This is a genomic window from Winogradskyella poriferorum, from assembly GCF_036553625.1.
Taxonomy (GTDB): domain Bacteria; phylum Bacteroidota; class Bacteroidia; order Flavobacteriales; family Flavobacteriaceae; genus Winogradskyella; species Winogradskyella poriferorum.
Map to the genome: position 1 here is coordinate 115,343 of NZ_JAZHOU010000004.1, position 57,671 is coordinate 173,013.

The 57,671-nt window shown below is 34.3% G+C and carries 34 protein-coding genes (1 of these 34 cut by a window edge); 24 read left to right on the forward strand and 10 right to left on the reverse strand.

From position 1 onward, the window contains the following. Positions 1 to 78: 78 nt before the first annotated feature. From V1468_RS12550 to V1468_RS12575, 6 genes are all read right to left on the reverse strand, one after another. A complete protein-coding gene (locus V1468_RS12550) occupies positions 79 to 1,614 on the reverse strand; it encodes a carbohydrate binding domain-containing protein (protein WP_331810571.1) in 1,536 nt (511 codons plus the stop codon). Positions 1,615 to 1,895: 281 nt separating this feature from the next. Beyond that, a complete protein-coding gene (locus V1468_RS12555; protein ID WP_331810572.1) occupies positions 1,896 to 5,183 on the reverse strand; it encodes a VCBS repeat-containing protein in 3,288 nt (1,095 codons plus the stop codon). Between the two features lie 168 nt (positions 5,184 to 5,351). Further along, positions 5,352 to 7,271 carry a RagB/SusD family nutrient uptake outer membrane protein gene (locus V1468_RS12560; RefSeq protein ID WP_331810573.1) on the reverse strand — a complete coding sequence of 640 codons (1,920 nt, stop codon included), beginning with the start codon at positions 7,269 to 7,271 and terminating at the stop codon, positions 5,352 to 5,354. 11 nt (positions 7,272 to 7,282) lie between these two features. After that, positions 7,283 to 10,402 (reverse strand): SusC/RagA family TonB-linked outer membrane protein, encoded by a 3,120-nt coding sequence (locus V1468_RS12565; RefSeq protein WP_331810574.1) that lies wholly within the window; start codon positions 10,400 to 10,402, stop codon positions 7,283 to 7,285. A 396-nt stretch (positions 10,403 to 10,798) separates the two neighbouring features. After that, positions 10,799 to 12,337 (reverse strand): glucuronyl esterase domain-containing protein, encoded by a 1,539-nt coding sequence (locus V1468_RS12570; RefSeq protein ID WP_331810575.1) that lies wholly within the window; start codon positions 12,335 to 12,337, stop codon positions 10,799 to 10,801. Positions 12,338 to 12,342: 5 nt separating this feature from the next. Then, a complete protein-coding gene (locus V1468_RS12575; RefSeq protein WP_331810576.1) occupies positions 12,343 to 13,650 on the reverse strand; it encodes a glycoside hydrolase in 1,308 nt (435 codons plus the stop codon). Positions 13,651 to 13,833: 183 nt separating this feature from the next. Between V1468_RS12575 and V1468_RS12580 the strand changes: the two genes are divergently transcribed. The 3 genes from V1468_RS12580 to V1468_RS12590 all read left to right on the forward strand — a co-directional run bounded on the left by V1468_RS12580 (position 13,834) and on the right by V1468_RS12590 (position 19,984). After that, the gene (locus V1468_RS12580; protein WP_331810577.1) at positions 13,834 to 15,879 is read left to right on the forward strand and encodes a thioredoxin domain-containing protein; all 2,046 of its coding nucleotides are present in this window, start codon (positions 13,834 to 13,836) and stop codon (positions 15,877 to 15,879) included. 181 nt (positions 15,880 to 16,060) lie between these two features. Beyond that, positions 16,061 to 18,325: a glycoside hydrolase family 3 C-terminal domain-containing protein gene (locus V1468_RS12585; RefSeq protein ID WP_331810578.1), complete on the forward strand. Its 2,265-nt coding sequence runs from the start codon at positions 16,061 to 16,063 to the stop codon at positions 18,323 to 18,325. Positions 18,326 to 18,370: 45 nt separating this feature from the next. Then, positions 18,371 to 19,984: a GH35 family beta-galactosidase gene (locus V1468_RS12590; RefSeq protein ID WP_331810579.1), complete on the forward strand. Its 1,614-nt coding sequence runs from the start codon at positions 18,371 to 18,373 to the stop codon at positions 19,982 to 19,984. Between the two features lie 17 nt (positions 19,985 to 20,001). Here the strand turns inward: V1468_RS12590 and V1468_RS12595 are convergent, their stop codons facing one another. Then, on the reverse strand, positions 20,002 to 21,030 hold the full coding sequence (locus V1468_RS12595; RefSeq protein ID WP_331810580.1) for a LacI family DNA-binding transcriptional regulator: 1,029 nt from the start codon (positions 21,028 to 21,030) through the stop codon (positions 20,002 to 20,004). A gap of 84 nt (positions 21,031 to 21,114) precedes the next feature. Next, a complete protein-coding gene (locus V1468_RS12600) occupies positions 21,115 to 22,101 on the reverse strand; it encodes an aldo/keto reductase (RefSeq protein ID WP_331810581.1) in 987 nt (328 codons plus the stop codon). Positions 22,102 to 22,200: 99 nt separating this feature from the next. Between V1468_RS12600 and V1468_RS12605 the strand changes: the two genes are divergently transcribed. The 18 genes from V1468_RS12605 to V1468_RS12690 all read left to right on the forward strand — a co-directional run bounded on the left by V1468_RS12605 (position 22,201) and on the right by V1468_RS12690 (position 53,242). After that, positions 22,201 to 23,337, forward strand: a complete 1,137-nt coding sequence (locus V1468_RS12605) for an endo-1,4-beta-xylanase (protein WP_331810582.1) — start codon at positions 22,201 to 22,203, stop codon at positions 23,335 to 23,337. Further along, a complete protein-coding gene (locus V1468_RS12610) occupies positions 23,334 to 25,262 on the forward strand; it encodes a sialate O-acetylesterase (protein ID WP_408647370.1) in 1,929 nt (642 codons plus the stop codon). The genes V1468_RS12605 and V1468_RS12610 overlap by 4 nt, the downstream gene beginning before the upstream one ends. A gap of 7 nt (positions 25,263 to 25,269) precedes the next feature. Then, complete coding sequence (locus tag V1468_RS12615; RefSeq protein ID WP_331810584.1) at positions 25,270 to 27,888, forward strand: glycosyl hydrolase 115 family protein; 2,619 nt, start codon at positions 25,270 to 25,272, stop codon at positions 27,886 to 27,888. A 33-nt stretch (positions 27,889 to 27,921) separates the two neighbouring features. Continuing rightward, on the forward strand, positions 27,922 to 29,388 hold the full coding sequence (locus tag V1468_RS12620) for an MFS transporter (RefSeq protein ID WP_331810585.1): 1,467 nt from the start codon (positions 27,922 to 27,924) through the stop codon (positions 29,386 to 29,388). An 18-nt stretch (positions 29,389 to 29,406) separates the two neighbouring features. Further along, the gene (locus V1468_RS12625; RefSeq protein ID WP_331810586.1) at positions 29,407 to 30,444 is read left to right on the forward strand and encodes a glycoside hydrolase family 43 protein; all 1,038 of its coding nucleotides are present in this window, start codon (positions 29,407 to 29,409) and stop codon (positions 30,442 to 30,444) included. Positions 30,445 to 30,518: 74 nt separating this feature from the next. Further along, positions 30,519 to 32,003: an FGGY family carbohydrate kinase gene (locus tag V1468_RS12630; RefSeq protein ID WP_331810587.1), complete on the forward strand. Its 1,485-nt coding sequence runs from the start codon at positions 30,519 to 30,521 to the stop codon at positions 32,001 to 32,003. Between the two features lie 29 nt (positions 32,004 to 32,032). Further along, positions 32,033 to 33,343: a xylose isomerase gene (xylA, locus tag V1468_RS12635; RefSeq protein ID WP_331810588.1), complete on the forward strand. Its 1,311-nt coding sequence runs from the start codon at positions 32,033 to 32,035 to the stop codon at positions 33,341 to 33,343. A 3-nt stretch (positions 33,344 to 33,346) separates the two neighbouring features. Further along, complete coding sequence (locus tag V1468_RS12640; RefSeq protein WP_331810589.1) at positions 33,347 to 34,963, forward strand: sodium:solute symporter; 1,617 nt, start codon at positions 33,347 to 33,349, stop codon at positions 34,961 to 34,963. 11 nt (positions 34,964 to 34,974) lie between these two features. Beyond that, a complete protein-coding gene (locus V1468_RS12645; protein WP_331810590.1) occupies positions 34,975 to 36,435 on the forward strand; it encodes a vanadium-dependent haloperoxidase in 1,461 nt (486 codons plus the stop codon). 344 nt (positions 36,436 to 36,779) lie between these two features. Next, a complete protein-coding gene (locus V1468_RS12650; RefSeq protein WP_331810591.1) occupies positions 36,780 to 39,584 on the forward strand; it encodes a helix-turn-helix and ligand-binding sensor domain-containing protein in 2,805 nt (934 codons plus the stop codon). 235 nt (positions 39,585 to 39,819) lie between these two features. Next, complete coding sequence (locus V1468_RS12655) at positions 39,820 to 42,870, forward strand: SusC/RagA family TonB-linked outer membrane protein (protein ID WP_331810592.1); 3,051 nt, start codon at positions 39,820 to 39,822, stop codon at positions 42,868 to 42,870. A gap of 11 nt (positions 42,871 to 42,881) precedes the next feature. Next, the gene (locus V1468_RS12660; RefSeq protein WP_331810593.1) at positions 42,882 to 44,351 is read left to right on the forward strand and encodes a RagB/SusD family nutrient uptake outer membrane protein; all 1,470 of its coding nucleotides are present in this window, start codon (positions 42,882 to 42,884) and stop codon (positions 44,349 to 44,351) included. Positions 44,352 to 44,363: 12 nt separating this feature from the next. Further along, positions 44,364 to 46,457 (forward strand): hypothetical protein, encoded by a 2,094-nt coding sequence (locus tag V1468_RS12665; protein ID WP_331810594.1) that lies wholly within the window; start codon positions 44,364 to 44,366, stop codon positions 46,455 to 46,457. A 12-nt stretch (positions 46,458 to 46,469) separates the two neighbouring features. Then, positions 46,470 to 48,110: a glycoside hydrolase family 16 protein gene (locus V1468_RS12670; RefSeq protein ID WP_331810595.1), complete on the forward strand. Its 1,641-nt coding sequence runs from the start codon at positions 46,470 to 46,472 to the stop codon at positions 48,108 to 48,110. A gap of 82 nt (positions 48,111 to 48,192) precedes the next feature. Beyond that, positions 48,193 to 50,430: a beta-glucosidase BglX gene (bglX, locus tag V1468_RS12675; protein ID WP_408647372.1), complete on the forward strand. Its 2,238-nt coding sequence runs from the start codon at positions 48,193 to 48,195 to the stop codon at positions 50,428 to 50,430. Beyond that, positions 50,412 to 51,176 (forward strand): glycoside hydrolase family 16 protein, encoded by a 765-nt coding sequence (locus V1468_RS12680; protein WP_331810597.1) that lies wholly within the window; start codon positions 50,412 to 50,414, stop codon positions 51,174 to 51,176. The genes bglX and V1468_RS12680 overlap by 19 nt, the downstream gene beginning before the upstream one ends. 11 nt (positions 51,177 to 51,187) lie before the next feature. Then, on the forward strand, positions 51,188 to 52,165 hold the full coding sequence (locus V1468_RS12685; RefSeq protein ID WP_331810598.1) for a T9SS type A sorting domain-containing protein: 978 nt from the start codon (positions 51,188 to 51,190) through the stop codon (positions 52,163 to 52,165). Between the two features lie 78 nt (positions 52,166 to 52,243). Next, positions 52,244 to 53,242: a LacI family DNA-binding transcriptional regulator gene (locus V1468_RS12690; RefSeq protein WP_331810599.1), complete on the forward strand. Its 999-nt coding sequence runs from the start codon at positions 52,244 to 52,246 to the stop codon at positions 53,240 to 53,242. 60 nt (positions 53,243 to 53,302) lie between these two features. Here the strand turns inward: V1468_RS12690 and V1468_RS12695 are convergent, their stop codons facing one another. Then, a complete protein-coding gene (locus V1468_RS12695; protein ID WP_331810600.1) occupies positions 53,303 to 53,671 on the reverse strand; it encodes a hypothetical protein in 369 nt (122 codons plus the stop codon). Positions 53,672 to 53,765: 94 nt separating this feature from the next. Continuing rightward, on the reverse strand, positions 53,766 to 55,007 hold the full coding sequence (locus V1468_RS12700) for a 3-deoxy-D-manno-octulosonic acid transferase (protein ID WP_331810601.1): 1,242 nt from the start codon (positions 55,005 to 55,007) through the stop codon (positions 53,766 to 53,768). A gap of 127 nt (positions 55,008 to 55,134) precedes the next feature. Between V1468_RS12700 and V1468_RS12705 the strand changes: the two genes are divergently transcribed. The 3 genes in view from V1468_RS12705 to V1468_RS12715 are tightly spaced (at most 11 nt apart) and all read left to right on the forward strand, a layout consistent with a single transcriptional unit that may run on beyond the window. Further along, a complete protein-coding gene (locus V1468_RS12705) occupies positions 55,135 to 56,292 on the forward strand; it encodes a DegT/DnrJ/EryC1/StrS family aminotransferase (protein WP_331810602.1) in 1,158 nt (385 codons plus the stop codon). A 3-nt stretch (positions 56,293 to 56,295) separates the two neighbouring features. Then, entirely contained in the window at positions 56,296 to 57,315 is a 1,020-nt protein-coding gene (gene galE, locus V1468_RS12710) for a UDP-glucose 4-epimerase GalE (RefSeq protein ID WP_331810603.1), read from the forward strand. Between the two features lie 11 nt (positions 57,316 to 57,326). Then, on the forward strand, positions 57,327 to 57,671 hold the 5' portion of the coding sequence (locus tag V1468_RS12715) for a metal-dependent hydrolase family protein (protein ID WP_331810604.1). The gene runs 933 nt beyond the window's last position; 345 of the gene's 1,278 nt are visible here — the first part of the coding sequence; it begins with the start codon at positions 57,327 to 57,329; its stop codon lies off the right edge, out of view.

Consider the following 57,671-nt stretch of genomic DNA (forward strand, 5'->3'; position numbering starts at 1 on the left):
AGATAATAATATACACAAAAAACCGCTTGTCAGAGACAGGCGGTTTTTTAACTAGCTATTAATTATAATAAAGTTTGCTTATTGTACAAGTCTAACAACTAAATCATCAATGTATATAACACCACCCACATTTCCATCATAACTCATACTAATAGCAAATCTTGCATTACCATCATTACTGTTTGTTGTGTCTGCTGTAAAATCATAGTTTACTTCAGTCCATGCATTATCTTGGAATGATTGTTCTGGATTTCCCCATTCTGCCCAACCAGGATCACCTCCTTGATCTATGGCTATCTTCATATTAGATATTCCTGTGCCTTTAAACCAAACGCTTAAATTATATGTTTCACCATCTACCACAGTCATATTAGAGGTAGGTTGAATATCCCAAGGGTTTGAGCCAATTGCATTAATTGTCATTTTAACACTCTTGTCTCCATCGTGGCTCTCTTCATCTGTAACCTCACCACTAGCATTTGCGCCATTTAAACCTCCCCAACCGTTTATATTGTCAGCGACACCTAAATCAGACTCTTCAAAACTTCCATTTATATTTATTGGTGGCGGTGGCGGTGTACCTGAACCAGTAGCAATTAGAGTTACGTTATCGATGAAGTAAACCGCATTTTCAACCACGCCTAAATCTAAAACAACTCTTGCCGGATCTGCATTTGCAGTAAATACCCATTCAATTTGCTGCCATTCACTAGTAATATCGTAATTACCACTGTAAAGGGCATCTGGGTTTGTTGAGAATCTTATGTTTCCTCCATCACCTGGAGATCCTGCTTCTGCTTTAATTAACATAGATAATGTATATTCAACACCTACCTGCATTGCAGCAGGATCACTAGCTAATTGTGTTCTCCATGCGTCACCACCAAAGCCTACAGCACGAAGTGATCTATCAAAGTACGCTTCGCCACTGGCTGTAGTTGCAGTCATTAAATCTGCGCCATTAAACTTACTCCAATTAGTGAAATCATCTCCATCACCTAATTCAAATCCACCGTTTAAGACTAAATTTTGACCTACATAGAAGTTACCAGGTGCGGTAGCTTCACCACCATTAGTAACTACTAATATTGTACTAGCCACGTTTTCTGGAACTCCAGCAGGCACAGTAATTACAAGTTCGGTAGCTGTTGAAGAAACAACGCTTGCTTCAACCTCTCCAATAGTTACGGATTCAACGTTATCTAGAGATGTACCTCTTAGGGTTACTTGTTCGCCTTCTTGTGCAGCATTAGTAGAAACAGCTTCTATTATAGGGAATGGTCTTGGAACAATGGTAATTTCGGTTGTTACTATATAACCATCAGGCATAACAAGTGTTACTGTTCTTTCACCAACACCACCATTAGTTGGGGTTAAAAATGAAATAATATTGCCATTTAGTTGATAAGAAACCTGATCATTATTTAAGAAAACAAACAAAACTTCATTAAAGTTTTCACCTTCTAAAGTCACTTCATCACCAGGAAATATCTCATTAGGTGAAACAGAAACTATTGAAACTTGTTCAAAAGTGTCATCGTCATTACAGCCAACTACAGAAAAAGCAGCAATAACAGTGAGAAACACACCAATTAGTCTAAGAGCTTTTAACATTTTTTTTAATTTTAATTAATTTATAAGAAAACTAGCCTTTTATTCTCAATAGAATTATAAAGTTCGATTGTTATAATATTATCAATATCATAAAATGAACCTTAAATTTTGTGATACCTTGTAAAAAAAGGCTCTAATAATGTAAATATAGTCAATAATTTAAAAAGCGCAACCGATTGCGTAAAAATTTTGTTAAAAATCTGTTTTTTTACATAATTCCCTATTCTAGTAGTACTGTATAGTACTTTATTTTGTGAATTAAATGACTGAAATATAGTTGCTTATTCAATTTTGAATATACTCAACTGTTTGTTGTTATTAGCCATAAATATGTAAGAATGATTTTTTACATTAACTAATTTCATGTTTTTAGTGTTAAGGTCATTGTAGAAATTAATGTCTTTGTAGTTTTTGAAACCTCCATTTGAATCTCCTAGTAAAATATAACCTGTGTTAGAATCATAACGTACAGTTTCTACCTCAGCTTCATGTATAGCACCAGCACCTATAACATCTAGGTGTCCATCTTTATTAATATCATAAAAGGCAAAAGACTGGGTAGGTCCTAGTTGCGCATAATAAGGTAATGGTGTGATTTTAAAGTTACCATTTCCAAGATTTTCAACATATACAGATTCAAATTGTTCTACCTGTTTATGATAAGAGTTGTCCAAGGTTTGCTCACCATAAATATCAGATAGAGTGGCATTGGCAAATTCCTCGTAAGACTTAATTTTTTTACTTACAAAGGGATTTTGCTGGGTAGAGCATTCTTTCCCTCTTACAGGAACTAAATTACCATGATAATTTTTGCTTAGAAACATATCATAATTTTCATCATCCCCAAGGTTAGTACCATAGATATGAAGTGGTTTTTTAGGGCTAGGATGAAATTTGTTGTTACCTCCTAAATTACCAACAAAAAAGTCAAGATCTCCATCCTTATCAAAATCAATCTGTGAAATTGTATTCCACCAGCCTGAAGTATTATTGAAATTAGATATTACCAATTTTTTAAATTGACCATTATTGTTTTCAAAAAGCGTTATTGGCATCCATTCGCCCACAACAAACATGTCTTTATCACCATCATTATCATAATCAGAAAATAATAGATCATTGATAATTCCTATTTGTCCAAAATCAGAAGCAATACTCTGTGTTTTATCCACAAAACCTGATGAGGTGTTTTTTAAAACATAAGATTTTGATGGTAATGGGTATTGTCCTGGTATTACGGTACCACCTACAAATAAATCTAATTTTCCGTCTGAATCATAGTCAAAAGCCTTAATGGTTTTTGTATTAGATAATAGACGAGGTAGTTTATTTGATTTAGAAAAATATCCGTTTCCATTATTTTCATAGAGCCTATCTTCGAGTAAGTTTGAATCCTTAATAAACTCGTATCCACCACTGGTTACATATAGGTCTAAGTCTCCATCATTATCAAAATCAAAAAATAGAGCCCCTAAATCTTCATATTTCTTGTCTTTTTCAAAATGAGGTTGTTCGGTTTTTTCAAATGAACCATCCGAAAGTTGTAAATAAATCTCTGCTCTTTGATTAGCAGCTCCACCAATAAATAGGTCTTCTAGCCCATCATTGTTTATATCTGCAACCTCAAAAGCTGGCCCTTTTTCGGATTGTTTTTGTGGTAAAAGAACTTGAGTAGAAAAGTCATTGAATTCATTTTCAGAATGCCTATAATCAATTCCAAGTGATTCAGGTTTAATACGTAGAATCTTGCTTTTGTATTCATTATTTATAGTGCTTTCTACCGAATTAGCCTTTTCTTGATAAAGTGTAAGTGTCTGATTGGGCTGAATATTTTCTTTAATTGTAGTATTGCCATCACTCCAAATTACTTCAACTTTTTTTATTTGTTCTTCATCGTTTATTCCAAAAACTAGAGTAGGAGAGACAGAAGATTGGTAACCTCTGGATAGATAAAGTTCTTGATATTGTGTCTTCTTGTTTGTTAAGACTTTTACTTTGGCACCTATAGCTTTTTTGTTGTATTTAGACCCAACTAAGCTTAGTTTTAAAAAATTAGTTGTTGCATTATTTTCGTAAATACTTGCTTTATCTTCAAGATTATTAATAACCAAATCTAGATCTCCATCATTATCTAAGTCTCCATAGGCTGCTCCGTTAGAGTTAAGATTCTGATTTAATCCCCAATCCTTATTTAACTTAGAAAATGCTAAATCACCATCATTCTTAAAAATATAATTTTGAAGTTTTTCTGAAGGCATTTTATCCAATATTTCATCGATAGTCATTGTGTCAACCACGTTTTGTTGATTGTCTAAAAAGTTTCCAAAATCTTGATTTGCTATCTCGCGTTTAATGCCATTGGTTATTAAAATATCTTTTAAACCATCTCCGTCGTAGTCAGCAATTAATGGTCCCCAACTCCAATCTGTTTTTGATACACCAGAGTATTGAGCAATATCTGAAAAGTAGCCGTTGCCATTATTTAAGTTTAAAATATTAGACATGTAAGGATAGTGGTATCCTGATTTTACTATCCACCAGAATCCGCTTGTGTTCATGCTTGGCATGTTTTGTTTGCCTCTGCTATGGTCTTCAGCAGACATATCTAAGACTAATAAATCGGGTAGTAGGTCGTTGTTAATATCTGCCATATCTGATCCCATACTACTATAAGATGTGTGCTTTAGTCTTTGATTTATTTGATTTGAAAATGTCCCGTTTTTATTATTAATATACAGTTTGTCTGGTGTTATAAAGTCATTTGCAACATAGATATCTTCCCAGCCATCATTATTAAAATCACCAATAGATGCGCTTAAGCTAAATTCTTTATTTATAAGTCCGCTGTTTACGGTAACGTCGGTAAATTTATTTCCGTCATTTCTGTATAAGTGGTCAGAAGTTTGAGGAAAGAAATCCTTGTCTTTCAGCATCAATTCCAAATTTACCGAGTTTAAAAAATCTACTCTGTGATTAATTAAAAACATATCGAGATCACCATCTTTATCATAGTCTAAAAAATAAGATTGTATAGAGAAGCCATCATCATCTAATCCATATTTTTGGGCTTCCTCTTTAAATGTTCCGTTTTTTTGGTTTACATAGAGTTTGTTTTTTCGTAAACTATTATTTTTTAATGATGCAGATTTACATACATAAATATCCATCCAATTGTCATTATTTATATCTACCATCGTTACACCAGTAGTCCATCCGTCATCATCAGTTACTTTAGCTTGAGATGTAATATCTTCGAATTTGAAGTCGCCTTTGTTAAGATAAAGTTTGTTGGAATTTTGGTTAGAAGTAAAGTAGATATCTTCTAGCCCGTCGTTATTGATGTCTCCTATAGCAACACCACCACCATTATAGGCATAATAATAATTTAGAACATTAAAATCTGAATTCTCCTCTACAGCATTTTTAAAATGAATGTTTGTCTGTTCATTATCAAGTAAGGTAAATAGTGTCTTAGCATTACTAATTTTCTTGTCATTTTTTGACTCAGAAGAACAAGAGATTAAAGTAATAACTAGAAGCAAAGACAATATTGTTTTAAATATATCCATATCATTTTTAAGGTTGAAGTAATAAAAGATATTAAAACGTTTAGTAATTAAAATATGAAATGATTATTAAAATCTAAAAAAGGGGTTGCTTTTATATAAACAACCCCTTTTGTTAAATTGAAAGAAACTAACTAACTCAAATAATTGCTCACAATTTTAAACAACTAACTAATATCCTGGATTTTGGTAAGCAGCTTTTTCAGCATCTGTTGCTTCCATAGCATCTATTTGGTTCTGTGGAATTGGCCTCAAGTAATGATAAGGCTCTATATTTCTTGTTGTTACAGTAGGATTGTGGTCTGATGCATCATTGCCACCAATTTCATATGTGTCAGCATACTCATTCCATTTTTGAGTTCTAACTAAATCGTACCATCTGTAACCTTCACCGAAGAACTCACGGGAGCGCTCAGCAAGAATATAATCTATATCAATAACCATTGGTGTTGCATTAACCATTGCAGCACTATTATCTTCAATTCTTTCTTGTTGTTCTCCATTGTCAAAACGCCACATACCTGCACGTGCACGAAGAACATTTACTAAATCTCTAGCTGAATAAGATCCTGACGCTCCTTTTACTTGAGCCTCTGCTGCAACAAGGTAGAATTCTGAAAATTTAGCAATTGGGAACGGCCTTGTAACACCAACGTTTGGCTGACCTAATCCTCCTTCATTATCAGTACGGTAGGTGCCTAATTTCCATAATCCTGGGTAAAACCTTCTGTTTATTTCATTTAAATTGATAACATAATCAGATCGACCTGCTATCTCACCACCACCTATATTACCTCCATTTACATAGTTGACGCTTGAGTCATATTCATCCAAGAACGAAACTACAGCATCACCAGGTTCTATTTCAAGACCATTTGCAGCAACTAAACTAGGAGTTGTGTCACCACCTTTGTCCCAGTTTCCTCTGTAACTGCTTACAAAAGTTCCATCATATCTTGAGTCTATATCTTTATCGGTAAACGTTTCTGTAAAAACACCAACTGGTGGTGCCATACGAGTCCAAGGTCTACCGTAGCTTTGAGCAGCTTCTCTTTGTACTGCCGCAACTCCGTCTACACTAATAGTGGTATAGTTAGATGTTACCATCCATACAGCAGCATTTGTATCATCTGTTCCGCCAAATCCAGTTATTGGAGCACCGTTGTAAATAGCGCTTTCTTGAGTTCTGTCTGAATAAAGCATCATCTCTTCATGACGGTCATTAGAACCCTCATGTACATCGTAGAAATAATCTAATAAACGATATGGTCCTGGATTTTCAATACCTTCAACAGCTAAATTGTAAGCTTGTTGAAAATAATAAGATGGGCCATTTCCATCCGGATCAATACGAGGTGCTTCTGGATATGTTGGTATTCCGTTAGGGTTTTCTAACCACCATCCATAGGTTAAATAAGCTTTTGCCAAATATAGTCTAGCAACATTTTTAGTTACTGCACCTGTAACTCTAGGATTATCTGGTAAATTATTTACTGCGGCTATTAAATCTGGTATAATTGCACGAGTATAAACTTCAGGTACTGTATTTCTTACCGAACCTCTGAATGGAGATTGATTGAATTTAAGTTCTCCTGATCCCAAATCTAAAGGTACACCACCATATGTTTGTACTAATAAGAAATAATAAAAAGCACGGAAAAACTGAGCCTCAGCAATTAAAGAATCATCAAGACCCACTGCTGCAGCGTTTTCAATTATTCCACTACATGTATTAATTGCTGGCCAGCTAGCTCCCCATGGTCTTCCGATAGAAAAACCACTTTCTGGTCTTAAGTTACCTTGTCCTGCAAGGTCTAAATCATAGAAATTATTATCAGCACTCTGAGCAGCACAGTATTCATCTGTACCTGTTTCTGCCATATTTAAAAAGTAGGCAAAACCATATATGTCTCTTAAATTTTCGTACAAATAGGTTAATCCACCTTGGACACCTAATTCTGTTTGAAAAAATTCGGGTGTAAATACACCTCTTGGCTCTTCTTCTATTATATCCTCTGAACAAGAAGTTATGAACAAAGCGATAAATAGTATTCCTATTGTTAATGCGTTTTTAAATTTAATCTTTATCATGTTCATCTTTTTTAAAATGTTATGTTTAATCCTAGCAAAAAGTTTCTTGTAGTAGGTACGTTGGTTCCAATGGTTGGAATACCTCTAGAAATATTTCCTGTATTAACTGCAACGTTTTGACGTGATCCGTCTCCGTTAACACCAGAGTTCGTTTCTGGATCCAATCCTGATTCATCATAAAATGGAGAGAATAGTACAAATGGATTTTGTACAGTTGCATATAGCCTTAATCTTGTAATTCCTATTTCATCTAATAAGTCTTGATCAAAGTTATATCCTAAAGTCATTGCTCTTATTTTTAAATATGACCCATCAAAATAACCTAATGTACTAGCATATTTTTGGTTATCTCCACTTTGTACTCCACCAGGTGCAGGGTATTTTGCATCTGTATTATTTGGCGTCCAGTAATCTACAGCAACGTTGTTGCTTCTTCCAGTAAGTAAGTTTAAGTATCCGTTTGATCCATAAAGCGTACTTACTAATATGCCTCCACTTTGAAAAGCACCTATAGCAGTAAAATCGAAATTCTTATATGCTAAACGTGTATTGAAACCTCCTTGAAAATCTGGAGTAGGATCAATTACTACTCTATCCTCGGCACCAATTGCTCTTGTAGGAGATCCGTCTTCATTGTAATCACCAGTGTAACGAACTTTTATCATACCTAAAGTTCCGTCTGGTTCATATTGATCAAAGAATTGATAGTCTGGATCAGATTCATTCCAAAGACCAATGCGATCGTAATCAAAAATTACATTTAGCGGTTGACCAACAAACCAAAGGTTGTTTATGTCTTCAATTTGGCCAGAAGCTAAAGAGGTAATTTCGTTTCTGTTAGTATACACGTTAATACCTACGTCCCAAGAGAATCCATCCGGATCGTCAAAAATAGTACCATTAAGTGCTATTTCTAAACCTCTGTTTTCTGTAGAACCAATATTACTGGTTACACTACCTACACCAGAGGTAGGTGGAAGACCAAGACCTAAAAGAATATCATTGGTTTTAGTGATATAGTACTCTATACTACCAGATAATTTGTTGTTAAAAAGACCAAAATCAAGTCCATAGTTATATGTTTCTGAAAACTCCCAGCCTAAATCAGGGTTCGGTAGTTGCGTAACATAAAATCCATTGGCAAATGTAGTATCGTAGTTGTATTCTACTTGAGATAATCTACCTTGTACAGAGAAAGGGGCTATAGCTTGGTTTGAAGTTTCACCATATCCTGCTCTTATTTTAAGTAGATTTACCCAGTCAACATCTTCCATAAAGGATTCATTACCAATATTCCAACCCAACGAAACTGCAGGATAAGTAAACCACTTATTACCTGGAGCAAGTCTAGAAGAACCATCTGATCTTAATGTTGCTGTAAGTAAGTATTTATTGTCATACTGATATAGAATTCTTCCCATTACAGAAAGTAACCCACTTTCAGAGTATCCTGTACCATATCTTGTGATGTCTTCTGATAAAGCTGAGTCTAAATTATACCATAAAGAGGTTTCATTAGGAATGTTTTGCGCAGCAATACCTACGTTATCAAAATGATTTTTCTGTGAAGAAAATAGTCCGACAAAATTAACTTTATGCTTACCAAAAGTACGGTCATACAGTAATTGATTTTCAATAACATAATCCCATAAAATAGAGCTGTCATAACTAGCTGAAGAAGGGTTGTCCGGATTAAAACTAAATACGCCTTTACCTGTAAAATTACCATCCCTAGACGTTCTGTAATTTAGTCCAAGGTTTAAACGATATTTTAATCCTTCAATTCCAGGAATTTTTACCTCACCATATATATTGTTGTATGTACCAAAGTCTAATTGTTCGTTTGCACGTCCTTTTCCGATACGATTTATTTCATTTCTCGTAGGAATCCATCTGTCATCAGCTTGTGTTGAAAGACGAACTGACTCTAGAAAATTACCATTTTCATCGTATGGACTAAGTAGAGGTGAAGCCGATAGAGCTCCACCAACACCTGCGATAGCACTGGTCTCGCTAAAATTGGTCACGGAATTTACGCCAAAGCGAACATGATCGCCTACGTTTTGATCCATTTGAATACGAAGAGTATATCTATCAAAAGAGTCTCCAGGTACAACCGAAGTTTCTTTAAAATATCCTAAACCAACATTATAAGTTCCGTTTTCAGTACCTCCTTGGACACTAATATCATGCGCAGTTATAAGTCCGGTACCGTAAAGTAAATCCTGCCAGTCTGTATCATTACCTAAATATTCATCGCCTGCTAAACCAAAAAGTGGTGTTCCACCTCTATTTGCAGCTACGTCTGCGCGTAATTGAATTAGTTGAGCAGCATTCATAAGAGGATATTTTGCAAATACTTCTTTAGCACCATAATAAGTGTCATATTTTATTTCTGCTTTTTGGCCTTTTCTACCAGACTTTGTTTCAATTAATATAACACCATTAGCACCTCTTGATCCATAAATTGCCGTTGCTGATGCATCTTTTAGAATCTCTAAACTTTTAATATCATTAGGATTAATGTCGTTAAGACCACCAGAAAAAGGGATTCCATTAAGTACTATTAAAGGATTATTGTCAGCTGAAAGTGAACGTACACCACGAATTCTAATTTGAGGAGCCGAACCTGGTCTAGTACTGGTAGTTTGAATATTTACACCTGCAGCTCGACCTTGCAGAGCATCCTGAAAGTTAGCAGCTACTACTTGGTTAAGGTCATCTCCTTTGATTGAAACAACCGAACCTGTAACAGACTCTTTACTTTGAGTACCGTAACCAATTACCACAACTTCGTCCAACTGCTCTCCACCTTCTTCTAAAGTTATATTTATTGTGGTTCTACCATTAACTTGTACTTCTTGTGTTTTATACCCTAAATAACTAAAGACTAAAACAGCTTGTGGTGAAACATTATTAATGGAATATTTACCATCAAAATCTGTTTGAGCACCATTGGTTGTGTTGGTGACAATGACATTAACCCCAGGTATGGGACCGTTTGCATCAGATACTGTTCCAGATACTGTAATGTTTTGAGCTAATGAGGGTAGTATAAACCCACCGAAAAAGAGAAAAAAGAGTATCCCTCTTAGTCTTTTTCGACGTTCATTGGATAGTTGATTGATCATTTTTTATTAAATTTTTAGATTTTTACTTAAAAAAAGGACACATCCTCAAAAATGTATGCTTTTTATTTTCGGTACTGTAAATTTACACTATTATTCATATTATGCAACCGATTGCGTTAATTTTTTGTGAAATTTTATTCTGAAATACGAAAAAAAATGTTAAAAAAATTTCAACTAATTGATAAACAGTGTTTTAAAATATTTGGAGGTTGAATGTGAAAAATACTATAACGTTTGAAGTGATTAAGTTTCTAATACCTGTGGAACTTATTAAGTACACGATTAGATAAACGTAGTATTAAGAAATAAGACTATTTTTAACGTAGGTGTTTTTTCACCATAGCTTACTTATAAAGAGTGTAGTATTTTTAATATAATAAAAACTCTAATTTTTAATTACTCTTTCTTAACTTTTAAAATGTCATTTGCCCAATTTATAAAATGAGAAATATTTGGTGTGTCAGTGTGTCCACCATCGTGTTGACGCCAGGCAAGAACTCCATTTAATAAGCCCTCATTAACATTTGGCATTTTTTCTACTTTATAATTATTTGAAACACCCATAGTCTCTTTACCTAAAAGTTTATAAACGGGTTGTGCTGCTACTGCTGCCATATAACTGCCTTGATGATCTAGCCAGTTTGCATCACCTTGTTCGGGAATACCATAACTTATAAAAATAGCTCTTGGTGCGCAAAGAGCTATCAATTCATGAGAGTCAACAGGAAGATTATTAGCATCCATTGACCCAAAACCACTCTCTTCTGTGGCATACTTTAAATAATTACCAGCCATCCAATGAAATTCACCACCACCAGCAAGATTTTCTACTGCTTCACCAAAATTTCTACGGTGAAGGGTTGTTCCTCCTTTTCCTGAAGACCCAATGAGGCCTATTGCAAATCGTTCATCAAAAGCCATAGTAACTAATGCAGCCTTGCCATATCGAGAAACTCCTTCAATACCTACTTTTTTTGCATCTACATCTGAATCAGTTTCGAGATAATTTAATCCTTGAGTGGCTCCCCAAGCCCAAGCGCGTAATGCTCCCCAATCATCAGGATTTCGAGATTGTCCTTTATTAGTAAGGGCAATTATACCTTCGCAAGTAAGAGCATCTCCATTATCAGGTTGTATTGATGAAGGATCAATTAGTGCATAACCCCAGCCAGCGTTAATAAGTTGATGAGTTTTAGGTAGATCACCTTCAGGTTGTCTGTAAAAACCAAAATCGTTTACCCCTTCAGGGCGTACAAGTGGATTGTAAGCAGGATATTTATCTAGAATTTGTTTTAATTCTGGATCTTTTTGAAGCAATTTACGTAAACCTTCATTCAAAACAGCGAAATCCTCTCGATTTGGTTGTCTGGGTGCAGGTAATGCAGATGGTCCAAACATCATAATTATAGGTACAGGTCCTTTTGCGTTTGCTGGCGTAACTACAGTCATTGAAATATTAACATCTATTTGCGGATAAGTTGAATTATCCACATGACCAACAAGTTTTTTTGCTATGACTGGTGTCCAGCCTATGTATTCTTGTTCAGTAAAAAGTGTTTTCCAAGATACTTCAGGTACATTTTCAGGAATTTTCCCATACACTTCGGTAGCAAAACCTTCTTTTATTTCAGGACGTCTGGTGTTCCACCATTGGTCTGCAGAAGTTACTTTATTCCCGTTTTTTGTAATTAAAACGTCAGGAAGATTAGGATACGGATTTGCCAGTTGAGGATTGTAGTTAGCAGGATTATTTGCTGCAGATGGATTTCCATTTTTTCCAGGTCTAAGTTTTATAATTCCTAATTTTTCCTGCATAGCTTTATGTGCTTCTGAAGCTGAAAGGCAAAGCGGATCACTTAAATTTTTAGACTGGGCAACAGTAGTTTGAGTAAAAGATATAAGAATAACAAATACGATATGTCCTAAGGGTTTCATATAACCTAATCAGGTATTACTACTGTAACAACGCTTAAAGATGGAATATTTACTATTAACATATCATTCTCAGGGATTAATGCGGTTTCATCTCTATTTGATGAAAGTGTGGTAGTATATGCTGTACCGTTAGCAGGAGTATTACCGTCAACAGATATGTCTAGCTCTAGTGAGTTTGAGTTAGAATTTATGATCACTATTACTGTTTCATTATTGCCTCTATAAGTTGTACTCATTAAATCACCAGTAAATTGCATATTATTGGCTACCCTAATATATCCTGGTCTAATAAATTTTGAGAAATGTGAATAAGCAAATCCTCGTTTTAATATTTGACCATTAGTAGTCCCTTGCTGTCCTTCTCCGATGAAACTGTAATACCTTTTTAAATACCACCAAGTGTAAGCATTCCAGTTGCTTTCCATTGCTTCATGAATAGTTTCAAGCATTTCGAGAGTTTGTTCCCATTTTTCAAGTTCTGTAAATGCGTTCCATCGTGGATTACCATCATACTCACCAGAATAATCATTTAGTAAGTACTCTGTCATCCATATTTCTTTTCCTTTTTGTTCGGCTAATTCAAATGGACCTAATCCACCTCCGTATATATGGCCACCAACTATGTCTACATTATTAACAGCAATATCATCGTTTAAAACGTTATTGTAGTAGGATCTATTAAAATTAAATGACTCTGCAGTAATCACTGTGGTGTTAATACCACCTGCATGATCTCTAGTAAAATTTTCTATTTCTGTTTGTGTCCATTGTGTCCACTCACCTATATCAGGTTCATTTTGGATAGAGATAGCATGGAGATTCACTCCTTGAGTTTGCATAAAATTATCAAAACTATTTAGGTGTGCTACATAGTCGTCATACTTTTCTGGTAATATTCTTAATTCTGTTTGGTTTGGGTCTAACATGTCATCTGGCGCATTCCAAGGAGAGGCAAATACAATGGCACCTCTATCTTGAGCGTACTTGGCAACTTCAGCAATATCTGGCCAGGTATCTTGAGACGCAGGAATACTTACACGAAAAATACTTAATCCTAATTCATTATCACCAGTACCATAAGCTTTTTGAATATCACTCTCGTTAGGGAAACTAGAAACACCATTAAACACAGTATTACAGGCGCCAAAACCAGAAATACTTTGATATGTGTTACTCGTGTTTACCGAAATGGTACTAACATTTTCAGGAGTAGGGCCACCTACTTGATTACCTCCCTCATCACTGCTACTACATGTAAATAAGAGTACGGTTAATATAATAGTTGGAATAAATTTAAGAAGTTTGTTTTCCATAATAACAAGTTTAAATGTTTATGCAATCGGTTGCGTAAATATAGTTAAATTTGTTTCAATTCAAAATTCAATAGTAAAATAGAGTGAAAATATTTAGTTCAAATTTCTATTTTTGAATAACACATCATAATTGATAAAATGAGATTTAAGAAGGCTACGATTCTATTTTTTAATTTATTTATCATGTTTATCTCCTGTGATAATTCCGATAAAAAAGATAACAAATATGAGTTTACCAATGATCTTGTAAATGAAACGAGCCCTTACTTATTACAACATGCACATAATCCAGTAGATTGGAAACCTTGGAGTCAAAATGCCCTTAATACAGCAAAGCAAAATAACAAGTTGATTGTTATTAGTATTGGTTATTCATCTTGCCATTGGTGCCATGTTATGGAGGAAGAAACATTTTCTGATAATAGCATTGCCAAACTAATGAATGAAAATTTTATAAATATCAAAGTTGATAGAGAAGAACGACCAGATGTAGATAATATATATATGACTGCAGTTCAGCTAATGAATGGTAGTGGTGGCTGGCCTTTAAATGTTATTGCGCTACCAGACGGTAAACCTTTGTATGGCGGAACGTATCATAGCAAGGAGGATTGGGAAAAGGTGCTACTTCAAGTTAATGACTTTTATAAAAACAAGCCTGAACAAGCGCAAGATTATGCTGAAAATTTAGAGGCTGGTATTCAAAAAGTGAATCAAATTCAAAATGAATCTTCAAACAAAGATTTTATTGAAGAAGATATTTTGGAAATATTCGCTAATTCAAAGTCTAAATGGGACACTATTTGGGGAGGAAATTCGACTACCCAAAAGTTTATGATGCCAATAAACCTTGATTTTTTATTGGATTATGGCACTGTAAATAAAGATTCCTCAGCTTTAAATCAACTTAAATTAACCCTTGATTATATGGCTCTTAAGGGAGTAAATGATCATATAGATGGAGGTTTTTTTAGATATAGTACAGATAAAAAGTGGGAAATTCCACATTTTGAAAAAATGTTATACGACAATGCTCAGTTAATCAGTACATATTCAAAAGCCTACAAGGTGTTTAAAAATCCGTTATATAAAGAGGTTGTTACAAAAACTTTTGGTTTTTTGGATAGAGCATTAAATAGTGAATCTAATACCTATTTTGCTTCTATAGATTCAGGCTTAGAAGAAGGTGCTTATTATCTATGGACTGAAGAAGAACTTAGTAGGCTGGTAGTCAATGATTTTGATTTATTTAAATCGTATTTTTCAATTGATAAATCAAATATATTAGCAGGTCAGAAGTATCACTTAATTAAAAGTAATAATGATAAAAGCTTTACTAAGAAACATGGTTTAGAGGATAGCGCCTTTTTAAAGCTAAAATCTGAATGGTATAAAAGTTTGTCTGAAGCAAGATACAACAAGCAGTTACCGCAAGTTGATGATAAAATTATAGTTTCTTGGAATGCTCTAGCGATAATTGGTTTTTTAGATGCTTATTCTGCCTTTGATGAAGAAGAATATCTTCAGTCGGCTATTTCTACTTTCAAAAGCTTAAAATCGAAAGCTTTCAATAATAACGGTTTAATACATTCTTACAAGGCTAATAGTAAAAAGAGTGAAGTTTTTTTAGAGGATTATGCGTTTTTACAAAAAGCAGCCTTAAAATTATATTTCATTACAACTGAAGACCACTATCTACAATTTGCTGAAGAGTTAAGCGACATTATATTTTCTGAATATTCAGATAGTGAAGGGCCAATGTTTACATTTAGCAAAAGCAGAGAATTGATATTTAAAATTATAAAAACAGATGAAGGTGTAATGCCATCAGCTAATTCAGTGGTAGCAGAAAATTTATTTCTTCTAGGACACATAAAGTATAATAATGAATACTTAAACCGAAGTAAGCGTATGCTTCAGTCTATTGTTTCTTACTCTAAAGAAAAACCAGATTCTTTTAGTAACTGGAATAGCTTGCTCATTAAAACAGTATATCCCTTTTATGAAATTGCTGTTGTTGGTGAAAATGCTGAAGAACAATTATTAAAGTTGAATAAGTATCACTATCCAAATACATTAATGGTAGGAACCACAAAACAAAGCCTTATTCCATTATATAAAAACAGGTTTGTTGAAGATGAAACGTACATCTATGTTTGTAAGGATAAGACTTGCAAATTACCAGTTAAAACCTCTGATGCTGCCATAAACCAGCTTAATAGCTTTTAGGCTAAAAATAGTAATAGAATTCTTCATTAGGGTAAAGCTTTTTATGTATTCAAACTTCAATCTTTAAAAAGGTTTAAACTATAGAATTGCTAAAATTTCAATATATTGCAATCGGTTGCGTAAATATTTTTTAAAGCAATTATTACTATAAAATCAAAAACTAATCAATAGACAATTGCGTATGAAAGCGTCTAATTTTTTACTAGCGTTACTAGGTGTAATGTTATTTTTTTCTTGTGAGAACACTAAATCAAACAAGAAAATTAATGATAAAGAAGTACAATCTTTACATGAGGCTAAATTTCCTTTTTATGACACGTCCTTATCTATGGAAGAAAGGATTCAAGATTTAATTTCAAGATTAACTTTGGAAGAAAAGGCGGATCAAATGATGCATAATACAAGTGCAATTGAACGCTTAGATATTCCTCCATACAGTTACTGGAATGAAGCGCTACATGGAGTAGCACGATCGGGAGTAGCAACGGTCTTTCCTCAAGCCATTGGTTTAGCCGCTACATTTGATGATGATTTAACATTTAGAGTCTCTTCTGCAATTTCAGACGAAGCTCGTGCTATGCATAATGTAGCAAAAGAAAAAGGGTATCATAAACAATATGGCGGCTTAACTTTTTGGACTCCTAATATTAATATATTTAGAGATCCTCGTTGGGGTCGTGGACAAGAAACGTATGGTGAAGACCCTTATTTAACGTCTGTTATTGGAAAATCATTTGTAATGGGCTTACAAGGTGATAATCCAGATTATTTAAAAACAGCAGCCTGTGCTAAACATTATGCTGTTCATAGTGGTCCGGAAGAATTAAGACATGAGTTTAACGCTGTGTCGAGCAAGAAAGATTTATGGGAAACTTATCTTCCTGCATTTGAGGTTTTGGTTAAGGAAGCTAATGTAGAAGCCATTATGTGTGCTTACAACAGTACAAACGGAGAACCATGTTGCGCTAATAAATATTTAATACAAGATGTTTTACTTGATGAATGGAATTTTAAAGGTCATGTGTTAAGTGATTGTTGGGCAATTGTAGATTTTTACACACCTAAAGGTGAAGGAGGTCATGGTGTAACAAAAACGCAAGCTGAAGCCTCTGCTATGGCAGTAAAACATGGTGTGAGTTTAAACTGTGGCGATTCTTATTTAGAGGGACTTCCTGAAGCTGTGAAACAAGGTTTTATTACTGAAGCCGAAATAGATGAGAAATTAGCTATTTTGCTTAGAACAAGGTTTAGATTAGGTTTGTTCGACCCACCTAAAAGCAATCCTTATGATGATATTTCTGAAGATGTAATCAATAGTGATGCGCATAGAGATTTGGCTAGAGAAGTAGCACAGAAAAGTATTGTACTGCTCAAAAATAATGGTGTATTACCAGTAAAAAATGATTTGTCCAAGTACTTTATAACTGGTCCTGTAGCTATAGACACAGAAGTGCTGTTAGGTAATTATTATGGTGTAAACCCTAAGATGGTTACCATAATGGAGGGTATAGCAGGAGCAATAAGTCCAGCAAGTCAACTACAATATAGAATGGGTGCAATGCTCACGGTTCCTAAAGAAAATCCGTTAGATTATGCCACAGGAAACGCCTCAAATTCAGATGTTACATTTGTTGCTTTAGGCATTTCTGGATTGATAGAAGGAGAAGAAGGAGCTTCCATTGCATCAAAAACAAAAGGAGATAGACTAGATTATAATTTGCCAAAAAGTCAAATAGATTATCTTAAAGGATTGAGGAAAGCCGCAGATAAAGATCCTAACAATAAAAAGCCTATTATCAGTATTATCACAGGCGGAAGTCCAATGAATCTTGCAGAAGTTGAAGAGTTGTCAGATGCAGTATTGTTGGTTTGGTATCCAGGTGAAGAAGGCGGTAATGCTATAGCAGATGTGTTGTTTGGTAAAATCTCACCTTCAGGAAAATTGCCTATTACATTTCCAAAATCTTTAGATCAGCTTCCTGATTATGAAGATTACTCAATGATAGGTCGTACTTATAAGTATATGGATTCAGATCCAATGTACCCATTTGGCTATGGTCTGAGTTATACCACTTTTAAATATAGTAATGTCAATTTATCATCAAAGTCTATATCAAAGAATAGTACAATAACCTTATCTGTAGATGTAACAAATGATGGAGATGTAGATTCGGATGAAGTAGTTCAACTTTACATTACAGATGTTGAAGCTTCTTTTAGAGTTCCAAACTCTCAACTAAAAGCTTTTAAACGTGTTAGTATTAAATCTGGGGAGACCAAAAAAATAGAATTTAAATTAACATCAGAAATGTTTGAGGTTGTGAATGAACTTGGTGAAAAAGTGTTAGAGCCTGGCGAATTTAAAGTCTATGTTGGTGGTTCAAGCCCAATGGCTCGTAGTAAAGAATTGGGAATAGATATAGAGGAAATAACATTGAAAATCTGATATATTGTCAAAGCCAATAAACAAATAGACCTCAAAAAATAAGCTATGAATGTAAAGCTGACCGTATTTCTATTTTTTTTAGCTCTTGCATGTTGGTCACAAAATATACCGCATCTTAGCAAGCAAGGTAATACCACTCAACTGATTGTAGACCAAAAACCATTTATAATACTTGGAGGTGAATTAGGCAATTCTACATTTACAAGTTTCGGTAATATGGAAACTGTCTGGCCTAAGTTAAAAAGTCTAAATCTAAACACTGTTTTAGCGCCTGTTTACTGGGAGTTAATCGAACCAAAAGAAGGTGAGTTTGATTTTGAATTATTAGACAAATTGATTCAGGAGGCTAGGCATAATGATTTAAAGCTAGTTCTATTATGGTTTGCCTCTTGGAAAAATAGCATGTCTAGTCATGTTCCGTCTTGGGTTAAATTAGATCAAAAAAGATTTCCTAGAGTAAAAGATGATAATGGTATAAGTCATGAAATATTAACACCTTTTAGTGAAGATAACTTAAATGCAGATTTAAGAGCTTTTTCAATGTTAATGGCACATTTAAAGGAGATAGATGAGAAAGAAAACACGGTAATACTTGTACAATCTGAGAATGAAATTGGGATGCTTCCTTCAGCTAGGGATTATCATCCTTTGGCTAATGAAAAGTTCAATAAACCAGTTCCTGATGAATTAATAAACTATTTAACTAAAAATAAAAAGAACTTAGCTCCTGAACTAGTCTCTCACTGGAAAGAAAATGGGTATAAAACTCAGGGTAATTGGGAAGAGATATTCGGTAAAGGATTACATACTGATGAAATCTTTATGGCATGGTATTTTGCAGAATACACAAATAAAATTGTAAAAGCAGGTAAGAAAGAGTACAACCTACCAATGTTTGTAAATGCAGCTTTAAATGCACCTAATAAAAAACCAGGTGAGTATCCAAGTGCAGGTCCTTTACCTCATTTATTAGATATTTGGAAAGCCGCAGCGTCAAATATCGATTTCTACTCACCAGACTTTTATAATCCAAGATTTAAGCATTGGAACGATTTATATACTAGAAATGGAAATCCACTTTTTATTCCAGAGCACAGATTTGATAGTACTGTAGCAGCAAAGGCGATTTATGCAATTGGGCATTATGAAGCTATTGGTTTTTCGCCTTTTTCGATAGAATCTAATGATGATGTTGCGAGTGAAAACTTAAGTAAAATGTATGGATTAATTAATCAGCTAAGTTCCATAATTACAACAAATCACGGGAGAAATACTATAGAAGGAGTTTTATTAGATAAGGAAAATCCTGAAACAACATTTACACTAGGAGACTATGAGTTCATAGTAAAACATAGTCATACTTTGGGTTGGGAAAGTAATGCCAAGAACGAAGTTTGGGAACCAGCAGGCGCTATTTTTATTAGAACAGGAGAAAATGAATTTTATATAGCAGGAACTGGTATTGTTGCTACATTTAAGAATACGAAGCTAGAGAATGCTAAAGTTGGAATTTTAAAAAACACAGAAATTTCCAAGATAGATGACAATTGGAAGGTGTTAAGACATTTAAATGGTGACCAAACACATCAAGGGAGGCATATTAGAATTTTCTTGGGTAATTATACGATACAAAAACTAGAATTGTATAATTATGATTAAGGTTAATGTTTCAGAGTTTAATTTGTTTTTGTAGAACCTCGAACTATAATTTCTGTATTTAGAAAAGTAATCTCTGTTATGCTTTTCTTGTCTGATTTTTTTAAATGTTTAAGTATTTTTTTTGAAGATGTTTTACCCATCTCATATGCAGGATGCGATATTGTTGACAGTCCTGGGTCAATAATTTGTGATAAAGGGTCATTGTTAAACCCTATAATTTTAAGTTCGTCTGGTATTATCAATCCTCTTTGTTTTGCAACCTGAATTGCAGCAACTCCAGTAGTGTCATTTGATGTAAAAATACCATCTGGAGGATTATCCATATCAAGTAGTTTGTTGGTAGCTTTTTCACCTTCATCGTAACTCATACTTTTTACGTGTTGAATCAAATCTTCATCAATAGGTAAATTATGCTTTTTTAATGCATCTCTGTAACCTCTTTCACGTTCCTTATATATGTTTCTGAATTTTAATCCACCAATATGCGCTATACGTTTAGCTCCCATTTCAATTAGATGATTGGTGGCTTTGTATCCGGCAGAATAATTATCAATCATTACTCTATAAGTGTCAAAATCTTTCGGAACCCTATCAACAAAAACCAAGGGAATATCTTTTTTTATAAATTGATCAAAGTGATTGGTCTTGGTTGTTTCCATGGCTAAAGAACAGATGATACCACTTACTCTACTATTATATAAGGCTTGAGCTAAGGTTACCTCATCATTATAAGAATCATGCGATTGAGCTATTATGACATTATAACCTGCCTTCTGAGCAGTTTCCTCAATACCAGATATCAAAGAAGTTACAAAAGGTCTATTGAGGCGAGAAATTAGTACTCCAATAGTTTTTGTTTTATTATTTCTCAAACTGGAGGCTAATTCATTGGGTGTGTATCCCATTTTATCAGCCATTTCATTCACTCTTTTTATGGTTTTTTTGCTAATACTTCTATGATTCTTTAAAGCTCTTGAAACCGTAGAGCTCGATAAATTTAGCTCATTGGCAATGTCATAAATAGTAATATCTCTATTATTGGCCATATTGATTATTCATATTTAGTTAGTAAAAATAATATAATAAAATGTATAGCTATTTCTAAAGGTTATATAAGCTAATATTTCTAATTAATAGACACCTCTAATATACTGATGTATGTTGTTGGTGTAAAATGCATTTAATTGTGAGTGAAGATTAGAGCTTAATGTATTTAACTCAGATACACTACAATTAGAATCTATTTGCTTAGGTGAGCTAGCACCAGGAATTATACATGTTACAGCATCATGATCCAATATCCACCTTTGTGAAAATTGAGCCATACTTAAACCTTGTGGTAAATACTTTTCCTTTAATATTGTAGAGAGTTCTACTCCCTTTTCAAAAGGTAAGCCAGCAAATGTCTCACCTACATTAAAAGCTTCACCATTTCTATTGAAGTTCCTATGGTCAGATTCTGCAAATGTTGTTTCTTTAGTAAACTTGCCTGTTAGTAATCCGCTGGCCAAAGGCAATCGAACTATAATCCCAATATGTTTTTCCTTGGCTTTTGGTAAAAGTTCATCTAGAGCTTTTTGTCTTAAGACATTAAAGATAATTTGAAGCGAAGTAATACCTTCTTGTTCTAAGCAAAATAATCCTTCTTCAATAGTTTCGACAGAAGCTCCAAAAGCTTTAATTAGGCCTTCTTGTTTCAGCTGTCTTAACCAATCAAAAATTTCACCCTTATATAAAACATCAGATGGGATACAGTGAAGTTGTAATAAATCAATAGAGTCTAAGCCCAATCGCTTCAATGAATTTTCAACTGATAACCGCAAAGCTTTCTCACTGTAGTTGTCTGGAAAAACACTGGCATCACGTCCAAACTTTGTGGCGACTTTAAGATTAGCTTCTGTTGATTTTAAAAACTTTCCGATGAGCTCTTCGCTTTTACCAGCACCGTATACATCAGCAGTATCAAAAAAAGTAACTCCATTTTCAACCGCTTTGTTCATTATTGCAAAGGCTTTGTCTTGAGAAATATCTTTTCCCCAATCTCCACCTAGTTGCCAACAACCTAAACCTACTTCGCTTACTGTGAAATCTTTATAATCTAAATCTCTGTATTTCATATATAGAACTTAAACAATTAGTTTGCAAGATAGTGATTATACTCTGTTTTTTTTTATATTTACGCAACCGATTGCATTATTGCAGAAAAAATAACCAAGATGAAAAATGTACGTCATTATTTTGCTTTGTTTCTTAGCCTATTGATTTTAAATAGTTGTGAGCAAAAAAAAGAAGAAGTTGAAAAAGAAAATAACAGTGTAGGTTTAAAAGATGCCTTCAAAGAGGATTTTCTAATCGGTGTGGCTTTAAATACAAGTCAGATAGAAGAGCAAGACTCTGTTCAAAATAAACTAATAAGTACAGAGTTCAATAGTGTAACTCCAGAAAACATTATGAAGTCTTTATTAATTCATCCAAATAAAGACACTTATAACTTTGATTTACCGGATAAACTTGTAGCCTTGGCAGAAAAAAATGATATGCATATTCAAGGGCATACCCTAGTTTGGCATAGTCAATTATCACCGTTTTTTAAGGAGATATCAGATAGTACAGCAATGGTTGAAGCTTTAAAAGATCATATAAATACAATAGTTGGTAGATACAAAGGAAAGATTGATGCGTGGGATGTTGTAAACGAAGCATTAAATGATGATGGTACTTTGCGCAAAACAGTTTTTTTAGATGTTCTTGGTGAAGATTACTTGTCATTGGTATTTAATCTCACTCAAAAAGCAGATCCTGAAGTAGAGTTATTTTATAATGATTATAGCATGACCAATCCTAACAAACGTGCAGGTGCTATAAGAATAATAAAAAGAATGCAAGAACAAGGAGTGCGAGTAGATGGTATAGGTATGCAAGGTCACTGGGATTTGAATCGTCCAAGCATTGAAGAAATTGAAACCAGTATAGTACAGTATGCGGAATTAGGAATTAAAGTTGATATTACAGAATTAGATGTATCGGTAATACCAATGCCATGGGATTTTTCAGGTGCAGATGTTAATGTGAAATTTGAAAGCACAGACCCAACAATGAATCCTTATCCTAAGCAATTACCAGATTCAATACAAGATCAATTAGCAAAGCGTTACGAAGATATCTTTAAGTTGTTCCTGAAGCATAAAGACAAAATTAATAGAGTAACATTTTGGGGAGTCAATGATGGAGATTCATGGAAAAATGATTGGCCAATAGAAGGAAGAACTAACTATCCTTTATTATTTGATAGAAACAACGAAAAGAAAAAAGCATATCATTCAATAATAAAATTGAAATCAGATTCTAAATGATTTTGGTGAAAAAAATAGTATTCACATTAAGTCTTTTATTTACATGTTATGGCTTAAGTGCTGAGGTAAAACTGCCAAGCTTTATTGGTGACGGCATGGTGCTTCAGCGAAACGCTGAGGTTAAAGTTTGGGGTTGGGCTTCACCAAGTGAAAGGGTAACCATAAATTTTAATGACATAAATCTTGAAACTAAGACCAACTCAGATGGCGAGTGGAAGGTGGTTTTAAAAGATTTAAAAGAAGGCGGACCATATCAAATGGTAATCTCAGGTACTAACACCATAACTATAAATAATATATTAGTTGGTGATGTGTGGCTTTGTTCAGGGCAATCAAACATGGAATTGCCTATGCGAAGAGTAAAACCTTTGTATAAAGAAGAAATTGCGACAGCTCAAAATTCAAGAATACACTATATTGAAATTCCACAACGCTATAATTTTAAGCAACCACAACAAAATATTGAAAAAGTAAAATGGCAAGAAGTTAGCCCAGAAACTATTTCAGATTTTTCTGCTGTTGCCTATTTCTTTGCTAAAGAATTATACAATACCTATCAGGTACCTATAGGTTTAATAAATGCGAGCTTAGGTGGCTCACCTGCCGAATCTTGGTTAAGTGAAGATGCGCTAAAAAAATTTCCACATTATTTTAATGAATTACAACAATTTAAAAATGATGAGCTAATAGATTCCATTCAAAATCATGATGACAATTACTGGAAAGATTGGCATTACACACTTCATAAAAAGGATTTAGGTAACAAAGAAACTCCTTGGTATAACAAGAATTTAGATATATCAAATTGGGAGGAAATGGAAGTGCCAGGCTATTGGATTGATGAAAAACTTGGGGACAAACACGGTGTGGTTTGGTTTAGAAAAGATATAGATGTTCCGAAGTCAATGCTAAATCAACTCTTGTCATTAGAGCTTGGTAGAGTTGTCGATTCAGATTCTGTTTATGTTAATGGAACCTTTGTTGGTACTATAGGATATAAGTATCCACCAAGATGGTATACAATTCCAAAAGATCTTTTGGTTGAGGGTAAAAATAACATTACCGTTAGAGTTATCAATGAAAGTGGAAATGGTGGTTTTTATGAAGATAAACCTTATCGTATAACCTCAGAAAAAGATACGATTGGTTTAAAAGGTACATGGAAATATAAGCTCGGAGCTGAGATGCCAGCTAAAGCCAGTCAAACTTTTATTCGCTGGAAACCTACAGGTTTATATAATGCGATGATAGCGCCATTATTAAATTACAAATTAAAAGGTGTAATTTGGTATCAAGGAGAATCTAACGTTAAAAACCCAAAGGAATACGAAACACTTTTTCCATGCTTAATAGAAAACTGGAGAGCGAAATTCAACCAAGATAATCTTCCGTTTTTATTTGTTCAGCTGGCTAACTATTTAAAGGCTAATGACACACCAACAGAAAGCAGTTGGGCTGAGTTGAGAAATGCACAATTAAAAACATTATCTCTTCCAAATACTGCTATGGCTGTTACTATTGATATTGGTGAGTGGAATGACATTCATCCTCTAAATAAAAAAGATGTTGGTAAAAGATTGGCTTTAGCAGCTAAAAATATAGCCTACAAAGACTCTGAAGTTGTGTATTCTGGTCCATTATTTAAGTCTTATGAAATAAAAGGAAATAAGATAATTCTAGAATTTGAAAACACAGGCAGTGGTTTAATGGCTAAAGGAGGTGAGTTAAAAGAGTTTGCAATAGCTGGTGCAGATAAAAAATTTGTTTGGGCAAAAGCAGAAATAAAAGGTGATAAAGTAATAGTTACAAATCCAAGTATTACAAACCCAGTGGCAGTTAGGTATGCTTGGGCAGATAATCCTGATGAAGCCAATTTATTCAATAAAGAAAATTTACCAGCTTCACCTTTTAAAACCGATAATTAAATTACCTATGAAATCTAATCAATTCTTACTCTTTCTTATCTCTTTGGTTTTGTTGTCTTGTAATCAAGACAATAAAAACTTAGAAAACAATAAGGAATTTCAATCCTATATTCAAACTGATGCAGGTTTTGCAGTAGTTAATAATAATGAAGCAACTCCAATTTATTTAAGTGATAATGAACATAGCGGAGTTATAAAAATAGCAGAAAAATTTCAACACGACATAGAACGAGTTACCAATGTAAAACCAAACCTAATTGTAGATAAAGAGCCAACAGAAGGTGTTGCAATTATTGTGGGAACAATTGGTCAGAGCAAATTAATAGATAAGCTGATTTCTGATAAGAAAATTGATGTTTCATCAATTCAAGGAAAATGGGACACTTTTTTATTAGAAACTGTAAAAAATCCATTTGAAGGTGTCGATGAAGCCTTGGTAATAGTAGGAAGTAATAAGCGAGGTACTATTTATGGTATGTTCGATATGTCTTATGAAATGGGAGTGTCGCCAGTTTATTATTGGTGCGATGTTCCTGCAAATCAAAAGGAAAATGTATTTATAGTTAGAGGTAGCCACACCAAAGGCACACCAAAAGTAAAATATCGTGGCATCTTTATAAATGATGAAGCTCCAGGATTAACAAGTTGGGTATATCCAAAATTTGGTGATTTTAATGCCGAATTTTATGAACATGTTTTTGAACTTTTACTACGTATGAAAGGCAATTATCTTTGGCCTGCAATGTGGTCTCCAAGAAAGTTTTATGCAGATGATCCAGCCAATGGTGAGCTTGCAAATGAGTTAGGTATTGTAATGGGTACATCTCATCACGAGCCTCTGGCACGTGCTCATGCAGAATGGAAACCTCCTTTTGCAAAAGGACCTTGGAATTATTCTGAGAACAAAGACGAGTTAGAAGAATTCTGGAAAGGTGGAATGGAAAGAGCAAAAGACTGGGAGTCATTAATCACTGTGGGTATGCGTGGTGACGGAGATGAGGCCATGAGCGAAGAAACAGCCACTGATTTATTAGAAACCATAGTGAAAGCACAACGTGGCATTATAGAAGAAGTTACGGGCAAACCTGCTGACGAAACACCTCAAATATGGGCGCTTTACAAAGAGGTTCAAGATTATTACGATAAGGGTATGAGAGTGCCAGATGATGTGACCTTATTGTTTTGTGATGATAATTGGGGAAACATAAGAAAACTTCCTGCTTTAGATGCTGAACCTAGAGAAGGTGGCTACGGTATTTATTATCATTTCGATTATGTTGGTGGGCCAAGAAGTTACAAATGGATTAATACAACACAAATAGAACGCGTTTGGGAACAAATGCACTTGGCTTACGAACATGATGTGAAGAATGTGTGGATTGTAAATGTTGGTGATATAAAACCAATGGAATTTCCTATTGAATTTTTTCTAGATTATGCTTGGGATCCAGATAAATGGACAGCAGATAACCTTCAAGACTATTACACACAATGGGCAGCAAAACAATTCGGTAAAGAACATGCTGAAGCGATAGGTGAATTTGTAAAAAAATATACCAAGTTTAATGCAAGACGAAAACCAGAACAACTAAATGACTATGTGTATAGTCTAACTAACTTCAATGAAGCCGATAAAATAGTTGAAGACTATAATACTTTACTAAATGAAGTTCAGGATCTAAAACAAAAACTACCAAAAGAATATCATAATGCTTATTACCATTTAGTTGAGCATCCTGTAGAGGCAAGTGCAAATTTAAATGAGTTGTATATAGCTGCTCAAAAAAATAAATGGTATGCAGAACAAGGTAATCCTTTAGCAAACGAGTATGCTAAAAAAGTAGAAGAGTTGTTTGTGAAGGACTCCTTAATCACAAAATACTATCATGAAGAGGTAGCTGGAGGAAAATGGGATGGTATGATGTCTCAAACCCATATTGGTTACACATATTGGAATTCACCTAGGTATAATAATATTCCTGAGACAACACTTGTCGATGAAAATACAGAATACACTGCTGTGGAAGAAGAAAAAGCCGATGCTGAAATAGAAATCCCAAATGGAGCAAAAGGGTTTATTGAAAACAATAATTACATTTCTATAGAAGCAACAAATTTCACAGATAAATCAGAACCAGAACCTTTTGAATGGAAAACGGTTGAAAATTTAGGAAAAACAGGGTCTTCGATAATTTCTCTACCAATAAAAGAAGGTAGAGTAGAGTTAACTTCTAGTTCACCAAAATTATCATATGATGTTCACTTCAAAAGTAAAGGAACAATAAAGGTACATGCTTATTTTTCACCTACAATTAATTATTCCACAAGAGAAGGTATGTATTACGGTTTATCTTTTAATGATAAAAAACCAACATTAGTAAACTATGATTCTGACCCACTAATATTTAATTACAACGGAAAAGTACCTAGCAATTGGCACAATGATGTTGGTGATAATATTAAGATTATTACTACCGAATTTGAGATTAATGAAATTGGAAATCATACCCTAAATTATTTTAGAGTAGATGAAGGTTTGGTGCTTCAGAAAATCGTTATAGAAACTTCAGAAAATAGTTTACCTAAAAGTTATTTAGGTCCACCTCAAAGTCACTTTTCTGAATAGTGATGCATCATTAAACGAACTAAACTAATCAAAATGAATACAGAATCACAAAAATTATCAGTACTAGAAAAAGTCGGTTATAGCTTGGGCGATTTAGCGGCTAATCTGGTGTTTCAAACGCTAATTACTTATTTAGCATTCTTTTACACAGATATTTATGGTCTAGATGCTGGTCATGCTTCTGCGATTATGTTCGTAGTAGGTCTTGTCGCTGCCTTTGGTTTTAATCCAATTATTGGTGCATTAGCAGACAGAACTACCTCAAGATGGGGGAAATTTAGACCATGGATTCTTTTTACTTCCGTTCCACTTGGTGTAATTGCGTTATTAGCTTTTAGTACACCAGATTTCGAGTATAAAGGAAAAGTGATTTATGCTGTTATAACCTATACTCTATTATTATTGTTGTACGCAGCAAACAACTTGCCTTATTCAGCTTTAAGTGGAGTTATTACTGGAGATATGAAAGAGCGAAACAGTATGTCAGCGTATCGTTTTGTTGCTGTTATGTTTGCACAATTCTTTGTACAAGTTTTTATGCTCTCCATTATTGAATCTGCAGGTGGAGGTGATAAGGCTGTCGGTATTGAAAAGGTAATGACATGGTTGGCGGTTATAGGAACTATTATGCTAATAATTACATTTTTAACTACAAGAGAACGTGTAATTCCTAAGCCAGAACAAAAATCAACTTTAAAAGAGGATTTAAGTGATTTGACAAAAAATAAACCATGGGTAATCATGCTTGTTCTCACAACGCTTGTGTTTGTAACACTTGCTATGAAAGGCGGTTCATATGTCTATTACTTTAAGAATTACGTAGATGCTGGTGAATTAACTCAATTTATAAGTCCAATTCTGGATGCTTTAACTAATGTTGGGATTAATTTCTTTGGTGAAGATCCAGTTTCGGCAGGTTTCGGACTTTTTAATGCAGGTGGAATAATTTTCATGATTGTAGGCATTGGTCTTTCTAAAAAACTTGCTGATAAATATGGTAAAAGAGATGTTTTTAGGTTCTTTCTGTTTATTTCAACTTTATTTATTTTGATATTCTACTTTTTCTCACCAGAATCGGTAGAACTCATGTTTTTATCGCAAATACTACATGGATTCTTTTATGGAATAACAATTCCGATTCTGTGGGCTATGATTGCTGATGTAGCAGATTATTCAGAATGGAAAACCAATAGAAGAGCTACAGCCATTATATTTTCGGCTATGATGGTCGGTCTAAAACTAGGGTTGACGATAGGTGGCTCTTTAGTAGCTTGGATATTGGAAGCCTATGGTTACATTACAAAAGAGGCAGCTCAAGCAAAAGGTGTAGCGCTAGATTTAATTACACAACCCGAAAGCGCTATTGACGGAACAAAACTGCTCGTTAGTATTTACCCTTCAATTCCTTTTTTCATAGGTTGTTTACTTTTATTCTTTTATGAAATCAATAAAAAGATGGAAACTCAAATAGAAACAGAACTTAAAGCAAGACGATTTTAAATAAATAGAAAAGACATTATGCCAGAAGATAGTATTGATCATATAGATTTTGATGAATTAAATAAAAAGGCCATTTCTCAGCCTTTGGTAAAACACATATACACAGCAGATCCTTCTGCACATTATTTTAATGGGAAAATATATATTTATCCATCACATGATGTTGATGCTGGTGAAGCATTTGACGATTTAGGAAGTCATTTTGCTATGGAAGATTATCATGTAATTTCCATGAAAAGTGTTGATTCTGAAGCCGTAGATCATGGTTTAGCACTACATGTCAATGACGTAGATTGGGCAGAAAAACAAATGTGGGCACCAGATGCAGCACACAAAAACGGAAAATATTATCTGTATTTTCCTGCTAAAGGCTACGATGGTATTTTTAGAATTGGTGTAGCTGTTAGCGATTCACCAATGGGACCGTTCAAGCCTCAGCCAGAAGCTATAAAGAATAGTTTTTCAATAGATCCTGCAGTATTTGAAGATGAAGATGGCAGCTATTACATGTATTTTGGAGGAATTTGGGGAGGACAACTACAGCGCTGGAGAACAGGAAGCTTTAATGCCGAAGAACCAGAAAGTCCTACAGCACATTTGCCAAAGGATGATGAGCCAGCATTATTGCCTTTTGTTGCAAAAATGACCGATGATTTATTAGAGTTTGCTGAAAAACCAAAGGAGATTCAAATACTTGATGAAAACGGAGATTTACTATTAGCAGGAGATAATGAAAGACGCTTTTTTGAAGCTGCATGGATGCATAAATACAACGGAAAGTACTATTTTTCATATTCAACAGGAGATACGCACTTTATTTGTTATGCAGTAGGTGATAATCCTTATGGTCCATTTACTTATGGAGGACGAATATTGAATCCAGTAGTAGGGTGGACGTCTCACCATTCTATTTGTGAAGTTGAGGGAAAATGGTATTTGTTTTATCATGATTCGTCACTTTCAAAAGGGGTTACGCATCTAAGATCAATTAAAGTGACAGAGATTACATACAATGATGATGGTAGCATTCAAACTATTGATCCCTATACCAAATAAAAGGTTTTATCTTAGTATAACCAGTTGAAAGAAATAAATAAACTCAATCAATTAGAACGAAATTAAAATAAGTAATGGCATATTATATAGGATATGATTTGGGAAGCTCTTCGGTAAAAGCTGCGTTAGTAGATGCTTCAAGCGGACAATCTATTGGTATTACCAATTATCCTGAAAATGAGATGAAGATTATTTCCCTAGAGACAGGTTGGGCAGAGCAGCAACCTGAATTGTGGTGGAAAAATATTATAAAAGTTACTGAAAAACTTCTAACAGAAACAGGAGTCAACTCAAGCCAAATAAAAGGTGTTGGTATTGCTTATCAAATGCATGGACTCGTTACAGTAGATAAAGATCATAATGTACTTCGTCCGTCGATAATTTGGTGTGATAGTAGAGCTGTTAATATAGGTAATCAAGCTTTTCTTGAAGTTGGAAAAGAAAAATGTATTTCACATCTTTTGAATTCTCCTGGGAATTTCACCTTGTCAAAACTTAAATGGGTTAAGGAAAATGAACCTGAAGTTTACAGTAAAATTTATAAGTTTTTACTACCAGGTGACTTTATATCATTGAAGTTAACAGGGAAGCCAACTACTACCATATCTGGTCTTTCTGAGGGCATTATGTGGGATTTTAAAGAAAACAAACCTGCTGAATGGCTTTTTGAGCATTTTGGTATTAGTACCGATTTAATTCCGGAAATTGTTCCAACCTTCTCAAACCAAGGTTTAGTGAACAAGGAAGCCGCAAAAGAAATTGGTTTGCCAGAGGGCATACCAGTACTTTACAGATCTGGAGACCAACCTAATAATGCCTTGTCTCTAAACGTGCTAAATCCTGGTGAAATTGCAGCTACTGGAGGTACAAGCGGTGTTGTTTATGCATTGACAGACAGAACGGATTCTAAGGAAAGTATAAGAATAAATAGCTTCGCGCATGTTAATTACACAAAAGAAAAGCCTGTTATTGGCAAACTCTTAAACATTAATGGAGCAGGTATTCAATACAGTTGGATGAAAAGTCAATTAGCATCAAGTTCTAGTTATAATGATATCAATGAGCTTGCAGCTAGAGTTCCTGTAGGGTCTGATGGTTTAAGAATTATACCTTTCGGTAATGGTGCAGAGCGTATGCTAGAAAACGCAAATAATGGATCGTCGATTTTTAATTTAAATTTCAATAAACATCAAAGTCAACATCTTTTTAGAGCAGCTTTAGAAGGCATTGCTTTTGCTTTTGTGTACGGTATAAATATACTCAAGGAAGATGGTGTTGAAGTTTCAAGAATACGTGCTGGAAACGATAATCTGTTTCGTTCAGAAATATTTTCAAAAACAATAGCAACATTAACCGATGCCAAAATAGATATTATGGATTCTACTGGTGCTGTGGGTGCGGCTAGGGCAGCAGGTGTTGCTAACAAAGATTTTGAAACGTTAGAATCGGCTTTTTCTGAAAATGAAAAGGTATTGACTTACTATCCATTAACGGATAAACAACAGTATAAAGAGGCCTATGATTCATGGGTTCAATATTTAGAAAATAGATACAAATAATTAAATATAGAATATAAAATAATAAAGAGATGAAAGAATACTTTAAAGGAATAGATAAGATAAAATATGAAGGGCATTTATCCGATAACCCTTTGGCTTTTAAATATTATGATCCAGACAAAGTGGTGGCTGGAAAAACTATGCGTGAACATTTTAAGTTCGCTATAGCTTACTGGCATACATTCTGTGGACAAGGAGCAGATCCATTTGGTCCTGGAACGCAAAATTTTGAATGGGACCAAGCTGCGGATCCAATACAGGCCGCAAAAGCTAAAGCTGATGCTGCGTTTGAATTTATTTCAAAAATGGGATTTGACTATTTCTGTTTTCACGATTACGATTTAGTTCAAGAAGGTGCTACGTTTGCAGAATCTGAAAAGCGTTTATCTCAAATAGTAGATTATATCAAGCCTAAAATGGATGATACAGGAATCAAGCTTCTTTGGGGAACAGCCAATTGCTTTTCAAACCCAAGGTATATGAATGGTGCAGCAACTAATCCAGATTTTGATGTTGTAGCAAGAGCAGGTGGTCAGGTTAAATTAGCTTTAGATGCTACTATGGCTCTCAACGGCGAAAATTATGTGTTTTGGGGAGGTCGTGAAGGTTACATGTCTTTGTTAAACACAGATATGGGTAGAGAGTTAGATCATATGGCTCAATTCCTAACTATGGCGAGAGACTATGCAAGAAAACAAGGGTTTAAAGGAACTTTCTTTATTGAACCTAAACCAATGGAGCCTTCTAAGCATCAGTATGATTTTGATTCGGCTACTGCAATAGGTTTTTTACGTGAGTATGGTTTAGATAAAGATTTTAAAATAAATATTGAAGTCAACCACGCAACATTAGCCCAACATACATTTCAGCACGAACTTGAAGTGGCGGCAAAAGCAGGAATGTTAGGTAGTATAGATGCTAATAGAGGAGATTATCAAAATGGTTGGGATACAGACCAATTTCCAAATAATATACTTGAAACTACGGAAGCTATGCTTGTATTTCTACAAGCAGGTGGACTCCAAGGTGGAGGTGTGAATTTTGATGCAAAAATAAGAAGAAACTCAACGGATTTAGAAGATGTTTTCCACGCGCATATTGGTGGTGCAGATACTTTTGCACGTGCACTAATCACAGCAGATAAGATTATGTCATCATCTCCTTATAAAAAGCTCCGAGAAGAACGTTATAGTTCTTTTGATTCTGGCAAGGGAAAGGATTTTGAACAAGGAAAACTGAATTTAGAAGCGTTATATGAAATAGCCCATGAAAATGGTGAGCTAGAACTTAAAAGTGGAAAGCAAGAACTTTTCGAAAACATTATCAACCAATACATCTAATAAATGGAGAGCATACTTAGTGGGTTAGATTGGGTAGTCCTAGGACTGTATTTTTTAGCACTCATAGCTGTAGCAGTTTGGGTGATTTTAAAGAAAAATAAGAATACAGAGGACTATTTTCTTGCAGGTAGAAACGTTGGTTGGTTTGTTATTGGAGCTTCAATTTTTGCCTCAAATATCGGGTCAGAACATGTTGTTGGTTTGGCAGGTACAGGTGCAGAGTCAGGAATGCCAATGGCGCATTATGAATTGCATGCTTGGATTGTTCTTTTGCTTGGGTGGTTGTTTTTACCCTTTTACATAAGAAGTGGAGCATTTACAATGCCAGAGTTTTTAGAAAAACGTTTTGATACAAGATCGCGATGGTTTTTGTCTGTCTTTTCATTAGTGGGTTATGTACTTACTAAAGTTTCGGTAACAATCTATGCAGGTGGTATTGTGGTTTCAGAACTATTAGGTATTCCTTTTTGGTATGGAGCTATAGGTATCGTTGTATTTACTGGTTTATACACCATCGTTGGCGGTATGAAGGCCGTAATTTATACCGAAACCCTTCAGACGGTTATTTTAATTCTTGGTTCTGTAATTATAACCTACTTAGGTTTACAAGAAGTAGGAGGATGGAGTGAATTAAGGGCAACTGTTGGCTCTGAACATTTTAATATGTGGAGACCAATGAGCGATCCTGATTTTCCTTGGACAGGTTTATTATTCGGAGGAACAGTAGTAGGTGTTTGGTATTGGTGTACAGACCAATATATTGTACAGCGTACTTTGGCCGCTAAGAATATTAAGATTGGAAGACGAGGCGCAATTTTTGGTGCTTATTTGAAGATTTTACCGATTTTCATTTTTTTAATACCAGGTATCATAGCTTTTGCACTTTCACAACAAGGGGTTTTAAGTTATGATAAAGCAGATGAAGTATTTCCTGTAATGGTTAAAACACTCTTGCCAACAGGTTTAAAAGGATTGGTTGCTGGTGGATTGATGGCTGCATTGATGAGTTCTCTAGCTTCAGTATTTAATTCGTGCTCAACAATATTCACTATAGATATTTATAAGAAGTTAAAACCAAATATGCCAGAGAAAAAGCTTCTTAGGATAGGGAGAATTGCAACAGCTATTGTGGTTGTTTTAGGTATTATCTGGATACCAATAATGGAGAAAATAGGAGGAGGTACTTTGTATAAGTATCTTCAAATTGTTCAATCTTATATTGCACCGCCTATAACCGCAGTTTTTGTATTGGGTATTTTATGGAAACGTGTTAATGCTAAGGCCGCAATTGTGACTTTAATGTCAGGTCTGGTTGTAGCAGTATTGCGTATTGCCGCAGAATTAAGTATTGAAAGCTTGTCTGGTGTAGCACATACTTTTGCTACAATTAATTTTGCTCATATGGCAATTTTTATGTTCATATTTTCAATAATAGTTTGTGTGTTGGTAAGTTTAGCAACACAAGCACCAAATTACGAAAGAATAAAAGGTTTAGCCTTTGGCACATTGTCTGAAGGACAACAACAAGAAAATAAAGATAGCTTTGATACAATTGATGTCATATTATCAGTTGTTTTAGTCATTGTAGTTATAGGTGTTCTAACATATTTTACAGGTTAAATTAACAATTAATGAAACGAGTTTATGTAATTTTCTTCATGATGTTCCTCACTTTTGGTTGTAAGGATGCTACTAGTAATAAAGAAGTAAAATTAGCTGAGGAACCACAAGGTGTAAATAATATTGCATATAAATGGGGTCAATTAGCATTGACTGCTACAGCTAGTGATACCGAACGTTTCAAACCAAGACCAACTATCACTTCGAGATATTTAGCATTAATTTTTGTTTCAATTTTTGATGCTTGGTCTAGGTATGATGAAAACGCAATTCCGGTTTATTTAGATGGTGTTAAGCGTAGACCAGAAGATGAGCGCTCTCTAAAAAATAAGGAAATTGCTGTTAGTTATGCGGCATTTCGAGCAATGAGCGAGTACTATTATTCAGACCAAAAGATGTTTGAAGACTTTATGAGAGATTTGGGATTAGATCCCAATAATAAAAGTTTAGATCCCAACACACCTGAAGGTATAGGAAATTTAGCTGCAAAAACTGTAATTGAAGCTAGAAAAGATGATGGATCAAATCAATATGGAGAAGAAGAAGGCTCAAATGGGCAGCCTTATTTTGATTATACTAATTATGAACCCATTAACTCGGTAGACCAAAGTGTAGACCCTAATCGCTGGCAGCCTAAATACTTTTCTGATGGTAAGGGAGGAAAATTTGCACCTGGTTGTTTAACACCGTTTTGGGATAAGGTTAAGCCAATTGCTTTAAGATCTGGAGATCAATTTAGACCAGGTCCACCACCAATGATAGGTTCTGAGCAGTTAAAAAAAGAAGTGCAAGAAGTCATTGATATGCAAGCTAATTTAACGGACTATCAGAAAGCCTTAGTTGAATTTATGAGAGATGGTCCGCAATCAGTGCAACAAGCAGGTCATTGGCTTAAATTTGCCCAAGATGTTTCCGTAAGAGATAATCATACTTTAGACCAAGATGTAAAAATGTACTTTTACAATCAGGTTGTAGCTATGGATGCTTTTATAGCGTCATGGGATTCAAAAATGTATTATGATTTTGCAAGACCTTACGCTTTAGTACACCAATATTACGACGATCAAAAGATAAAAGCATGGGGAGGAGAAGGAAAAGGTATGGTTGAAATGGCTGGTAAACAATGGAGGCCATACTCTCCCGATACTTTTTTGTGCCCACCATTCCCTAGCTATACTTCAGGACACAGTACAATAAGCGGTGGATGTGGTGAAGCGCTTAAACTCTGGACTGGGAGTGACGAGTTTGGTTCTAGTGCAAAATTGATTGCAGGTGCTATGACAGAGCCCAATAATTTAGGTGATACAATTACCTTAGAATTTCCAACTTTTACGAAAACAGCCGAGATGGCAGGTATTTCTAGAGTTTTAGGTGGATATCATATTCAAGCCGACAATGTTGCTGGTTTAGAGCTTGGAAGAAACGTTGCTAATGAAGCTTGGAAATTTTATAAAAAGCATGTTGGCGAATAAAATTAGGCTTTCAATTTTTGTAATTCAACATAGCAATTTTAACTGTTTTAGATAATAGAATTCTCATAATCTAATTAAATAGCTTTTATATTTCTAACATCCTTATATCAGTTGGTTATATGGTATAGTAGACTTTTAAACCATAATTAAATAGTTCCATGTTTTGTTGGCATTATTGATGCATGATGTTTGATTTTTATTGAAGTTCACATTTCTTTTTTAATAAAACTCAATTGCTTACCACTACAAAGCTTTTCAAAGTTCTTATATTTACAAGTATTAACACCTTAACACTAATGTTGTGTTAGGTTTTAATTCTTAAATTTATTAATCGACTAAGAACGATGATTAGTAAGAAATTTTTCATATTATTTGTTTTAATCTCATCCATTCTTTATGGTCAGGAGATTCCTCCGATTCAAATTTTTACTACCAAAGATTATAAAGCAGAAGATCAAAATTGGTCTATTTCTCAAGCTTCAACAAATGAAATGTATTTTGCTAATAACAAAGGTCTTTTAGAATATAATGGTGAACGCTGGCAATTATACAAAACCCCAAATGAATCTATTTTAAGATCTGTAAGAGTTATTAATGATCGTATATACTCTGGTTGTTATATGGATTTTGGTTATTGGGAAAAAGATAATTTTGGTAAACTAAATTATACGTCTTTAGTAGAGGAGTTAAAGGTTGAGTTAGTAGATGATGAGCAGTTTTGGAATATTGTTTCTTTAGAAAATTACATACTCTTTCAGTCGCTAAACCATATATATATTTATAATAATATTAGTGGTGAATTAAAGGTCATTGAGTCACAAAATACGATTACCAAAATTTATAAAGTAGACGAAGCTATATTTTATCAGAAGTTTAACGAAGGACTTTTTATGATAGAAAATGGCAAAGAGAAATTGGTTACAGATTCAGACTTAATAAAAGATAAAGTTGTTATTAATATTTTTAATAGTAATGGCAATTTGCTTATTCTTACTAAAGAAAATGGATTTTATGTCATTAAGAATAATACAGTTGAGGTTTGGAATCTAAAACTAAAGCAGACACTTTTTCATAATAGTATATACAGCAGTATACAATTAAGAAGTGGTGGATATTTGCTGGGTACGGTATCTCACGGAATAATTTTGTTAAATGAAGATGGTGAAGTAAGATTAAAAATCGATCAAACCAATGGCTTAAGCAATAATACAGTTCTATCGCTATTTGAGGACCGTAGAGGTAATATTTGGTTAGGTCTGGATAATGGTATAAATAATATAAATTTAAATTCACCATTTTCTGTATATAATGACGAGTCTGGTGTTTTAGGTACTGTTTATACATCATTAGTTTATGACGGGAAACTTTATTTAGGAACTAATCAAGGGTTGTTTTACAGAGATATTAAATCTCATAACCAATTTAATTTCATTGAGGGTACAGAAGGTCAGGTTTGGAGTTTGCAAAACATAGACAACACCTTTTTTTGTGGTCATGATAAAGGAACCTTTATTATTTATAATAATGAAGCTAAGCTCATATCAGAAATACAAGGAACATGGCAGTTACAAAAAATTAATGCTCAATCAGATTTTTTATTGCAAGGAAATTACAATGGTCTGTATGTTCTACTCAAATCCAATGGCAAATGGTTGTTGAGAAATAAGTTAGAAGGTTTCAATATTTCTTCTAGGTATTTTGAATTTGTTAATCAAAACGAAATAGTTGTGAACCATGAGTATAAGGGTGTGTATAAGTTAAAAATTAATGAAGATTTTACTGCTGTTGAGTCTTTCAAAAAAGAGTCTGTTCCAAAAGGAGATAAATCTGGTTTAGTAACCTACAACGGTCATGTGCTCTATGCTTATGAGGATGGCGTGTATAGATACGATACTAAGAGAGAATCATTTCAGAGAGATAGTTCTTTAAGTAAACTAATAGATTCTAAACACTATGTTTCCGGTAAATTAATTAAGGATCAAAATTCTGATAGACTTTGGGCATTTTCTGAAAACACATTGAATTATGTAGAGCCAGGTAAGATGTCTTCAAACTATAGATCCTCTTCGTTATCGCTTCCTAACGATCTTCGAAAAACTAAAGTGGGTTACGAGAATCTTTTAGAACTCGATAATAACAAATATTTAATGGGTGCTACAAATGGCTATTTAGTGTTTGATTTAGATAAACTGAACAGCAATGATTACGAAGTTTCAATAGCTCTTAATAGAATAACTAATTATGCTTTAAATCAAGAAGCTAGAGTGCTTAAAATAGATTCTACTAGTATATTAACTAATAAGAGTAATAATATTTCTTTCGAATATAGTGTAACTAATTTTGATAAGTTTCTTAACTCAAAGTACAAGTATAGATTATTAGGATTCAATAATAATTGGAGTGATTGGGTTGAAGATTCCACAGTGTTATACGAAAATTTACCTTATGGTAACTATACTTTTGAAGCTAAAGCCAAAGTTGGTAATGCCGTTTCTGGTAATACTATTACCTATGAGTTCGAAATCAGTAAACCATGGTTTTTAACACCTCTCGCTATAACTATATATGTACTGATTTTGGTTTTGTTATTAGCAATTGTTCATTGGTTAAATCAACAGCATTATAGAAAGCAACGTGCAGAATTATTGAAGAAAAAAGAGCGAGAACTGGAGATAAAAGGTTTAGAAAACCAAAAGCAACTAATGCAGTTTAAAAATCAGAATCTTCAACAAGATATAGAAAACAAAAATCGCGAGTTGGGTATGTCTACGATGAATCTAATTAACAAAAACGAATTGCTTAATGAAATAAAAAAGGAGCTTGTAAAGGCAAAGAGGATTGAAGATTTAAAATCTGTAATAAAGCTTATCAATAATAACTTAAATACAACAGACGATTGGAAGCTGTTTGAAGAAGCGTTTAATAACGCAGATAAAGACTTTTTGAAGAAAATTAAAAGCATACATCCTTCATTAACATCAAACGACCTTAGATTGTGTGCCTATCTTCGACTTAATTTGTCATCCAAAGAGATAGCACCTTTGCTTAATATTTCTCCAAAGAGTGTAGAGGTTAAGCGTTACAGATTGCGAAAAAAAATGAATTTAGAGCATGATGTTAACTTAACGAATTATATACTTCAACTTTAACTCCTATACAATTTGATATTTTACCTATACAATACCACTACATTTGTATAGAAACATGAACTACAACGTTATAGTTAAGATTGGTTAATACCACTGTTTTTAATAGTTTGTTAACATTTGATTATGTAATTGATAAAAATATCATTAAAAATTTACGATGTATGTTTTTTGTATAGGGTCTTTTTGGTAATATCTTAAAATCTATTATTAAGTTGCATTTACTAACAAAACAACTATGTATAAAAAAATTTTAATTTTATTGCTCTTCTCTTTTAGCGCTATATCATATGCTCAGAATGTAGATGTAAAAGGGACAATTACAGAAGGTTCCAGCGGACAACCGCTACCTGGTGTGAATATTCTTATAAAAAACACATCCAGAGGAGCTACAACAGATTTTGATGGGATATTTGCTATTAATGATGTACCAATTAATTCGGTATTAGTTATATCTTATTTGGGATATGTATCGCAAGAAATAGCAGTTGTTAATAGTGATCCTATTAATATTGTTTTACAAGAGGACACCGAAACTTTAAATGAGGTTGTAGTTATTGGATATGGTTCTCAAACCAAAAAGGAAGTAACAGGAGCAGTATCTACTGTGAGTTCAGAAACATTAAGTGAGTTAGCACCAGTAAAGGTAGAACAAGCATTACAAGGTACTGTTTCTGGTGTTAATGTAACAACCCAATCTGGTGCGCCTGGTGCAGGATTAGATATAAGGATTAGAGGTATTTCTACAAATGGTACCAATGGCCCTGCAGTTTTTATTGATGGTTACCAAGGTGATTTAAGTTTACTAAATCCAAATGATATTGAAACTATTACAGTTTTAAAAGACGCGCAGGCAGCAATCTATGGTACTATAGGTGCCAATGGTGTTATTCTTATAACAACTAAAACAGGTTCTAAAAACAGCAAAACAAAAGTTGCATTTAATACTTACGTTGGTTTTCAGGAAACTACACGAAAGTTGCCGCTCTTAAACGCTACGGAATACGCTTTAATTTTAAATGAAAGTTATGCTGCTGCTGGGCAAAATTTACCTTATCCTAACGTTTCAGGTCTAGGTGTTGGTACTGATTGGCAAGATGAAGTTTTCAATGCTTCAGTGCCAATTGTAAACCACGATTTTAGTGTCTCTGGTGGTTCAGAAAAACTGGCTTATACTATAAGTGGTTCTCATTTATATCAACAAGGTATTATAGCACCTAAGAAAACCGATTTTAGAAGAAATACAGCTAGATTATCACTTAGAGGGGATATTTCAGATAAAATAAAGTTTAGTTCTAATGTTATTTATACGTACTTAGATAGAGATAGTGTTAATGATTTTGGTCTTGGTTCTGTCTTATTTAATGCTTTAAATGCACCACCTACATTGTCTGCTTATGATCAAAATGGTGACTTCTCGTTAGTGCCAAATACTGCAGGTCTTGGTATAGAAATTATTAATCCTCTAGCTCAAATAGAGAATACATTTAATGACTTTGATCTTAGAAAATTAAATGGTTCATTTTCTGTAGATTATCAACCAACTGATCAGCTTACATTTACTAGTAGAATAGGGTTTAATACTACAGAGCAAAAAGGAAAGTCTTTTGCTAAAATTGTTGACTATGGAGGAAAAGTATTTGACGTTACAAGAAGTAGCGTGTCTCAAAACTCTGAAAACTTTAATGATTATACACTAGATCTTTTTGCAAATTATAAAGACACGTTTTTTGAAGATCATAATGTAACAGCAACTTTAGGTACCACTATTTATAAAACATTTGGTAGCGGTTTGTTTGCTACAGGTTACGATGTGCCAAACAATGATTGGGCATACGCAGATATAAGTTTAGCTACCGGAACAGGAGCTGATGGCGTAAGAGACGTAAGTTCTTATGCTTTTGATGAAAGAAGAATGTCTGTTTTTGGAAGACTTCAATATGACTATAAGGGCAAATATTTATTATCTGCCATGTTAAGACGAGATATGTCTACAAAGTTTGGTCCAAATAATAGAGTAGCATATTTTCCTTCTGCAACCGCTGGTTGGGTTGTTTCTGATGAAGAATTTTTAAATGATTCATCATTAATAAACTTCCTGAAACTTAGAGTTAGTTATGGTGTTTTAGGTAACGATCAAATTCCTAACAATGGTTATGTAGGTCAATTAAACGGTGAAGCAACTTACGTTTTTGATGGTATTTTAACTAATGGAGTTGCTATTGGTCAATTACCAAACCCAGATCTACAATGGGAAGAGGCAAAGAAATTTGATGTTGGTTTAGATTTTAGAATTTTAGATAACAAAATTGATGTAACAACAGATTACTTTATAAATAAACGCGACAATCTGTTAATCTCTAATATACCTGTGTCAGGTATTGCAGGTGTGTATGCACCAGGAGGGTCATCTCCAACAATAAATGCTGGTGGAGTTGAAAACAGAGGGTTTGAGTTTGCTATAAATTATAAAGATGACTTATCTGAAAATTTAAAGTTATCTGTAAGCTATAATCTTACAACCCTTACTAATGAAGTTACAGAAGTTAACAACAGTACAGGCTTTATAGAAGGCGGAACATTTGGTGTGGGTCAGCCAGCAATTTCAAGAATGGAAGTTGGTCAGCCAATAGGATATTTCTATGGGTATAAAACAGATGGAATTTTCCAAAATCAAGCAGAAGTAGACGCACATCCTTCTCAATTACCATTAGGTGCTAACGCATCACCTGGTGATTTAAGATATGTTGATGTTAATAACGATGGAGTTATCGATACAGATGACAGAACTAATCTAGGTGATCCAATACCAGATGTAACAATGGGACTTAATTTAACCTTAAATTGGAAAAATTTAGATTTTACCGCGTATGCATTTGCTTCGATAGGAAATGATATGGTTAGAAACTACGAAAGAACATTAACAGATGTTAACCAGTTAAATTATGTTTTAGATCGCTGGACAGGTGAAGGTACAAGTAATACAGTGCCAAGAGTTACTACAGCAGCAACAACAAACAATGTGTTTTCAGACTATTTTGTAGAAGACGCATCTTACCTAAGATTACAAAATGTTCAGTTAGGATATAACTTACCTGCAGACGTTATTGAGTCTATGGGTTTTACTAAAGTAAGACTTTATTGTGGTGTAAATAATCTAGTAACATTGACAAAATATAGAGGTTATGATCCTGGAGCAACTTCAGGAGCTCCAATAGGTGGAGGAATAGACTTTGGTTTCTATCCTATACCAAGAACCTATTTGTTTGGTCTTAACCTTAATTTCTAAAAAAAACAATTATGAAAATAAAAACCATAAAAAAAATACCTGTACTAGTCATACTGATTTTAGTCTATTTCTCTTGTACAGATGATTTTGTAGATAGAAATCCAGTATACTCTATCGACTCTGAAAACTACTTCAATTCTGAAGACGATTTTAATAACGGACTTATTGCAGCCTATGATTTATTACAATCTACATACATCAATAACATTATGGGCGAAATAGCATCAGACAATACACTGTGTGGTGGAGAAAGTGCAACAGATGTTATAGGGTATCAACAAATAGATGATATGATTCACACGCCTGTAAACGATCAGCTACAGAACTTATGGAATTGGATGTTTGCAGGAGTTAATCGAGCAAACTATCTATTAGAATTTCAAAATAATGTAGATTTTGAAGGGAAGGATATCATAATAGCAGAAGCAAGATTTCTAAGAGCATATTATTATTTCGAATTGGTAAAATGGTTCGGTCCTGTGCCTTTAAAAGAAACGAGATTTCAGTTAGGAGACGAAACAACAATTCCAAGATCTCCTGTAGAAGATGTATATGCTTTAATTGAAGCAGATTTAATCTATGCATCAAACACACTTTCATATACAGCACCTCAAGTTGGTAGAGCTACAAAAGGATCTGCTCAAGCGTTGTTAGGAAAGGCATATGTATATCAAGAAAAATTTAGCCAGGCAGCTATTGTTTTAGATAATTTAATTCAAAATGGACCTTACGACTTAGTGGTAGACTATGATACGTTATTTGAAAGTCAACAAGAAAATGGAGTAGAATCTGTTTTTGAAGTGCAATATACCGATGCAGAAGGTGCTGGTTTTGGTTGCTTACAGTGTAGTGAAGGTAATATCGCAGTTGGTTTTAACGGTATTAGAAATTATAATGGTCCTTTGTTCGATTCAGGTTTTAGTTTCAATGTACCTACTGAAGAATCATATTTAGAATATGACGAAGATGACCTTAGAAGAGATGTAGCTATTTTAAATATCGAAACTTGGGCAGCTCAAACAGGTGCAACATACGGAACAGGATATGAGCATACAGGTTATTATAACAGAAAATATATTGCAAGACAAGGTGATTTAAATACAGGTGATCAAAACCTTACAAATCCAAATAACTACAGAGCAATAAGATTTGCAGACGTATTATTATTAGCCGCTGAAGCCTATAATAGAGGTGGCTTAAGCGATGTTACTGCTCAACAATACTTAAATAGAGTAAGAAATAGAGCTTTTGGAGATACTGATCATGAAGTTTCAGTTACCGGAACAGCATTGACAACGGCTATATTAAATGAAAGAAGATTAGAGCTTATGGGAGAAGGTCATCGTTTCTTCGACCTAGTAAGAACAGGAAACGGATCTGTAATTCCAGGTTTTGTAGAGGGTAAGCATGAAGTATTTCCAATACCATTGGAGGAAATTCAATTTTCAAATGGTAATTGGCAACAGAATCCAGGTTATTAAAAAATAGAGACTATGAAAATAATTAAGAAACAATTAAAATTTATTCTTTTAGTACTTGTCGTTTTTGGCTGTACTAAAGAAGATGATAATACTGATTTTGTTAATCAGATTGAGCCTCCGACAAATATTGCGGTTGATGTAACGGTAACACAAGATAATACTGGTTTGGTAACATTAAGACCATCAGGTGAAGGTGTCACAGGATATGTTATAGACTTTGGAGATGGATCAGAAGTATCAGATTTTATAAATCCGGGAGAAGACATTACACATACGTATCAAGAAGGTGTGTATGATGTTGTTGTAACAGCAAATGGACTTACGGACGAAACAACTTCGATAACACAAGAAGTAGTAGTGTCTTTTCAAGCACCACAAAATTTAGTTGTAGACATTACGAATGATCCCGCTTTATCAAAAACAGTAAACGTGACAGCAAATGCTGAATTTGCCACATTTTTTGAAGTAGATTTTGGTGAAGTTCCAGGTGCAGATCCTATTTCAGCAAACATTGGTGAAACGATATCTTACACTTTTGAAGAGGCAGGTGTTTATACCATAACTGTAGAAGCACTAGGTGCTGCCATAGAGACTACAACATATTCCGAAGATTTTGAGGTTACGGCGATTCTTCAGCCTTTAGCCTCTGCTGAAACACCTCCAGCAAGAGAAGAAAGTGATGTGATTTCAATTTTTAGTAGTGCTTATAGTGACGTTCCTGGTACAGATTATTTTCCAGATTGGGGACAAGCTGGTCAAGGAAGTGGCTGGGCAATGTTTGATTTAGGTGGAGATGAAATGCTACAGTATGTAAACCTAAGTTATCAAGGTATTGCTTTAGCAGAAGGAACTTCAATAGATGTGTCTCAAATGGAATACTTACACTTAGATGTTTGGACAGCAGAATCTGTTACCGATATTGAAACATCTTTAATAAATAACGCTTCAGGTACAGTAACAGAAGCTCCGGTTACCAGATCTTTAACAGCTAATAACTGGACAAGTATTGATATTCCAATTTCAGAATATACAGATCAAGGATTAACAGTTACAGAAATTTTCCAATTAAAGTTTGTTGGTACACCTTGGGCTGCTGGTACGGTGTTTATAGATAATATTTATTTCTGGAAAACTCCAACAGCACCTTCACCATTAGTCGGAACATGGGTTTTAGCACCAGAAGCAGGAGCTTTAGGTGTTGGTCCGTCAATAGGAGATATAGGTTGGTGGAGCTGTGATGCTGTTTGTGTAGCAGATAGAGCATGTCAGTACGATGATGAATTCGTTTTTGGGGCAGATGGATCTTTTACAAATAATCTTGGAAGTGAAACTTGGATAGAAGGATGGCAAGGAGGATCTGATGCTTGTGGTACTCCTGTAGCTCCATATGATGGTAATGCCGTTGCAACATATGTTCACAATCAAGCAGCTGGTACTGTTACAATTTCAGGAACTGGTGCATATATAGGTTTACCAAAAGCTAATAATCAAGGAGAATTACCTAACGTTGCTGTGCCAGAATCAATTACTTATGATGTAACATTTATAGACGATAACACAATCAACGTGGTTATTGAAGCTGGAGCAGGTGTGTTCTGGCAATATAAACTTGTAAGAAGTGGAGCTACATCTCCAGTTGCTGGAACATGGGTTTTAGCACCAGAGGCTGGAGCTTTAGCAGTAGGACCTGCTCTAGGAGATACCAGTTGGTGGAGTTGCGATGCTGCTTGTGTAGGAGATAGAGCTTGCCAGTATGATGATCAGTTTGTGTTTGGTTCTGATGGTAGTTTTACCAATGTTTTAGGTGCTGATACTTGGGTAGAAGGTTGGCAAGGAGGATCTGATGCATGCGGTACTCCTGTAGCACCTTATGATGGAACAGCTTCTGCTACATATACTTATAATGAGTCAGCAGGAACAATTACTATAAACGGTACAGGCGCATATATAGGTTTGCCAAAAGCAAATAACGAAGGGGAATTGCCAAATGTAGCTGTGCCAAGTACAATTACTTACAATGTTTCTTTGGAAAATAGTACAACAATGAATGTGCATATAGAGTCAGGTGCAGGTGTATTCTGGCAGTATAAATTGGTTAAAATTTAAAAAAAACAAGAAATGAAAAATTTAAAGTTTAAATTAAATGTATTGATTCTCATGATTTTGGCGACAATCTTTTCTTGTCAAGATGATGATGCATCAATAGGAGATATTGTTGCGCCTACCAATTTGTCTATAGAAACAGTAGTTGTAGGTCAAGATGCAAATAATCCTTACGGTGATGGTTCAGGTGTTGTTAATTTATATGCAACTGCAGATAATGCGTCCAGTTATAAGTTTATATATTCAACATCAGAGGTTAGTGCCCCTTCGGGCCAAGTTGAAGCCTTGTTTACAAACCTAGGTGTAAATACTTATACAGTTACTGTTATTGCTTACGGTACAGGTGGTCTAGCTACTACAACAACTACAGAAGTTGAGGTTTTAGCAACCTATTCTCCACCAGAGGATTTAATTGAAAAATTAGTAGGTGATAGCTCAAAAACATGGAGACTAAAATCTGAAGCTAATGGCCATTTTGGATTAGGTCCTGTTGGTGGTCAGATTCCTGTAGAATGGTATGGTGCTGGACCTGAGGAAAAAGTAGGTGTTGGTATGTACGATGACAGATTTATTTTTAATATCGATGGTACATTTACGCATATCACAAATAATACAAATGACGATCCTACTACCGATGTTTCTGGTACTGTATTTGGTAGAGATGGTTTAATCGATGAAATTGGCACAGGAGGAACCGTTAATGGTGCTGATGTAGAAAATTTACCTTACGACGATTATACATCCTCATACTCGTTAATTGCGCCAGGTGGAGTAGAAACAATTAGCCTTAATGGACTTTCATTTATTAGCTATTACACTGGAGGTAATCATAATTACCAGATTTTTGATCGTTCAGTTGAAAATGAACTTCTTTTAAAGACTACAGATGGTAACAATGAGTTTGATTGGTGGTTTATTTTAACTTCAGAAGAGCCTGCTAACGAAGAGTTTGCTACGGTATATAATAACTTAGTTTGGCAAGATGAATTTGATACAAATGGCGCACCAAACCCTTCAAACTGGACTTATGATTTAGGTACAGGAACAGACGGATGGGGAAATCTAGAATTACAACACTATACAGACAGACCTGAAAATATTATTGTAGAAGATGGTATGCTCAAAATTACGGCAAAAGCAGAGTCCTTTTCAGGAAGTGATTATACATCGTCTAGAATAAAATCTCAAGATTTATATGAGTTTACCTATGGTAGAGTAGAGTTTAGAGCCAAACTTCCAGAAGGTGGAGGTACTTGGCCAGCACTTTGGATGTTGGGTGCAAACTTTGAAGATATAGGTTGGCCAAATTGTGGTGAAATAGACGTTATGGAGCATGTAGGTAACAACCAAAACACAATACATGGAACATTACATTACCCAGGTAATTCTGGCGGAAACGCAGTAGGAGGAAGTACTACAAATCCTACCGCAAGCTCAGAGTTTCATTTATATTCAGTAGAATGGAGGCCAGGCGAAATTATCTTTTTAGTAGATAATGAACCTTACTTTACCTTTGATAATGATGGTACATTGCCTTTTAATAGCGACTTTTTCTTAATTATAAACTTTGCTATGGGTGGTAATTTTGGTGGAGATGTAGATCCGGCTTTTGTTGAGTCTACATTAGAGGTTGACTACGTAAGAGTGTATCAATAGTATGAGATATATAGAGCGAATAGCAATATTGTTTGTCATTATCAGCTTTGCTTCGTGTATTAAAGGTGATGATAAATTGGCGATGTCTTCAGATACTGTTGACACAACTAAGGATGCATCAATAGAAAGGAAAGTTGAAGAACTCCTAAGTAAGATGACCTTAGAAGAAAAAATAGGTCAGATGAATCAATATAACGGTTTTTGGGATTTAACAGGTCCTGCACCATCAGAAGGTATTGCTGCTAAAAAGTACGAGCACTTAAGAAAAGGTTATGTTGGTTCTATGCTAAATGTTAGAGGTGTTAAGGATGTAATGAAGGTGCAAAAAATAGCCGTTGAAGAAACCAGACTTGGTATCCCATTGATTATTGGGTTTGATGTTATTCATGGTTATGAAACCCTAAGCCCAATTCCGCTTGCAGAATCTGCAAGTTGGGATTTGGAAGCTATAGAGAGATCAGCAGAAGTGGCAGCCGAAGAGGCTGCTGCAGCAGGTATCAACTGGACATTTGCTCCAATGGTGGATATTTCTAGAGATGCACGTTGGGGAAGAGTTATGGAAGGTGCAGGCGAAGATCCTTTTTTAGGTTCTAAAATTGCCGTAGCCAGAATTAATGGTTTTCAGGGAGATGATTTATCAGATCCAAAAACTATTGCTGCTTGTGCAAAACACTTTGCAGGTTATGGTTTTTCAGAATCAGGAAGAGATTATAACACTGTAGATGTAGGAACTTCTACATTATACAATACAATTTTTCCGCCTTTTGAAGCCTCAACAAAAGCAGGTGTAAGAACATTTATGAATTCTTTCAATGAGTTGAATGGAGTGCCAGCCACAGGAAATAAATTTCTTCAAAGAGATATCCTAAAAGAAAAATGGAAGTTTGATGGTTTTGTAGTCTCTGATTGGGGCTCAATCGCAGAAATGATAGCTCATGGCCATGCAAAAGACGGTAAGCAAGCAGCCGAAATTGCCGCAAATGCTGGTTCTGACATGGATATGGAATCTTACATGTATGTAGAAGAATTGGCTACATTAGTAAAAGAAGGTAAAGTAGATGAGAATCTAATTACAGATGCAGCAAGACGAATCTTAAGAGTAAAGTTTGAGCTAGGCTTGTTTGATGATCCTTATAAATATTGTAATGTAGATAGGGAAAAGGCAACATTGGGAAAACAAGAAATCCACGATGCCGTTTTAGATATGGCGCAAAAATCTGTGGTATTATTAAAAAATGAAAATAGTCTGCTACCCTTAAAAAAGGAAAACCAAAAAATTGCAGTAATTGGCGCACTAGCAGATGATAAAACTAGTCCTTTAGGTAGTTGGAGAATTGCAGCAAAAGACGAAACTGCTGTCTCTGTTCTTGAAGGTTTAAGTCGATATTCTGGTAATCAAATTACATATGCTAAAGGTGCTGATTTATCGATTGGCGAAAATACGTTTGCCAAAGAGTTAACTATTAATACAACCGATAAATCAGGTTTTGCTAAGGCCAAGGCTGTAGCTAAAACAGCAGATGTAGTAATTATGGTTTTAGGAGAACATGGTTTTCAGAGTGGAGAAGGAAGAAGTAGAACCGAAATTGGTTTACCAGGAGTTCAGCAAGAGTTATTAGAAGAAATTTATTCTGTAAATAAGAATATAGTTTTAGTACTGAATAATGGAAGACCACTAGCGCTTCCTTGGGCAGATGAAAACATTCCTGCAATAGTAGAGGCATGGCATTTAGGTACCCAAAGCGGAAATGCCATAGCAAGAGTACTTTATGGAGATTATAATCCAAGCGGAAAATTACCAATGAGTTTTCCGAGAAATGTAGGTCAGTTGCCATTATATTATAATTACAAAAGCACAGGTAGACCAAATGAACCAGCGCCAGGGGAAGTATTTTGGTCGCATTATATGGATGAGAGTAATTCACCTCTGTATCCTTTTGGTCATGGTTTAAGCTATTCAAAATTTGTGTACTCAGACCTAGTGATTAACGCTAATGATGCTGATAAAAACATAACGGTTACTTTCAATCTTAAGAACGAAAGTAAAGTAAAAGGAAAGGAAGTTGCTCAACTGTACATTCAAGATTTATTTGCAAGTGTTACAAGGCCAGTAAAAGAATTAAAAGGATTTGAGTTAGTCGAGTTAGATGCTGGTGAGCAAAAAACAATAGAAATAAAACTAACCAAAGACGAATTAGGGTTTTACGATAATCAAGGTAATTTTATCGTAGAGCCAGGTGAATTTAAAGTATTTGTTGGAGGAAGTTCACATGCAGTTTTAGAAGATAAATTTGATTTGCAATGGGATATAAGTCAATAGTTATTCTCTTTATAGTAGCAAGTCTTTTTTCTTGTAAAAAAGAGGAAGAAGTCCTGTTTTTTGAAGATTTTTCGGGAAACAGTCTAAATACCTCTACATGGAATTATGAATTGGGAGATGGTTGCCCTAACTTATGTGGTTGGGGAAATAATGAAAGACAAGTCTATACCAAAGAGAATATTGAAGTAAAAGATGGAAGCCTCATAATTACGGCAACAAAGGATTCTACATCATATTTTTCAGGAAGAATTACAACCAAGGATAAGTTTGAATTTCAATATGGAACCATAGAAGCAAGAATGAAACTGCCGGAAGGTAGTGGCTTATGGCCAGCATTTTGGATGCTTGGTAGTAATATTGACGAGGTAGGTTGGCCAAAATCTGGTGAAATAGATATTATGGAATATGTTGGTAAAAAACCGCATGAAATCCATACAACACTGCATACCCAAGATAGTTATGGTCAATCTAAAAATACTAAGATTTCAACTATTGAGACTATAGAAGAAGGTTTTCACACCTATGCGGCTAAATGGACAAAAGAAAGTATTACATTCTATATAGATAAGAATGAGGTTTATGTTTTTAATCCTAGAGAGAAGAATGAAAATACTTGGCCTTTTGACCAGCCTTTCTATATTTTAGTGAATATGGCAATAGGTGGTAACTTTGGTGGACCGGAAGTAGATGATAAAATATTTCCGAAAAAGTTTGAAATTGACTATATTAAGGTGGTAAAAAATTAAATACATAATATATGAAACAATTCTACTTTATTTTATTATTAATCGGTACGACTATCTCTGCACAAAACAATATTACGTTTAGTGTAGATATGTCTGGACAAACTTTTACTCAACCGTATGTTAGTGGAAGTTTTAACTCTTGGAGTGGTGATGCTAATGCATTAACAAATGTTGGAGGTGATATTTGGGAAGTAACACTATCAATACCAGATGGTGAATATGAATACAAATTCACTTATGACAACTGGGCAGGGCAAGATGCTTTTTCTCAAGGTGATGTTTGTACAATAACTAATTATGGAAACCATAATAGAAGGTTGGTTGTTGATGGGTCTGATATGGTTTTGCCTACGACACCTTTTAGTGCCTGTGTAGAAAACACCACAGGGCCATCATCTTTTACAGTAAATTTTGTTGTAGATATGTCTGGTTACGGTGGTTCTTTTACTAATGTTCATATAAATGGTGAAAACTATAATGGACAAGGTTTTGGCAATTGGTGTGGAGACTGCGGCAATACATTAACCGATTTAGGTGGCGGACTTTATGGAACAACTTTAACCTTAGAGGAGTATTCATACCAATTCAAAATTACTGTAGATGGTTGGACAGATCAAGAAAATTTCTCGCCAGGCGATCCATATACGGCTACTGATGGTACCTATACCAACAGGTATATTCAAGTTAATGAAGATAAAACTATTAATTTAGAATGGAATGTGGCAGGGCAAGAAACCTTAGATGTTAATTCATTCAACGATGAAAAGTTTTTGGTGTACCCTAATCCAACACAAGGAGATTGGAAGTTATCAGGATCGAGCATTATTAATAACGTAACAGTTTACGATATTTTAGGCAAGCAAGTATTGGTAATGAAACCAAATAGAGATGAAGTTATTTTAGAAGCGTCATCATTAAAAACAGGTGTTTATATGGCTAAAATAGAAGGCCAAAAAGGCACTAAAACTATCAAATTAGTTAAAAATTAATAGCGAATCTAATTAATAGAAAGAAGAAAGAGCGTATTTTTACAATACGCTCTTTTTTATTTAACTAAAAAATAATCAATGACTACATTAAAAGAATTAGCAAAACTCTTAAATATTTCGGTATCAACAGTATCAAAAGCACTGAATGATAGTCATGAAATTAGCGAAGTAACCAAAAGAAGGGTTAATGAACTAGCAGACAAACTTAATTATAAACCCAACCGTATAGCTCAACAATTAAAGAGTAATAGAACAAAAACCATTGGAGTCATATTGCCAACTGTTACAAATCCATTTTTTGCTGAGGTTTTACATGGTATAGAAACAAGTGCTACAAAACACAAGTATGATATTATTGTTTGTCTATCTGATGAATCCTTAACTAAGGAGCGACGTAGTATAGAATTATTATCTAATGGAAGTGTAGATGGATTTATCATCGCAGTAGCTAGAGAAAGTCAGGTAGAAGAAGAAACAGCACATATTAATTCAGCTATTAATAATAAAATACCTGTTTTAATGTTTGATAGGGTTGTTAATGAAATTTTATGTGATAAGGTAGTAGTGGATGATTTTCAATCTGTATATGAAGCTACCGAATACCTAATAGAAAAAGAAAAGAGAAAGCACATATTATTAGTAAGTAATATAGAGGAACTTAGTGTAGGTAAATTAAGAATTAAAGGTTATCAAAAAGCTATTGAAGATTCAGATTTAAAACCAAATATTTTAAAATTGAGTAAGGTAGACGATGTTGAAAAACACATACATGATTACCTTAAAAATAACCCAGAAACGGATGCTATAGTTTCAATAGATCACGTAACAGGAATCATCGCTATTAATATGGCAAAGAAGATTGGGAAGAATATACCAAAAGATTTATCTGTAATAGGGTTTGGGTACGAGCACACTCAGCTTTTGTCTAGTCCAAAGATCTCAATAGTACATCAAAAGGCTTATGAAATAGGTGAGATGTCTATTAAATTACTAATTGATAATTTGATGTCAGAAGAGCATGAGATAAAAACTATTGTAGTACCAAGTAAGCTTAAGTTAGCTGAATCTACAAAATAAAGCAATAAAAAAAGCCTGATTAAATTCAGGCTTTTTTTAGTGTTTGTAGAACTCTTTTTTTTAGTGTCCCTTCATTTTGTCAGCGGCTTCTTGTCCTGCTTCTTTTACGTTATCAGCAGCATCGTTAGCGGCATCTTTAACGTCATTTGCCATTTTTTCAGCACCTTCTTTTACGTTATCAACTGCATCATTAGCAGCATCCATAGCATTGTCCATTGCTTCACCTGCTTCGTCGGCAGCATCTTCAGCAGCATCTTTAACGTCATCTGCAGCGTCTTCAGCGGCATCTTTTGCGTCATCCATTGCTTCACCTGCTTTGTCAGCAGCATTTTCAACAGCGTCTTCAGCTTTCTCTTTAGTCTCTCTACAAGAATTTAATGATAAGCCTAAAAATGCAACTAAGGCTAAACTTAATACAACTTTTTTCATTTTTATAGTTTTAGTGTTAATTGTTGTTAATGCACTAATTTAACAATTTAAATGAAATTTTAACAAAATTTCAACATTTATTAATAGTGCGGCTCTATGTTATACGGATGTAATCTAATATTTGGATGACAGCACCTTTGTTTTTTTCGATATAATTTTTGTTGATTAGGCCTTGCTTCTTTCTTTGAGAATCGTCTGTAATTAGAGTGTTTACTATTGAGCTAAATTCTGTCTGTTGCGATACAGAAGTTACTCCACCTAGCTTTATGAGAGCATCGGCTTCAGGAAATTTGCTATGATTTTTTCCAATAATAATTGGTACTCCAAATACTGCTGGTTCTAAAATATTGTGTAATCCGGTTGTGCCAGCTGCACCTCCTACATATACAATGTTAGCATAACTATAAACCCTACTCAGATAGCCAATGGTATCTAGAATAAAAACATCATAATCAGATAGGTCTTTGTCATTAGATAATTCGGAATAACAAATACAACTAACTTTTATTTGAGATTTTAAAGACTCTACATAACTAGATTTTATATTGTGTGGCGCAATGATAACTTTTAGATTCTTAAAATCTAATTGATTAAGGTATTCCATATAGAGCTTATCGTCATCTGGCCAAGTGCTACCAAAAACAATACATAAGTTATCTTGCTTAAATTTTTCAATAAAATCTATAGAGTTATCAACTTTCAATTGATTGTTCACACGGTCAAACCTTGTATCTCCAGAGACAGAAACGTTTTTATAGTTAATACCTTCTAAAAGTGTTTTTGAACTTTCGTTTTGGGTAAAAATATGTTTAAAAGCAAATAGAGCAGAAGTCATAAAATTACCATACCATTTAAAGAAAGCCTGGTTTTCTCTAAATACAGCAGAAATAAGTATGGCTTTATGGTTTCTCTTTTTTAGTTCTAATAAAAAGTTTGGCCAAATTTCATACTTCACGAAAATGGTGTAATCAGGATTTACGATCTCTAAAAACCTTTTTGCATTAGCCTTAGTATCCAATGGCATATAAACCACAACATCTGCAACTTTAGAGTTTTTTCTAACCTCATATCCAGACGGTGAGAAAAAGGAAAGCACCACTTTATAGTTAGGATATTTTTCTTTTAAAGCTTGAAAAACAGGAAGGCCTTGCTCGTACTCTCCAAGTGATGCAGCATGAAACCATAACGTTTTGTCGCCAGGTTTAATGTGTGTTTTGAGTAACTTAAACGTATTGCGTCTACCTTCAACACCTAGTTTTAATTTGTGGTTAAAAAGTGCTAAAAGTTTTAGAACAAAACTTGCAATGTGAATTCCGATAGTGTAAAGTAGATTCAATACTAAAAGTTTGTGCTAAAATACACTTCTTTGATTAAAAAGACATTGGCTTAGCGCTCACAATTTTGTATTTTCGCTCTATGCATTCTTAAAGTGCAATTCAAAATTTATTATAATCCTTCACGGAATGAGAAAAATACAAATGGTTGACCTTCAGAGTCAATATGCAAAAATAAAAGACGTTGTAGACCCTTCAATTCAAGAAATTTTAGAAAGTGCAGCATTTATAAATGGACCAAAGGTTCATCAATTTCAAAAAAACTTAGAAAACTATCTTGGTGTAAAACATGTTATACCATGTGCCAATGGTACAGATGCATTACAGATTGCCATGATGGGTTTAGGTCTTAAACCTGGAGATGAAGTAATTACAGCAGATTTTACATTTGCAGCAACAGTTGAGGTTATTGCCTTGTTGCAGTTAACACCTGTTTTGGTTGATGTAGATCCTGTCACTTTTAATATTGATGTAGATGCAATAGAGAAAGCAATTACACCAAAAACAAAAGCTATTGTGCCTGTACATTTGTTTGGTTTAGCTGCTGATATGGATGCTATTATGGCTTTGGCAGAAAAGCATAACCTTTACGTAATTGAAGATAATGCACAAGGTATTGGAGCGAGTTATACACATAAAGATGGTTCAAAAACTAAAACAGGTGCTATTGGTCATGTTGCATCAACGTCATTCTTTCCGTCCAAAAATTTAGGTTGCTATGGAGATGGAGGTGCTATTTTTACCAATGATGACGATTTAGCGCACACTATAAGAGGTATTGTAAACCATGGTATGTACAAGCGTTATCATCATGATGTGGTTGGTGTAAATTCTAGATTAGATTCTATACAAGCAGCAGTTTTAGATGCAAAATTACCACATTTAGATAGCTATAATGAAGCAAGACGAAATGCAGCTAGAAAATACACTGAAGCATTTAAAGATCACCCTAAAATTACTACACCATCAGGTAGAACAACCTGTGATGGTATTTGTGATACTTGCGATTGTCATGTGTTCCACCAATACACGCTAAATCTAAAGGATGTAGATAGAGATGCTTTAGTTGCACATTTACAAGAGCATAATATACCTTGTGGAGTGTATTATCCAATTCCGCTTCACTTACAGAAAGCTTACAAGGATGAGCGTTACAAGGAAGAAGACTTTAAGGTAACAAATCAGTTGGTTAAATCAGTAATTTCATTACCAATGCATACGGAATTGGATGACGAGCAAATTGAGTTTATCACAGCAACTGTTCTTAATTTTATAAACCAAAACTAAAGGATGAAAGTATTAGTAACAGGTGGTTTAGGTTTTATAGGCTCTCATACAGTTGTTGAGCTTCAAAATAAAGGCTTTGAGGTTGTAATTATAGATAATTTAAGCAATTCTTCTATTGAAGTTTTAGATGGTATTACTGCCATAACAGGTGTAAAACCGCATTTTGAGAAACTAGATCTTAAAGAAAAGGTTGATGTTGTTCAATTTTTTGAAAAGTATAATGATATTGTTGGTGTTATTCATTTCGCAGCAAGTAAAGCAGTAGGAGAAAGTGTAAAAGAGCCTTTAATGTATTATGAAAATAATATTGGGACACTTGTTTATATGCTACAAGAAGTTTCAAAATTAGATAAGCAAAACTTTATCTTCAGTTCGTCTTGTACCGTTTATGGTCAGGCAGATGAGTTACCTATAACAGAAAATGCGCCAATAAAACCTGCAGAATCTCCTTATGGAAACACCAAGCAAATTGGTGAAGAAATAATTAGAGATACCTGTAAAGTTAACGATAATCTTAGTTGTATAGCGCTAAGATATTTCAATCCAATCGGTGCGCATCCATCTGCAGAGATTGGAGAATTGCCAATTGGTGTGCCTCAAAATTTAGTTCCATATATCACACAAACAGGTATTGGAATGCGCGAGCAATTATCAGTTTTTGGTGGCGATTATGAAACACCAGATGGTACATGTATTAGAGATTACATTCATGTAGTAGATTTAGCAAAAGCGCATGTTATAGCATTAGAGCGTTTGCTGGAAGAAAAAAATCTATCAAATTACGAAGTTTTTAATCTAGGAACCGGAAAAGGAAGTTCAGTTTTAGAAGCAATTGAGTCTTTTGATAGGGTTTCAGGTAAAAGCTTAAAATATCAAATTGTTGGCAGAAGAGAAGGAGACATTACAGCGGCTTATGCAGACACAACAAAGGCTAATGATGTTTTAGGCTGGAAAACAGAACTTACTTTAGATGATGCTATGGCTTCAGCCTGGAAGTGGGAACAGAAAATTAGAAATACGTAAAATCAATAACTATGAAAACGCTACTCAGTATTTTAGCATTTGTATTTGCAACTGTTTTATCAGCACAAAGCACTTATCTGCATTGTGGAAAATTAATTGATACTGAGTCCGGTAAAGTACTTACAGAGCAAACAATTATAGTTTCAGGCAATAAAATAGTTTCGGTTAATAAGGGTTATCAAAATCCAGAAAATACCGAAGACATCGTCATAGATTTAAAATCTAAAACCGTAATACCAGGCCTTATAGATATGCATGTGCATATTGAAAGTGAAACCAACCCTAAATCATATCTTGAAGGTTACACATTAAATGACGCAGATATTGCTTTTAATTCTGTACATTATGCAGAAGTT

What these genes read in the sequence shown, in the direction of transcription:
- V1468_RS12550 (WP_331810571.1), bottom strand. Translation starts at nt 1,614, where the DNA reads ATGTTAAAAGCTCTTAGACTAATTGGTGTGTTTCTCACTGTTATTGCT.
- V1468_RS12555 (WP_331810572.1), bottom strand. Translation starts at nt 5,183, where the DNA reads ATGGATATATTTAAAACAATATTGTCTTTGCTTCTAGTTATTACTTTA.
- V1468_RS12560 (WP_331810573.1), bottom strand. Translation starts at nt 7,271, where the DNA reads ATGATAAAGATTAAATTTAAAAACGCATTAACAATAGGAATACTATTT.
- V1468_RS12565 (WP_331810574.1), bottom strand. Translation starts at nt 10,402, where the DNA reads ATGATCAATCAACTATCCAATGAACGTCGAAAAAGACTAAGAGGGATA.
- V1468_RS12570 (WP_331810575.1), bottom strand. Translation starts at nt 12,337, where the DNA reads ATGAAACCCTTAGGACATATCGTATTTGTTATTCTTATATCTTTTACT.
- V1468_RS12575 (WP_331810576.1), bottom strand. Translation starts at nt 13,650, where the DNA reads ATGGAAAACAAACTTCTTAAATTTATTCCAACTATTATATTAACCGTA.
- V1468_RS12580 (WP_331810577.1), top strand. Translation starts at nt 13,834, where the DNA reads ATGTTTATCTCCTGTGATAATTCCGATAAAAAAGATAACAAATATGAG.
- V1468_RS12585 (WP_331810578.1), top strand. Translation starts at nt 16,061, where the DNA reads ATGAAAGCGTCTAATTTTTTACTAGCGTTACTAGGTGTAATGTTATTT.
- V1468_RS12590 (WP_331810579.1), top strand. Translation starts at nt 18,371, where the DNA reads ATGAATGTAAAGCTGACCGTATTTCTATTTTTTTTAGCTCTTGCATGT.
- V1468_RS12595 (WP_331810580.1), bottom strand. Translation starts at nt 21,030, where the DNA reads ATGGCCAATAATAGAGATATTACTATTTATGACATTGCCAATGAGCTA.
- V1468_RS12600 (WP_331810581.1), bottom strand. Translation starts at nt 22,101, where the DNA reads ATGAAATACAGAGATTTAGATTATAAAGATTTCACAGTAAGCGAAGTA.
- V1468_RS12605 (WP_331810582.1), top strand. Translation starts at nt 22,201, where the DNA reads ATGAAAAATGTACGTCATTATTTTGCTTTGTTTCTTAGCCTATTGATT.
- V1468_RS12610 (WP_408647370.1), top strand. Translation starts at nt 23,334, where the DNA reads ATGATTTTGGTGAAAAAAATAGTATTCACATTAAGTCTTTTATTTACA.
- V1468_RS12615 (WP_331810584.1), top strand. Translation starts at nt 25,270, where the DNA reads ATGAAATCTAATCAATTCTTACTCTTTCTTATCTCTTTGGTTTTGTTG.
- V1468_RS12620 (WP_331810585.1), top strand. Translation starts at nt 27,922, where the DNA reads ATGAATACAGAATCACAAAAATTATCAGTACTAGAAAAAGTCGGTTAT.
- V1468_RS12625 (WP_331810586.1), top strand. Translation starts at nt 29,407, where the DNA reads ATGCCAGAAGATAGTATTGATCATATAGATTTTGATGAATTAAATAAA.
- V1468_RS12630 (WP_331810587.1), top strand. Translation starts at nt 30,519, where the DNA reads ATGGCATATTATATAGGATATGATTTGGGAAGCTCTTCGGTAAAAGCT.
- xylA (WP_331810588.1), top strand. Translation starts at nt 32,033, where the DNA reads ATGAAAGAATACTTTAAAGGAATAGATAAGATAAAATATGAAGGGCAT.
- V1468_RS12640 (WP_331810589.1), top strand. Translation starts at nt 33,347, where the DNA reads ATGGAGAGCATACTTAGTGGGTTAGATTGGGTAGTCCTAGGACTGTAT.
- V1468_RS12645 (WP_331810590.1), top strand. Translation starts at nt 34,975, where the DNA reads ATGAAACGAGTTTATGTAATTTTCTTCATGATGTTCCTCACTTTTGGT.
- V1468_RS12650 (WP_331810591.1), top strand. Translation starts at nt 36,780, where the DNA reads ATGATTAGTAAGAAATTTTTCATATTATTTGTTTTAATCTCATCCATT.
- V1468_RS12655 (WP_331810592.1), top strand. Translation starts at nt 39,820, where the DNA reads ATGTATAAAAAAATTTTAATTTTATTGCTCTTCTCTTTTAGCGCTATA.
- V1468_RS12660 (WP_331810593.1), top strand. Translation starts at nt 42,882, where the DNA reads ATGAAAATAAAAACCATAAAAAAAATACCTGTACTAGTCATACTGATT.
- V1468_RS12665 (WP_331810594.1), top strand. Translation starts at nt 44,364, where the DNA reads ATGAAAATAATTAAGAAACAATTAAAATTTATTCTTTTAGTACTTGTC.
- V1468_RS12670 (WP_331810595.1), top strand. Translation starts at nt 46,470, where the DNA reads ATGAAAAATTTAAAGTTTAAATTAAATGTATTGATTCTCATGATTTTG.
- bglX (WP_408647372.1), top strand. Translation starts at nt 48,193, where the DNA reads ATGTCTTCAGATACTGTTGACACAACTAAGGATGCATCAATAGAAAGG.
- V1468_RS12680 (WP_331810597.1), top strand. Translation starts at nt 50,412, where the DNA reads ATGGGATATAAGTCAATAGTTATTCTCTTTATAGTAGCAAGTCTTTTT.
- V1468_RS12685 (WP_331810598.1), top strand. Translation starts at nt 51,188, where the DNA reads ATGAAACAATTCTACTTTATTTTATTATTAATCGGTACGACTATCTCT.
- V1468_RS12690 (WP_331810599.1), top strand. Translation starts at nt 52,244, where the DNA reads ATGACTACATTAAAAGAATTAGCAAAACTCTTAAATATTTCGGTATCA.
- V1468_RS12695 (WP_331810600.1), bottom strand. Translation starts at nt 53,671, where the DNA reads ATGAAAAAAGTTGTATTAAGTTTAGCCTTAGTTGCATTTTTAGGCTTA.
- V1468_RS12705 (WP_331810602.1), top strand. Translation starts at nt 55,135, where the DNA reads ATGAGAAAAATACAAATGGTTGACCTTCAGAGTCAATATGCAAAAATA.
- galE (WP_331810603.1), top strand. Translation starts at nt 56,296, where the DNA reads ATGAAAGTATTAGTAACAGGTGGTTTAGGTTTTATAGGCTCTCATACA.